Annotated in this window: 54 protein-coding genes (1 of these 54 running past the window's edge); 17 read left to right on the plus strand and 37 right to left on the minus strand. The window is 67.4% G+C overall.

The window, feature by feature from the left end:
* Positions 1–296: 296 nt before the first annotated feature.
* Entirely contained in the window at positions 297–497 is a 201-nt protein-coding gene (locus tag MHN80_RS14860) for a hypothetical protein (RefSeq protein WP_004023035.1), read from the minus strand.
* A gap of 147 nt (positions 498–644) precedes the next feature.
* On the opposite strand from MHN80_RS14860, the gene MHN80_RS14865 reads away from it, so the two are divergent.
* Complete coding sequence (locus MHN80_RS14865; protein WP_239402482.1) at positions 645–2651, plus strand: glycoside hydrolase family 15 protein; 2007 nt, start codon at positions 645–647, stop codon at positions 2649–2651.
* Between the two features lie 69 nt (positions 2652–2720).
* On the opposite strand, the gene MHN80_RS14870 is transcribed toward MHN80_RS14865, so the two are convergent.
* The 6 genes from MHN80_RS14870 to MHN80_RS14895 form a co-directional block, all read right to left on the minus strand.
* A complete protein-coding gene (locus tag MHN80_RS14870) occupies positions 2721–3539 on the minus strand; it encodes an SDR family NAD(P)-dependent oxidoreductase (protein ID WP_239402483.1) in 819 nt (272 codons plus the stop codon).
* A 69-nt stretch (positions 3540–3608) separates the two neighbouring features.
* A complete protein-coding gene (locus tag MHN80_RS14875; RefSeq protein ID WP_239402484.1) occupies positions 3609–4544 on the minus strand; it encodes an alpha/beta hydrolase in 936 nt (311 codons plus the stop codon).
* The gene (locus MHN80_RS14880; RefSeq protein ID WP_004023040.1) at positions 4541–5065 is read right to left on the minus strand and encodes a flavin reductase family protein; all 525 of its coding nucleotides are present in this window, start codon (positions 5063–5065) and stop codon (positions 4541–4543) included. Before MHN80_RS14880 ends, MHN80_RS14875 begins: the two co-directional genes overlap by 4 nt.
* Positions 5066–5093: 28 nt before the next feature.
* On the minus strand, positions 5094–5990 hold the full coding sequence (locus MHN80_RS14885; protein ID WP_239402485.1) for an alpha/beta hydrolase: 897 nt from the start codon (positions 5988–5990) through the stop codon (positions 5094–5096).
* Between the two features lie 72 nt (positions 5991–6062).
* Positions 6063–7928, minus strand: coding sequence for an acyl-CoA dehydrogenase (locus MHN80_RS14890; protein ID WP_239402486.1), 1866 nt, complete (start codon positions 7926–7928; stop codon positions 6063–6065).
* 75 nt (positions 7929–8003) lie between these two features.
* Positions 8004–9206, minus strand: coding sequence for an acyl-CoA dehydrogenase family protein (locus MHN80_RS14895; protein WP_239402487.1), 1203 nt, complete (start codon positions 9204–9206; stop codon positions 8004–8006).
* Between the two features lie 299 nt (positions 9207–9505).
* Here MHN80_RS14895 and MHN80_RS14900 point away from each other — a divergent pair, with 299 nt between their 5' ends.
* Both MHN80_RS14900 and MHN80_RS14905 read left to right on the plus strand, forming a co-directional pair.
* Complete coding sequence (locus MHN80_RS14900) at positions 9506–10546, plus strand: LLM class F420-dependent oxidoreductase (protein ID WP_239402488.1); 1041 nt, start codon at positions 9506–9508, stop codon at positions 10544–10546.
* A gap of 24 nt (positions 10547–10570) precedes the next feature.
* Complete coding sequence (locus MHN80_RS14905) at positions 10571–12499, plus strand: NAD(P)/FAD-dependent oxidoreductase (protein WP_239402489.1); 1929 nt, start codon at positions 10571–10573, stop codon at positions 12497–12499.
* A gap of 140 nt (positions 12500–12639) precedes the next feature.
* Here the strand turns inward: MHN80_RS14905 and MHN80_RS14910 are convergent, their stop codons facing one another.
* From MHN80_RS14910 to MHN80_RS14940, 7 genes are all read right to left on the minus strand, one after another.
* Positions 12640–13047, minus strand: a complete 408-nt coding sequence (locus tag MHN80_RS14910) for a hypothetical protein (protein ID WP_239402490.1) — start codon at positions 13045–13047, stop codon at positions 12640–12642.
* Positions 13048–13050: 3 nt separating this feature from the next.
* Positions 13051–14097 carry a phosphotransferase family protein gene (locus MHN80_RS14915; protein ID WP_004023048.1) on the minus strand — a complete coding sequence of 349 codons (1047 nt, stop codon included), beginning with the start codon at positions 14095–14097 and terminating at the stop codon, positions 13051–13053.
* A complete protein-coding gene (locus tag MHN80_RS14920) occupies positions 14097–14555 on the minus strand; it encodes an SDR family NAD(P)-dependent oxidoreductase (RefSeq protein WP_239402491.1) in 459 nt (152 codons plus the stop codon). The genes MHN80_RS14915 and MHN80_RS14920 overlap by 1 nt, the downstream gene beginning before the upstream one ends.
* Positions 14556–14670: 115 nt before the next feature.
* On the minus strand, positions 14671–16230 hold the full coding sequence (locus MHN80_RS14925) for an AMP-binding protein (protein WP_239402492.1): 1560 nt from the start codon (positions 16228–16230) through the stop codon (positions 14671–14673).
* Positions 16231–16241: 11 nt separating this feature from the next.
* The gene (locus MHN80_RS14930; RefSeq protein WP_239402493.1) at positions 16242–17231 is read right to left on the minus strand and encodes a hypothetical protein; all 990 of its coding nucleotides are present in this window, start codon (positions 17229–17231) and stop codon (positions 16242–16244) included.
* A gap of 27 nt (positions 17232–17258) precedes the next feature.
* Positions 17259–18098, minus strand: a complete 840-nt coding sequence (locus MHN80_RS14935; protein WP_239402494.1) for an enoyl-CoA hydratase-related protein — start codon at positions 18096–18098, stop codon at positions 17259–17261.
* Positions 18099–18124: 26 nt separating this feature from the next.
* A complete protein-coding gene (locus MHN80_RS14940; RefSeq protein ID WP_004023053.1) occupies positions 18125–18949 on the minus strand; it encodes an SDR family NAD(P)-dependent oxidoreductase in 825 nt (274 codons plus the stop codon).
* A 226-nt stretch (positions 18950–19175) separates the two neighbouring features.
* On the opposite strand from MHN80_RS14940, the gene MHN80_RS14945 reads away from it, so the two are divergent.
* Genes MHN80_RS14945 through MHN80_RS14965 form a run of 5 tightly spaced genes read left to right on the plus strand, consistent with a single transcriptional unit; the run spans position 19176 to position 23271 of the window.
* A complete protein-coding gene (locus tag MHN80_RS14945; protein ID WP_239402495.1) occupies positions 19176–20360 on the plus strand; it encodes a lipid-transfer protein in 1185 nt (394 codons plus the stop codon).
* Positions 20360–20815 (plus strand): MaoC family dehydratase N-terminal domain-containing protein, encoded by a 456-nt coding sequence (locus MHN80_RS14950; protein ID WP_239402496.1) that lies wholly within the window; start codon positions 20360–20362, stop codon positions 20813–20815. Before MHN80_RS14945 ends, MHN80_RS14950 begins: the two co-directional genes overlap by 1 nt.
* Positions 20812–21252 carry a MaoC/PaaZ C-terminal domain-containing protein gene (locus MHN80_RS14955; protein ID WP_004023056.1) on the plus strand — a complete coding sequence of 147 codons (441 nt, stop codon included), beginning with the start codon at positions 20812–20814 and terminating at the stop codon, positions 21250–21252. Before MHN80_RS14950 ends, MHN80_RS14955 begins: the two co-directional genes overlap by 4 nt.
* The gene (locus tag MHN80_RS14960; protein WP_239402497.1) at positions 21249–22466 is read left to right on the plus strand and encodes a TetR/AcrR family transcriptional regulator; all 1218 of its coding nucleotides are present in this window, start codon (positions 21249–21251) and stop codon (positions 22464–22466) included. Before MHN80_RS14955 ends, MHN80_RS14960 begins: the two co-directional genes overlap by 4 nt.
* A gap of 28 nt (positions 22467–22494) precedes the next feature.
* Entirely contained in the window at positions 22495–23271 is a 777-nt protein-coding gene (locus tag MHN80_RS14965) for an SDR family NAD(P)-dependent oxidoreductase (RefSeq protein WP_004023058.1), read from the plus strand.
* A 17-nt stretch (positions 23272–23288) separates the two neighbouring features.
* Here the strand turns inward: MHN80_RS14965 and MHN80_RS14970 are convergent, their stop codons facing one another.
* Genes MHN80_RS14970 through lepA form a run of 3 tightly spaced genes read right to left on the minus strand, consistent with a single transcriptional unit; the run spans position 23289 to position 28197 of the window.
* Complete coding sequence (locus MHN80_RS14970; RefSeq protein WP_239402498.1) at positions 23289–24203, minus strand: cation diffusion facilitator family transporter; 915 nt, start codon at positions 24201–24203, stop codon at positions 23289–23291.
* Between the two features lie 8 nt (positions 24204–24211).
* Positions 24212–26287, minus strand: a complete 2076-nt coding sequence (locus MHN80_RS14975; RefSeq protein ID WP_239402499.1) for a M3 family metallopeptidase — start codon at positions 26285–26287, stop codon at positions 24212–24214.
* Complete coding sequence (gene lepA / locus MHN80_RS14980) at positions 26287–28197, minus strand: translation elongation factor 4 (RefSeq protein WP_374206376.1); 1911 nt, start codon at positions 28195–28197, stop codon at positions 26287–26289. Before lepA ends, MHN80_RS14975 begins: the two co-directional genes overlap by 1 nt.
* Before the next feature lie 213 nt (positions 28198–28410).
* Between lepA and MHN80_RS14985 the strand changes: the two genes are divergently transcribed.
* Both MHN80_RS14985 and MHN80_RS14990 read left to right on the plus strand, forming a co-directional pair.
* On the plus strand, positions 28411–29100 hold the full coding sequence (locus MHN80_RS14985) for an alpha/beta fold hydrolase (RefSeq protein ID WP_239402500.1): 690 nt from the start codon (positions 28411–28413) through the stop codon (positions 29098–29100).
* The gene (locus tag MHN80_RS14990) at positions 29097–29522 is read left to right on the plus strand and encodes a type II toxin-antitoxin system PemK/MazF family toxin (RefSeq protein ID WP_101819367.1); all 426 of its coding nucleotides are present in this window, start codon (positions 29097–29099) and stop codon (positions 29520–29522) included. The genes MHN80_RS14985 and MHN80_RS14990 overlap by 4 nt, the downstream gene beginning before the upstream one ends.
* A 15-nt stretch (positions 29523–29537) precedes the next feature.
* Here MHN80_RS14990 and MHN80_RS14995 read toward each other — a convergent pair whose 3' ends face one another.
* The 4 genes from MHN80_RS14995 to MHN80_RS15010 all read right to left on the minus strand — a co-directional run bounded on the left by MHN80_RS14995 (position 29538) and on the right by MHN80_RS15010 (position 34469).
* Entirely contained in the window at positions 29538–30386 is an 849-nt protein-coding gene (locus MHN80_RS14995) for a transglutaminase family protein (RefSeq protein ID WP_101819366.1), read from the minus strand.
* Positions 30383–31360 carry an alpha-E domain-containing protein gene (locus tag MHN80_RS15000; protein WP_004023068.1) on the minus strand — a complete coding sequence of 326 codons (978 nt, stop codon included), beginning with the start codon at positions 31358–31360 and terminating at the stop codon, positions 30383–30385. Before MHN80_RS15000 ends, MHN80_RS14995 begins: the two co-directional genes overlap by 4 nt.
* Positions 31357–33219 carry a circularly permuted type 2 ATP-grasp protein gene (locus MHN80_RS15005; RefSeq protein ID WP_004023070.1) on the minus strand — a complete coding sequence of 621 codons (1863 nt, stop codon included), beginning with the start codon at positions 33217–33219 and terminating at the stop codon, positions 31357–31359. The genes MHN80_RS15000 and MHN80_RS15005 overlap by 4 nt, the downstream gene beginning before the upstream one ends.
* 92 nt (positions 33220–33311) lie before the next feature.
* On the minus strand, positions 33312–34469 hold the full coding sequence (locus MHN80_RS15010; protein ID WP_239402501.1) for a sulfotransferase family protein: 1158 nt from the start codon (positions 34467–34469) through the stop codon (positions 33312–33314).
* Between the two features lie 239 nt (positions 34470–34708).
* Between MHN80_RS15010 and rpsT the strand changes: the two genes are divergently transcribed.
* Positions 34709–34969 (plus strand): 30S ribosomal protein S20, encoded by a 261-nt coding sequence (gene rpsT / locus MHN80_RS15015; protein WP_004023072.1) that lies wholly within the window; start codon positions 34709–34711, stop codon positions 34967–34969.
* Between the two features lie 248 nt (positions 34970–35217).
* Here the strand turns inward: rpsT and holA are convergent, their stop codons facing one another.
* Positions 35218–36186 (minus strand): DNA polymerase III subunit delta, encoded by a 969-nt coding sequence (gene holA / locus MHN80_RS15020; RefSeq protein WP_101819562.1) that lies wholly within the window; start codon positions 36184–36186, stop codon positions 35218–35220.
* 164 nt (positions 36187–36350) lie between these two features.
* Between holA and MHN80_RS15025 the strand changes: the two genes are divergently transcribed.
* Positions 36351–37763, plus strand: a complete 1413-nt coding sequence (locus MHN80_RS15025; protein ID WP_239402502.1) for an amino acid permease — start codon at positions 36351–36353, stop codon at positions 37761–37763.
* Between the two features lie 12 nt (positions 37764–37775).
* Here the strand turns inward: MHN80_RS15025 and MHN80_RS15030 are convergent, their stop codons facing one another.
* From MHN80_RS15030 to MHN80_RS15080, 11 genes are all read right to left on the minus strand, one after another.
* Positions 37776–39173, minus strand: coding sequence for a ComEC/Rec2 family competence protein (locus MHN80_RS15030; RefSeq protein ID WP_239402503.1), 1398 nt, complete (start codon positions 39171–39173; stop codon positions 37776–37778).
* 3 nt (positions 39174–39176) lie between these two features.
* Positions 39177–40160, minus strand: coding sequence for a ComEA family DNA-binding protein (locus MHN80_RS15035; RefSeq protein WP_239402504.1), 984 nt, complete (start codon positions 40158–40160; stop codon positions 39177–39179).
* Positions 40161–40278: 118 nt separating this feature from the next.
* The gene (locus tag MHN80_RS15040) at positions 40279–41139 is read right to left on the minus strand and encodes a DegV family protein (protein ID WP_004023077.1); all 861 of its coding nucleotides are present in this window, start codon (positions 41137–41139) and stop codon (positions 40279–40281) included.
* 31 nt (positions 41140–41170) lie between these two features.
* The gene (gene octT, locus MHN80_RS15045; RefSeq protein ID WP_239402505.1) at positions 41171–41977 is read right to left on the minus strand and encodes a diglucosylglycerate octanoyltransferase; all 807 of its coding nucleotides are present in this window, start codon (positions 41975–41977) and stop codon (positions 41171–41173) included.
* A 14-nt stretch (positions 41978–41991) separates the two neighbouring features.
* Entirely contained in the window at positions 41992–42705 is a 714-nt protein-coding gene (locus MHN80_RS15050; RefSeq protein ID WP_064570625.1) for a histidine phosphatase family protein, read from the minus strand.
* Positions 42702–43064: a ribosome silencing factor gene (gene rsfS / locus MHN80_RS15055; protein ID WP_004023080.1), complete on the minus strand. Its 363-nt coding sequence runs from the start codon at positions 43062–43064 to the stop codon at positions 42702–42704. Before rsfS ends, MHN80_RS15050 begins: the two co-directional genes overlap by 4 nt.
* Before the next feature lie 10 nt (positions 43065–43074).
* Positions 43075–43854 carry a nicotinate-nucleotide adenylyltransferase gene (gene nadD, locus MHN80_RS15060; RefSeq protein ID WP_239402506.1) on the minus strand — a complete coding sequence of 260 codons (780 nt, stop codon included), beginning with the start codon at positions 43852–43854 and terminating at the stop codon, positions 43075–43077.
* Positions 43855–43902: 48 nt separating this feature from the next.
* Entirely contained in the window at positions 43903–45300 is a 1398-nt protein-coding gene (locus tag MHN80_RS15065) for a VWA domain-containing protein (RefSeq protein ID WP_239402507.1), read from the minus strand.
* Entirely contained in the window at positions 45300–46244 is a 945-nt protein-coding gene (locus MHN80_RS15070; RefSeq protein ID WP_051987154.1) for a MoxR family ATPase, read from the minus strand. Before MHN80_RS15070 ends, MHN80_RS15065 begins: the two co-directional genes overlap by 1 nt.
* On the minus strand, positions 46244–47557 hold the full coding sequence (locus tag MHN80_RS15075; RefSeq protein ID WP_004023084.1) for a glutamate-5-semialdehyde dehydrogenase: 1314 nt from the start codon (positions 47555–47557) through the stop codon (positions 46244–46246). The genes MHN80_RS15070 and MHN80_RS15075 overlap by 1 nt, the downstream gene beginning before the upstream one ends.
* Before the next feature lie 111 nt (positions 47558–47668).
* Positions 47669–47959: a metal-sensitive transcriptional regulator gene (locus MHN80_RS15080; RefSeq protein WP_239402508.1), complete on the minus strand. Its 291-nt coding sequence runs from the start codon at positions 47957–47959 to the stop codon at positions 47669–47671.
* A 126-nt stretch (positions 47960–48085) separates the two neighbouring features.
* Between MHN80_RS15080 and MHN80_RS15085 the strand changes: the two genes are divergently transcribed.
* The 3 genes from MHN80_RS15085 to MHN80_RS15095 are packed head-to-tail and all read left to right on the plus strand — an operon-like array spanning position 48086 to position 51347.
* Positions 48086–50245 (plus strand): MMPL family transporter, encoded by a 2160-nt coding sequence (locus MHN80_RS15085; RefSeq protein WP_239402509.1) that lies wholly within the window; start codon positions 48086–48088, stop codon positions 50243–50245.
* Positions 50246–50302: 57 nt separating this feature from the next.
* A complete protein-coding gene (locus MHN80_RS15090) occupies positions 50303–50707 on the plus strand; it encodes a DUF302 domain-containing protein (protein WP_004023087.1) in 405 nt (134 codons plus the stop codon).
* 34 nt (positions 50708–50741) lie between these two features.
* Complete coding sequence (locus MHN80_RS15095; protein ID WP_239402510.1) at positions 50742–51347, plus strand: DsbA family protein; 606 nt, start codon at positions 50742–50744, stop codon at positions 51345–51347.
* 35 nt (positions 51348–51382) lie between these two features.
* On the opposite strand, the gene MHN80_RS15100 is transcribed toward MHN80_RS15095, so the two are convergent.
* The 3 genes from MHN80_RS15100 to MHN80_RS15110 form a co-directional block, all read right to left on the minus strand.
* A complete protein-coding gene (locus tag MHN80_RS15100) occupies positions 51383–52171 on the minus strand; it encodes an HNH endonuclease family protein (RefSeq protein ID WP_239402511.1) in 789 nt (262 codons plus the stop codon).
* Between the two features lie 75 nt (positions 52172–52246).
* Complete coding sequence (recG, locus tag MHN80_RS15105; protein ID WP_239402512.1) at positions 52247–54493, minus strand: ATP-dependent DNA helicase RecG; 2247 nt, start codon at positions 54491–54493, stop codon at positions 52247–52249.
* The gene (locus tag MHN80_RS15110; RefSeq protein ID WP_004023091.1) at positions 54490–56139 is read right to left on the minus strand and encodes a DAK2 domain-containing protein; all 1650 of its coding nucleotides are present in this window, start codon (positions 56137–56139) and stop codon (positions 54490–54492) included. Before MHN80_RS15110 ends, recG begins: the two co-directional genes overlap by 4 nt.
* 283 nt (positions 56140–56422) lie before the next feature.
* On the opposite strand from MHN80_RS15110, the gene rpmB reads away from it, so the two are divergent.
* Complete coding sequence (gene rpmB, locus MHN80_RS15115) at positions 56423–56614, plus strand: 50S ribosomal protein L28 (RefSeq protein WP_004023092.1); 192 nt, start codon at positions 56423–56425, stop codon at positions 56612–56614.
* A gap of 109 nt (positions 56615–56723) precedes the next feature.
* Positions 56724–57560 (plus strand): enoyl-CoA hydratase/isomerase family protein, encoded by an 837-nt coding sequence (locus tag MHN80_RS15120; RefSeq protein ID WP_239402513.1) that lies wholly within the window; start codon positions 56724–56726, stop codon positions 57558–57560.
* A 70-nt stretch (positions 57561–57630) separates the two neighbouring features.
* Here the strand turns inward: MHN80_RS15120 and MHN80_RS15125 are convergent, their stop codons facing one another.
* Positions 57631–57671, minus strand: the final stretch of a protein-coding gene (locus tag MHN80_RS15125) for a uracil-DNA glycosylase (protein ID WP_004023094.1). It continues 643 nt past the right edge of the window; the window shows 41 of its 684 coding nt (coding positions 644–684); its start codon lies off the right edge, out of view; its stop codon occupies positions 57631–57633.

Raw genomic sequence — 57671 nt, forward strand, 5'->3', positions numbered from 1 at the left:
GCCCACCACCAAGGAACCCCAGTGAAAAGGCTGACACAGGTCAGCGAATACCCCGCGCCCACAACACAATCAGACGCTCACGCACCGCAAACCCACCCGCCTGAAACCTCATCCACGGATTCAGGCTGAGGTGCGAGGAGCGCAGCGACGCCCCCCTCTGCTCCCTGAGGTGCGAGGAGCGCAAGCGACGAGCCACGAAGGGCCCGGCGAGAATCAGCCTGTGATCAGCCACGCGATCACGACGAGGATCAGCAACGCCAGCAGCGCGAAGGTGACCGGCGAACGCAGTATCTTCTTCACAATCCGGTCCCATCGTCGTCGGCGAAGCGGCGTCGGTCGACCAGCGTGGCAGCGGCGTCGACCAGCAGGCTGAGTACATAGGCGATGAGGATCGCCACCGGGATGACGACGGCGACCGTCACGAGCAACTGGGGCACGAAGGACAGGCCTGTGAGCCACTCCTCCACGCTGTCCCACCAGGCGAAGAACGCCGACACCTCATCACCCCGTCATCCGAGTTCTCGATCGCGAACAGCAATCCGCCTGCCCGCTGCGTTGCGGTTTCGCGGTCCGTGATCACTGCCACCGCCCGGCTGCCGTGAGCCGAGTGGCGTCGGCGATCGCCCGTCGCAATGATAGGACCCATGTCTGTCGCAGATGACTCCACCGTAACGTCCCTGCCGACCGCGTCGCCGCGGGCATCCGGCACTGCGGCCGACGCCCACGTCACGCCGGCGACTCCCCCGACGCCGTCGCACACGAGCGCGTTCCCACCCATCGGCGACTACGCGTTCCTCTCCGACACCGAGACGAACTGTCTCATCGCCCGCAACGGCTCGGTGGAGTGGATGTGCGTTCCCCGCCCCGATTCGCCCAGCGTCTTCGGTGCGATCCTCGACCGCAGCGCAGGTCACTTCCGCCTCGCGCCCTACGGGGTGAACGTCCCGGTGGATCGGCGCTATCTGCCCGGCAGCCTGATGGTCGAGACGACCTGGCAGACCGACACCGGTTGGATCATCATCCGTGACGCGTTGGTCATGGGTCCGTGGCACGACAACGAACGTCGCTCGAAGACGCACCGCCGGACGCCCACCGATTGGGACGCCGAGCACATCCTGTTGCGCACCGTGCGCTGCGTGTCCGGCACCGTCGAACTGCACATGAGTTGCGAACCGGCCTTCGACTACCACCGTGGGACCACGAAGTGGGAGTACTCCGGCCCGGCCTACGGCGAGGCGATCGCGACCGCCAAGGACACCGATGCCGACACGCCCACCCTCAAACTCACCACGGACCTCCGCCTGGGTCTGGAGGGTCGCGAAGCGCGGGCACGCACCCGGCTCGTCGAGGGCGACAACCGCTTCGTCGCGCTCAGCTGGTCCCGGCAGCCGGCGCCGCAGAACTTCGAGGAAGCCGCCCAGAAGATGTGGGCGACAAGCGAGTCGTGGCGCCAATGGATCAACATCGGCAGCTTCCCCGATCACCCGTGGCGCTCCCATCTGCAGCGTTCGGCGCTCACGCTGAAGGGACTCACCTACTCCCCGACCGGCGCGCTGCTGGCCGCCGCGACCACGTCGCTGCCGGAAACGCCTCAGGGCGAACGCAACTGGGACTACCGCTACGCGTGGGTGCGCGACTCCACCTTCGCCTTGTGGGGCTTGTACACGCTCGGCCTCGATCGGGAGGCCGACGACTTCTTCTCGTTCATCGCCGACGTCTCGGGCATCACCAACGGCGAACGCCATCCGCTGCAGGTGATGTACGGCGTCGGCGGCGAGCGCACCCTCGAAGAGGAAGAGCTGACCCATCTCTCCGGATACGACGGCGCCCGGCCGGTCCGCATCGGCAACGGCGCGTACAACCAGGCGCAGCATGACATCTGGGGCACGATGCTCGACTCGGTGTACCTGAACATCAAGTCACACGAGGCGGTGCCGGAGACGCTGTGGCCGGTGTTGAAGGCACAGGTCGAGGAGGCCATCGAGCACTGGAAGGAACCCGACCGCGGAATCTGGGAGGTGCGCGGGGAGCCGCAGCACTTCACTTCGTCGAAGGTGATGTGCTGGGTCGCCCTCGATCGCGGGTCGCGTCTGGCGACCATGCACGGCGAGCAGGCCCACGCGAGTAAGTGGGCGGCAATCGCGGAGGAGATCCGTGCCGACATCCTCGAACACGGCGTCAACGAACGCGGGGTGTTCACCCAGCGCTACGGCGACGACGCGCTCGACGCCTCGTTGCTGCTCGTCCCGCTCCTGCGGTTCCTCCCGCCGGACGACCATCGGGTGCGCGCAACGGTTCTCGCGATCGCCGACGAACTGACCGAGAACGAACTGGTGTTGCGCTACCGGGTCGAGGAGACCGACGACGGTCTCAGCGGCGAGGAGGGCACGTTCACGATCTGTTCGTTTTGGCTGGTCTCGGCGCTCGTCGAGATCGGCGAACTCCCACGGGCGAAGACGCTGTGCGAGCGCCTGCTCTCCTACTCGAGTCCGCTGAAGTTGTACGCCGAGGAGATCGACGCAAAGACGGGACAACACCTGGGCAACTTCCCCCAGGCGTTCACCCACCTCGCACTGATCAATGCGGTGATGCACGTGATCCGCGCCGAGGAGGCGGCCCACCAGGCCACCTTCCAGCCGGCGAATCACTGAACGAGGCCACAGTTCCACCGTCCCTGTCGGCTCGAGCCGGCAGGGACGTCTGCGCTTCGGTTGCCCAAGTCAGACTGTCGTGGCTCCCAATGCGAGCATGTCGGCGACCATGGGCTGATGGGAGAGCAGGCCCGCGTCGACCTTGACCTCCTGGCCGTTGATGCCGGCGGCGTCATCGGAGGCGAGGAACGCGAATACCTTGGCCTGCTGTTCAGGGGTGGGCATCTCGGGGTTCAGGTTCTGACGACGGAAGATGTTCTTGATCTCCTCGGGAAGCTGCTGGGCAGGGGGTGAGGACGTGGTTCCCGGGCTGACTGCGTTGCAGCGCACGCCTTCTCGGCCGTACTGGGTGGCGAGGAACTTGGTGAGCGCGATGACGCCGGCCTTCGAGGCACCATATCCGCTGAGACTGGTGTCGCCTGCAGATCCATGCGTGGATGCCGTGTTGACGATCGCTCCACCGGCTTTGCGCAGGTACGGCAGGGTGTGCTTGCTCAACAGCATCACACTTCGCAGATTCACGGCGAGGACGTCGTCCCAGGCTTCCACCGTCATCGTGGCGACGTCGCCGTCCTCAGCCGGAAAGATGCCCGCGATGTTGATGACGATCGTGGGTTCGCCGAGCTGCTCGACAGTGGCATCCACCAACCGCTTGACCTGTGATTCGTGGCGCACATCGGTTTCGATCGCGATTGCCACCTGCCTCCCGTGGCGTTGATTGAGCTGGTCGGCCAGCGCCTGCGCCCCGGCGATGTTGATGTCGGCCAGCGCGACGAGTGCTCCCCCGGCGGCCAGTTCGGTGGCTGTCGCGCCACCGATGTTGAGGCCGCCGGGCTCGACAGTCGTCGCGCCGGTCACGATGGCCACTTTGTTCTCGAAGTCGGGCATCTCTGTGTCTTCCTTTTTCAGATCATCATCGGGTTGGTCGCAGTGTCGTCTTGTCAACGTGCCGTCGGCTCACGGCGGCCGCGATGTCGAAGGCGCCGCTTCCGCGCGCCGCAGCACGTCGCCGATGAACACCCCGATCTCGGCCACCCCTTCGCGAGCGCGCGGCAGGATGTCGGTGGAGAGCGTCCAGGCGTGGAAGGTCTCGGAGTACACCGAGAGCACGCTGGACCCGTTGCTCGCCTGTACATTTCGATGAAGGCGCACCGCATCGTCGAGCAGGATCTCGGATTCGCTGGCGAGGACGAGGATCGGTGGTAACCCCCGCAAGTCGGCGAATACCGGAGAGGCAAGCGGGTTCTCGGCGTCGGCGTCACGGAGGTACGCGGCCCTCAGGTCGCGCAGCGAACGCTCGGTGATGACCGGGTCGGTGTGTCTGTTGCTCGCGATGCTCTCGCCGGAGGCGGTGAAATCGGCGAGCGGGGACACGACCGCGGCTGCCGCCGGCAGCTCGGCACCGCGATCCCGCGCGTGGATCAGCACCGCCACCGTGAGTCCACCGCCCGCCGAATCGCCACCGATCACCGTCCGCTCGGCGCCGAACTCGGCGATCACCGCATCGACGACCGACGCCGCATCGTCGACCGCGGCGGGAAACGGGTGTTCGGGAGCGAGGCGGTAGTCAGGGACGATGACCGGCGCCCCGGTCGACCTCGACAGCGCCGCGGCGGCGTGCTGATACCCACGCGCACTGCCCATCACGTATCCGCCACCGTGGAACCACACGAGCACACGGTTGTCGGCCACCGCCCCGGCTCGCACCCGCACTGCCGGCACGCCGCCGACGATGACGTCGGTCACCGAGACATCGTCATCCACAACGGCGTCGAGCATCATCGTGTCGAGGTCGCGCCGCAGATCGTCGAGTCGAGCCCGCCGGTTTCCCAGCACCGCGGCCAGGCGATCGCGGGCTCGGAGGAGAAGGTCGTCGTCCCCTGCCCCGGTCATGCGCGCTTGACGCCGTTCGTCGTACCGGCCGGCGGCAAGGCCGCGTGGGTACCGAAACTGCGCGCGTGATAGGTCAGCGGTGCGATCGTCTCGCTGGCCACGTCGACGACCCGGCCGAACACGACGATGTGGTCGGCGACCTCCGCTGTGTGCATGACCTCGGCGGCAAGCCAATGCGGCACGTCGGCGATGCGCGGTACGCCCGCATCGACTCGCCACGACACCCCGTCGAACTTGTCCGCGCCCTTCCGGGCGAACTGTCCGGCGAGCCTCGACTGCGTGCTGCCCAGGACGTTCATCCCGAAGACCCCGGCGTCCAGCACCAGACCGAGCAGTTCAGACCCTCGATCGAGTGAGACCAGAAGCGACGGAGGCGTCATCGACAACGACGCGAAGGCACTCACTGTCGTGCCGTGTGGACGCTGTCCGTCCATGGCCGTCACCACCGCCACCGGCGTACACACCGTGGCCATGGCGTCGCGGAATCTGGCGGTCAGGTCATCGACCTGCTGAGCGATCATCCCTGGGTCCTTTCTCGTCGTGCAGCGGTCACACCGAGAGGTTCTTCCGAAGGAACGCGCCGGCTTCGTCAGCTGCCTGGATTCCTTCGGGCAGAATCGACGAGAAGAGGGGCCACACGTGAACCATGTCGTCGTACAGCGACACCGACGCCGATCCACCGGCTTCGACGATCTTTGCCGCCGCTCGGCGCGAATCATCGCGCAGAACCTCACCTGATCCGACCATGAACAAGGCCGGGGGCAGGTCCTTCAGCTCCGCGAACAGCGGAGATGCCTGCGGGTCGGCGGGATCGTGACCCTGCAGATATGCCTCGCTCACATTGCCGATCGAACCCCGGGACACAGCGATGTCCTTGCCGTCGAATTCGTCGATACTGTCGCCGCTTGCTGTCAGGTCGAGCAGCGGCGAGATGAACACCGCAGCGGCGGGCAGGTTTTCACCCTTGTCACGGAGGGCGACCAGCGCGCCGAGCACCAGCCCACCGCCGGCCGAATCGCCGCCGACCGCGACATTGTGCGCACCATGACGTTCGACGAGCGCGCTGATCACCGCAACCGTGTCGTCCGAGGCTGCCGGGAACGGATGCTCGGGCGCCCGCCGGAAGTCGGCGAGTATCGCCGTCACCCCCGAGGCCCGCGACAGGTTGTGTCCGAGCTCCTGGAAGCCGCGGGCGCTGCCCATGATGTTGCCGCCACCATGGAACCAGACGAGGACCTTGTCCTCCACCGCCCCCTCCGCCGCGACGCGCAGCACGGGAACTCCGCCGACCTCGTCCTCGGACGGTTCGACACCCTCGGGCAGTGCGAATTGCAGGAACAGTCGGTCGTAGGCCTCGCGTAGGTCGTCGACCGTCGCTGTCGCGGGGTCGGGGAAGCCCTCGAGGTACATCTTCTCAACGCGTTCGAGTGCAGGTGTCCTGGCCATGATTCCTCCGAATGAAATTGGTTCCGAATGAGATTGGTTCCGAATGAGATTGGTTGACATCGCGGCGGGGGGTCACAAGGCGTCGACGGAGAGGTCCATCACCGAATCGTCGACGTCGCGGGCGATTGCGGATTCGGCGATCACCACGGGCAACACGTTGCGAGCGAAGAACTCGGCGGCGGCCACCTTGCCCTCGTAGAACGCGCGGTCTCGGCTGCGCCCCGCCTGCGCCGTCGCGAGTGCATCTCGCGCGACGTCGGCGCCGCGGAGAAGCAACCAGGCCACCACGAGGTCACCGAGCATGAACATGAGGGGCGTGGCATTCAATCCGACGCGGTAGACGTTGGTCGCGCGGCCACCTTCGGACCGCGGATCAGAGGCCGTCAGGTCGGCGACCATTCCGGTCACCACGTCGCGGACGGCCTGGGCAGCCTCCGCCAGCAAGGCGCTCTCCCCCGCCGGCCCCTGTTGTCCGTCCCGACCGGCGAAGCTGGTGATCTCGCCGAAAAGATGATCGACGGCGACACACTTGTTCCTCGCGATCTTGCGGAAGAACAGGTCTTGCGCCTGCATCGCCGTCGTGCCCTCGTACAGGGTGTCGATCTTCGCGTCGCGCACGTATTGCTCGATCGGGTGGTCCTGCAGGTAACCCGAACCTCCCAGGGTTTGCAGCGATTCGGTACCGAGGACTGTCCACGACCGTTCGGAGCCATAGCCCTTGACGATCGGGAGAAGGAGATCGTTCACCGCCTCGGCCAGTCGGATGTCGGAGCCGTCGGCGGCACCGATCGCGATCTCGTCCTGCCACGAAGCCGCGTACAGAACCAATGACCTGAGACCCTCGGCATAGGCCTTCTGGGTGAGCAGGGAGCGTCGGATGTCCGGATGGGCGGTGATGGGAACCCGTGGGGCGCCGGGATTCGAACCCTGAGCGAGGTCTGCACCCTGCACCCTGTCCTTGGCGTACTCCAGGGCGTTGAGGTATCCCGTCGAGAGTGTCGCAATCGCTTTGCAGCCCACCATCATCCGTGTGTCCTCGAGTACGTCGAACATCTGGTTGATCCCGTCATGGACCTCACCGAGGAGCCACCCGCGAGCCGGCCCGTCCGCGCCGAGCGTCATCTCGCAGGTCGCCGACACCTTGACCCCCATCTTCTTCTCGATCCTGGTCGCATACACCCCATTGCGCTCACCCGTGAGTTCGCCGGTCGCGACGTCGAAGTGATACTTCGGCACCAGGAACAGGCTGAGGCCCTTGGTTCCGGGTCCACCCGCTCCCTCGACCCCGACCGGACGGGCGAGCACGAGGTGGAGGATGTTGTCGGCCAGATCGTGCTCGCCGGCGGTGATGAACCGCTTCACCCCGACGAGGCTCCACGTACCGTCGTCGTTGCGCGCTGCGGTTGTCCTCCCGACGCCGACGTCCGAACCCGCATCCGGTTCGGTGAGCATCATGGTCACACCCCAGTGTCGCGAGGCGACGATCTCCGCGATCCGCTTGTCGCGCTCCGTTCCGCGTCGCCAGACCACCCGGCTCCCGGTCGGGAAGGCCAGGTAGGTCCAGAGGGTCGGATGAGCCCCGAGGACGAACTCCGCCAGCGCCCAGTTGAGCGAACTCGGTGCGGCGGTGCCGCCGAGCTCGGGAAGCACGCGAAACCGCCACCACTCGGCGTCGAGCCACGTCTTGTAGGTGGACGCGTAGGACGCCGGTACCGCAACTGTTCCCGCGGCGGGATCGAAAGTGGTCTCCGCGCGGTCGGACTCGGCAAAGGAGTCGGCGAGGCGCTCTCGTGCCAGCTGCTCCACTTCCCGCAGAGCCATCCGCGCGGTCTCACCGTCGACTTCCCGGAACGGTCCGACGCCGAAAACCTGGTCGCGACCGAACAACTCGAACAAATTGAACTCGACGTCGCGCAAGTTACTCCGGTAGTGCCCCACTGTCGATCACCTCTCCCTCCACCGACGCGCTCACCGGGATTCCCGTGTCAGCGGCGCCGACGCCCTCTGGTTCTGTCAGTCCTCGGCCCGTGCGTAGATCGGCAGGAGTACCGCCGCAGAGTCGACGAGCATCTTGGGATCGACCAGCAGGTGCTGTGTCGCGACGTGCATGTCCCGCACGTAGCGGCCGAGTGTGCTGGTGGAACCGATGCTCTTGCTCCCACCCCAGCGATGGGCGAACTCCACCGCGTCCAGGGCGACCTCGTGCACCCACGACAGCATCTGGGTGACGCGGGCGACGTGCTCGGGAGTGATAGGCTCACCCGCGGCCACAGTATTCTCTGCCGTCTTCGTGACGTCGTAGACGTAGAGTCGGGCAGCGCGGAGATTGGCTTCCTTCCGGGCGAAGTCGATTCGGAAGAAGTCGGCTTCGCCCACTGGGATCGTGTAGTTGGGACGCATCTTTCCCGTCGTCAGGTCGGCGACCAGTTCCAGTGCACGAGTGGCGATGCCGAGTGCGATCGAGGCGTGCGGCAGGCCACCGGCCAGTTCGTTGGTCAGTTGGTACATGACATCCGGCCGCGTCGGCGTGCCGCCGAAGGTCGGTGTCGTGTACTCGGCCGGTACGAACTGTTTGGTCACCCGGTAGTCATGGCTGCCGGTGCCCGCGAGACCCCAGACGTCCCAGTTCTTCGTGAACTCGACCTGGTCTTTGGGCATCAGAGCGATGCGTGCCTGTGGCTGACCGTTCTCACCCAGAATCGGAGCACCGTTCTCGTCGGCGACGATGAAGCCGGCTCCGATCCAGGTCGCATGGTCCGAACCGCTGGCGAAGGAATAGTCGCCGTCGATGATGTAGCCGCCGTCGACCTGGATGCCCATGTGCCGGGGCAGGAGCTGACCGGCCGCGATGAAGGGACGATCGGCGCTGAACACGGTCGCCGCGACCTCCGGTGCAAGGTAGCCCACGACGCCGGCAGTACCCCACTCGCTGGCCATCCAGGCCCAGCCCACCGAGGCGTCGGCCTTGGTCACCTCCTCGAAGACGCGCATACCCTCGCTGGGCAGCAGACCCCCACCCCCCAGGTCCTCGGGGATCAACATTCCGTGCAAACCCAACTCGACCAATGCATCGGCCACGGGCTTGGTGATGGTGCGCTCCCGTTCGATCGCCTCGGCCTCGTCGCGGATCAGCGACGCGATCGAGCGAGCACGCTCGAGGTAGTCCGCCTCCCTCGAGGACGCTTGGGTGGCTTCGGGGCTCAGAACTTCGGTCATGACGATGCCTTCCGTGCAGAGATGTCCGTCCGCCGTGGCCGCTTCGATCCAGCGGGACACGACCGGCGTCGGGTGAACTCTCGGTGTTCGACGTTCCCCCGCCGAATCACCGGATGTGAGTAAGCTAACATAGTAAGTACTAATGTCAATACCTGATTTTGCAGGTAGTACGGTTGTTGACCATCCGCACCAGGCATAGTAATCATTAACCAACGTTCCCAGCCTCGCGGCGAACCGAGTTTCACGGCCGCACCGAATTCGCGGTCGGGCGAATACATCGAGGAAGCAGGATTCCCGCCATGCGCATCGGCACAGTTCTCGGCCACGGCCGAAATTTCGATCAGATCGCCTCCGAGACAGTGGATTACGAGTCAGTCGGGCTCGATTCGGCAACTCTCGGCGAGGCCTACACCTTCGACGCGGTGTCCCAGCTCGGATTCCTGGCCGCGCGGACCACGTCGATCGAGCTCGCCACGGGGATTCTCGCGCTCGACGCACGAACTCCCGCAACGCTGGCGATGACCGCGGCCGGGCTCGACTACGTGTCGAAGGGGCGGTTCCGGCTCGGGATCGGCGCCTCGGGACCCCAGGTCGTGGAAGGATTCCACGGCGTCGCGTTCGAGCACGCCGTCGGGAAGACCCGCGAGACCATCGAGATCTGCCGCACGGTGTGGCGACGGGAACCGCTGCGCCACCAGGGCCGCCGATTCCAGATCCCCGTTCCGCCCGATCGTGGAACCGGTGTGGGCAAACCCCTCAAACTGATCAATCATCCGGTGCGGCCGGATATCCCCATCTCCGTGGCCGCACTTGGTGAGACCATGGTCGCGCTGACCGCCGAACTGGCACAGGGGTGGGAACCGATCTTTTTCTATCCCGAGAAGATGCAGGATGTCTGGGGCGATGCCCTGCGTCGCGGCAAGGCCAGACGCGATCCGGCCCTGGGAGATCTCGACATCATCGTCCGGTTGCCGTTCGCCATCGTCGACGATGATTCCGCGTGGCTGGATCGTGCCCGCCCCGAACTCGCGCTGTACATCGGAGGGATGGGGTCGCGCGAGAAGAATTTCTACAACTCGTTGGCGCGACGGTACGGCTTCGACGCGGAAGCCGCCGCGATCCAAGACCTGTTCCTGTCGGGCCGTCACGCGGAAGCTGCGGCGGCGGTACCCGATGAACTGGTTCGCGCCACATCGCTGATCGGGTCGGCCTCCTACGTTGCCGAACGTGTAGCCATGCTCGCCGAACTCGGCGTCGGGTTGCTCAACGTCGTTCCGATGGCCGACACCCACACCGAACGCCTTGCCGCCGTCGAGTCGCTTCGAGCACTCGTCGACTGACCACACCCCCGGAAAGCAGGAGTTATGACCCCCACGCCGAAACCCAACCCGCACCTCGACCGCGAGACGGTGCACCGCGCAGTCTCCGCGGGCAACGTCGGCTGCCTGCTGCCGGTTCTCTATCAGCTGACCGGCGAGGAGAAGTGGCTGTCGGCCCCGTACACCCCGAAGTCGCCCAGGGGTTTCGAGGAGCTGAACGACGGCGGTCTGCCGCCGGAGATCCTCGCCGAGATCCACGACGCGGTGACCGACGCGGTCCTGGACTGGTGCCACGGGAAGCCGCCGGCCGGCCCCGCCCCTGCCGGTGCTGAACTCGCCCGGCTGATGAGCGTCTCCATGGGTGAGCCGATCGGGGAGGATCACGCGCCGATGATCGCCGAGCAACTCGGCTTCGCCCCGTACCAGCCACCCGGCATCAGGGGCCGTATCCGGGACTCCCGCACCGACTTCGGTGTCGCGATCGTCGGCGCCGGGATCTCCGGTCTGCTCTGCGCGATCAATCTCGAGAAGGCCGGCATTCCGTACACGGTGTACGAACGCGATGCGGAACTCGGCGGAACCTGGTACGCCAATCAGTACCCGGGCGCGCGTGTCGACATCCCGAGTGACCTCTACTCGTTCTCCTTCCATCCGAAGAACTGGTCGGAGTACTTCGCCCGACGCGACGAGATCTTCGAATACGTGTCGGACGTGGCCCGATCGCATGGGGTCGTCGAGCGAATTCGCATGCGACACACCGTTGATTCAGCGATCTGGAACGATGAGGACCAGCGGTGGATGCTCTCGGTCACCGGCCCCGACGGCCGCCGGCAGGAGGTCGGCGCAACAGCGCTGGTGACCGCCGCGGGTCTCCACAGCACGCCGAACATCCCCGCGTATCCCGGAACCGAACAGTTCACCGGGCAGATCGTCCATTCCGCGGAATGGCCCGCCGATGTGGATCTGACCGGCAAACGGGTCGCCGTGGTCGGCAGTGGAGCGAGTGCGATGCAGCTCGTCGTGGCCATCTCCGAGCAGGTCGAGTCGATGGCGATCGTCCAGCGACAACCGCAGTGGATCACACCGAACGAGCATTACTTCGCACCGTCGGATCCGATCAAGCACTGGTTGTTCGACAACATCCCGTTCTACCGCGGCTGGTACCGATTCCGTCTCTACTGGCTCTACACCGAACGTACCTTCGCCGCGCTGCCCGTCGATCCGGACCGCGCCGCGAAGGGCAAGCTGGTCAGCTCGCTGAACGACGCGTTTCGCGCACACTTCACGGCCTACCTCGAGCGGCAACTCGACGGCGACGCCGACCTGATCCGCCGCACGACACCCGACTACCCACCGTTCGGCAAGCGTTTGCTCATCGACAACGGCTGGTTCGCCACCCTGCGCAAAGACCATGTCGAGCTGCTCACCGACCGCGTCGACCGGCTCACCCCGACCGGGATCGTGACCGCCGACGGCGAGGCACGGGAGATCGACGTGCTGATCCTGTGCACCGGGTTCCAACAACAGCGGTTCCTGTTCCCGATGGAGATTCGTGGCCGTGCGGAAACGTTGTTGCGCGACAGTTGGTCCGACGACGACGGCCGGGCCTACCTGGGTATCACGACGCCGGGCTTCCCGAATCTGTTCTTCCTGTACGGCCCCAACACCAATCCGCCCGGGGGCAGCTACATCACCATTGCCGAGGCCCAGGTCCGTTATGTCGTGGAGTCGATTTCCCGGTTGGTCACCGAAGATCTGGCCTCGATCGAATGCCGTCCGGAACCGTATGAGCGGTACAACCAGGAACTCGATGCGGCCAACGATGCGATGGTCTACGCCATGGACGGGGTCGACAGTTACTATCGCAACACCAGCGGCCGCGTGGTGACCAACTCGCCGTGGCCGGTCCACGAATACTGGACCCGCACAGCATATCCGGACCCGAGCGACTTCGTGACCACCGCGCGCACCTGATCCGGCAGATCGCCTGTCCACGCAATTCGCCACCTCACCCGCAGACGCACCGGCCACTGCGCGCGTCTGCGGGGTGAGGTGGCGGGTTGGTGAAATACGACCGACTCCCCTGCTCGACCGCTCTGCGACGGTCGACGAGGTCAGTCCGGCAAACCGTTTCGCAAGGCGGTCGAGATCTGCTCGCGGACATCGACTTCGGTGAATCGGAGCACGGCGTCGACCGTCTTCGCCGATGCGCCGTCGTTCCGATAGGTCGACGCGAGCGCGGTCGAGATCGCACGACGCCGCTGCCGTAGGCCCTCGACCCCGGCTCCTGACACATCATGACCGAGCTCCAATTGCCGGGCCAGGTCGTCCGTCTCGGCGATGCACCGCGACAGCCGTTCGGTATCCCAATCGATGCGATCGGCCAGGTTGTCGAGGGCCTCGATGACCGCGGCCAGCTCGAGCCGTGCGGTCGTGTCGGTCAGGTGGCCGGCAACGCGGTGTGCCAGAGTGTCCCGGATCGTGGCGAAGAGCTGCCCCGGCTCGGTGGAGTAGACGGTCATGGCTCAGTATCCCCATTCTCTGTCCCGCAGCATCTTCGACAGCCAGCCGATGCTGTAGTAGACGCTGTGCGCCATGTTCGAGTAGCGCAGTTCATCGCGCTCACCGCACGAGTAGATGTCGACCGCCTGCAGGCATCCGACGGCCGTCTTGGTCAGCGACTGCACGGCCCACCAGGTGAGCGCTTCGGGTTGTGGGCGCCAGCCTCCCGCCGTCTCGTACTCGTCGAGGAAGGGCTCGAGATCGATCAGCTTGCACAGCAACGGCGAGCGCCCCCTCGAAGTCCGCTGCGCGAACCAGGCGATGTCGGCGGTCGGATCGGAGAAGTGGGCGGTCTCCCAGTCGAGCACACCGGTGATGGCGCCGTCGGCGATCACCACATTGCCGACACGGAAGTCGTTGTGGACGAGCGAGACCCGTCCCGACACCGCGTCTCGGCGATGATCGAGCCAGGCGAAGGCGAGATCAAGAATCGGAATGGGGATGTCGACGACGTCGCGATAGACCTGCGCCCACTTGTCGTTCTCGTCTTTCCCGGTGTCTTCCGGCGCCGGGACCGGACCGAGCACGGTCAATCCCAGGGTCTGCGGATCGGCGGCATGGAGACGCGCCATCTCGCGGGCGACATCGCGACCGAGTTGTTCCCGCTCCGCCGGGTCCGGGACCATCCGAGAGATCGTGGGTGGCATCGGGATCTGCCCGTGCACCTTCTCCATCGCGAACCATCCGCGCGCCCCGGCGGTGGGGACAACGGAGGCGACCACCTTCGGGACGCGCATACCGATGGCGCCGGCGGCACCGAGCAGCGCGACCTCGCGGGACACGTCGTAGTCACCGGCGATGCCGCTGACGGGTTGCCGCTTCACGGCATAGGTGTCCCCCTCCGGACCTCTCGGACCATCCCATGCGACGGTCACGAGGTAGGTCTCCCACGAGTTGCCCTCCCCACGCTTGTCGACATCGGTGAGGCGCAGGGTCCCGGCCGCGTCGAGCGCGCGATCGAGTTCGGCGGTCAGCTCGCCGAGAAAGCTCTCGGCGGTGGTGGTGGCCATCAGAAGATCGCCGCCTTCGGCCCGCCACCGTCGACCACGAGACGTTGTCCTGTCATGTATTCCGAGTCGGCCGACACCAGGAAGGCCACGGCACCGGCGACGTCCTCCGGCCGACACACCCGCCCGAACGGCGACGAGGCGTCGAGGTCGTCGATGTCGGTGCCGCGGCTGGCCGAACCGGCGTTGCTGACCAGCAGATCGACGGCGCCGAGATCGCTCGCGATGGTGTCCACCATCGACTCGACGGCCCTCACGTCGTCGATCGACACCTGATAGGCCCGAGCTCGTCCGCCGAAGGCGCCGATCTCGTCGACGACCTCGGCGGCGGCTTGGGCCTCACGGCGGTAGGTGATCGCGACGGTTGCGCCGTCCCGGGCAAGTCTCGACGCGACCGATCGGCCGACTCCTCGCGATCCGCCGGTGACGAGAGCGACGCGACCGGTCAACGGCCCCGTCACGTTGTCCCCTTGACACGGCCGGCGGGATCGTTCATCACTTCGTTCGCTCCTTCGTAGGTCTGCGGGTCCGCCTCACGCCGGATGGAGTGGGCGACACATCGCGGATCGCCGCTGCTCACGCGTGCGCGCCCGCGCGAGTCGGCCAGTACGCATCGCGCAGCGGCTTCTTGTAGAGCTTTCCGGTTGGCAGGCGGGGCATCTCGGAGATGAAGTCGAACGACCTCGGACATTTGAACTTCGCCAGCCCATCGCGGCAGAAGGCGTCCAGCCGCTCCCCCAACTCGGTCTGGTCGGCGTCGGGGTCGACCGGTTGGATCACTGCCTTGACCGCCTCGCCGAAGTCCTCGTCGGGCACGCCGAAGACCGCGGCATCGAGCACCTCGGGATGGGTGACGAGGAGATTTTCCACCTCCTGCGGGTAGATGTTCACCCCGCCGGAGATGATGACAAACGCCTGACGGTCGGTGAGGTACAGGAATCCGTCCTCGTCCAGGTAGCCGATGTCCCCGATCTTCGACATCGTGCCGTCGGCGTCCCGAGCTTCGGCGGTCTTGCCCGGATCGTTGAAGTATTCGAACGTTGCACCGACGCCCCGGAACCAGATGGTTCCTGGTACTCGCGGCGGGCATGGGTTCCCGTCATCGTCGAGGATCACCGGCTCACCCATGAACGGACGGCCGACGGTTCCCTTGTGCGCCAGCCACTCCTCGGGTGTACAGCCACAGATGCCGTTCGCCTCGGTGCCGCCGTAGTACTCGTAGATGACCGGGCCGAACCAATCGATCATCGCCTCCTTCACCGCCACCGGGCACGGTGCGGCACCGTGCACCACCACCTCCAACGACGAGAGGTCCTGCTGCCGTTCTCTTTCCGGGAGTTTGAGCATGCGCGAGAACATGGTGGGAACAACCATGGAATGCGTGATCCGGTGTTCCTCGATGAGGTCGAGGTAGTCACGGGCATCGAACCGCTTCATCACGACGATCGTCGCGCCGAGACGGATGCCGATGGCCACCGACGACTGAGGCCCGGAGTGATACAGCGGAGCGGGCGAGAGAAAACGCATGCCCTCCCGGAGGTGGAAGACCTTCCGACCGAAGTCCTCGATGTCCAGGATCTGTCCCGGGTGCGCGTCGGGCAGATTGCGCTTGATGGCCTTGGGCCGGCCGGTGGTGCCCGACGAGTAGAACATCGGAGTTCCCAGTCGCTCGTTCTCGCCTGGGGCGTCGCCGAACCCGGCGACAGCCTCGGCGAACGACTCGAATGGTCCGGGCATGGATGCGAGCTGGTCGGCGTCGACGAGGAGCCAACGACCCACCGCTGGGCACAACTGCGGTAAGTCTTGTGCTACATCGAATTTCGCCACTGTTGTGATGACCAGCTTCGACTGCGAGTCGTTGATGATGTACGCGGCCTCGCCGGCCGACAGAAACGAGTTGACCGGCGTGTAGAACAGTCCGCTGCGTTCGGCTGCGGACATCGCCACGATCATCTCGACGTGATTCTCCATGAACAGGGCGATGTGGTCGCCCGGCTCACATCCGTTCGCACGGAAGAGCGCGGCGAGTCTGTTGGCGCGCGAGTCGAGGTCCCCATAGGTGAGAATCGCATCGCTGCCCGCCATGATCACGGCCGGGCGGTCGGGGTGTTCGGCGGCGTGACGTCCGGGATACATGGGAACTCCTTCTACGGGCGGATCGGTCGCAGGAACTCGGCGACGGCCCAGCCGCCGACGCCTTCGGCGAGATCGACGGTCATCTGCCCCATCCGCACCGCGCGGTCCTCGGTGCGCTGGGTGACCGGGACGAAGTGGCGGATCGTCCCGTCGACCACGATCGTCGGCAACCCCTCTGCCTGGACGACGCCGACGTGGCGCCCCGAGTAGGTGGATTCGCCGGCGTAATCGGTGAGGACGCGGTAGTCGGTGATCGGGTGGGCGACTCCGTCGGTGGTCAGCACGGCCCCAGCCGACACCCTGATCCCTGACTTCTCGTATTCGCCGTAGGCACTGAATGCGGTCCCGTCGGCGAGCCAGCCGGCCACCCATTCCCCGGTGTAGGAATCCCATTCACGCGGACCCCACGAATGGTCCCGAAACGACGTCACCTTCTCGAGCACCCAGGTCCGCGTCCCGACCCGGATGGTCCCCGAGAGATGACCGAACTGCTCGTAATGGTCGGTGGCGAAGGTCGACTCGCCGGGCGTGCAGTCGCCGCCACCGTCACTGTTGATCACGAACATCGGACTCGATGCCTCGTAGGTGAGCGAGATCTCGCAGTCCTCGGCGGGCGCGTTCTTGAGAGCGATTCGTCCGTTCTCTGCCATCAGGGACGGATGCGTCACGCGCGCAACCGAGTTGCGGTAGGTGATCGTCGCCTTTCGAGTGGGCTCGGTGAACACGATCTCGAGGCCTTGACCGGCGAACCCGTCGTTGGTGTCCCGGGGTGTCCGACCCGCACGAAATGCGATCGCGCCGCCCGGCAGCGTCAGTTGCACCGAAGTCTCGCTGTAGCCGAGATTCGGACGGTTGCCGATGCGCACGAGACCGCCCAATTGCGAGACGGGGTCGACGAAGTTGAAGTAGACGCTTTCGTTGAAGTTGTGGACGTCGGCGGGGTCGTGTGTTCCTTCGGCGTCGGCGCCGTACTTGCACACGGTGAACGGCTGGTTGGTCATTGTGCTCCTCTGTCTGCGGCGATCAGCTCAGAAACGCTGCGCCGGCGAAGGATCGAGTGGGGGGAAGACAGCAGGTCGGCGCTCCAGAAAGGACATGACGCCCTCCCGAGCATCATCGGAGTCGACTCGACCGGCGTAGATTCGGGACTCCTGGGCCGCAGCCGGACCCGGGTGGGAGTGGAGCCACGCGCTCGAGAGCAACCTCTTGGACAATGCCACGGACGTAGGCGAGGTGTTCCGGGCGAACAATCGCGCGTACTCATGGGCGACCGACATCACCTGATCGGCTGGGACCACCTTCGTGAGGAAGCCCGCTTCGTAAGCCTCAGCTGCATCGAAGACTCGGCCCGTCAGCAACCAATCGGCAGCACGACCCAACCCGACCAGTCGCGGGAGGAACCAGGACGACGCACCTTCGGGGACGACACCCCGCTGAGTGAACACGAACCCGAACCGGGCGTTCTCACTCGCGATGCGGATGTCCATCGCTGCGGCGATCGTCGCCCCGCCGCCGATGGCATGCCCGTTCAACGCTGCGATGACCGGCTTGCACATCGAGAACAACCGCTCGCTGATCCGGCCCGCCGGCTCACGGTAACCCGTCGGGGTGTGACCGTCGACGTCCTCGACCAGCGCTCGCGACAGCGTCTCGGGCCCGTCGAGATCGGCTCCCACGGAGAAGGATTCGCCGGCTCCGGTGACGATCACCGCGCGGACATCAGGATCGCGGTCGGCACGATCCAAGGCATGGAGGGCATCCACGAGCATCTGGACCCGCATGCCGTTGCGGCGCTGCGGAGCATCGAGTGTGATGACGGCGACGCCATCCGCGATCTCGTAGTCCACCTCGTCGTACGATCTGTTCACAGCGCGTTGTGCTGCAGACGAACCCGTCACAGCCCGCCACCGCAGACCAGGACCTGTCCGGTGATGTAACTCGACTCCGGGCTGCACAACAGATAGACGGCCCCGGCCGCCTCCTCGACCGTTCCGGCACGTCCGAGGGCGATCCCCTTCGTCGCCGCTTCCATCACCGCCGGATCCATCCCGACCCTGATGTCGCGGTCCTCGACCTTGATCGTCTTCGCCTCAGTGGTCACCGACGTCAGACGCGTGCTGATCACGCCGTAGGCCACCGCGTTGGAGGTCACGTTGTAGCGTCCCCACTCCTTGGCGATGGTCTTGGTGAGGCCGACCATTCCGGCTTTGGCCGACGAATAGTTCGCCTGGCCGGGGTTGCCGAGCAGACCCGAGGTCGAGGAGATGTTGACGACCTTGCGGCAGGGAACCGAACCCTGCTCGCGCTCCCGTTTGACCGCTGCGCTGATGACCGGTTGAGCGGCGCGCAGGATTCGGAACGGCGCGGTCAGATGCACATCGAGGATGTCGGCCCACTGCTTGTCGGTCATCTTCTGGATCACACTGTCCCAGGTGTAGCCGGCGTTGTTCACGATGATGTCGACACCGCCGAAGTTGTCCACCGCGGTCGTCACGAAACGGTCGGCGAATTCGGGGTCGGTGACGCTGCCGATGCAGGCGACCGCCTGCCCTCCTGCTGACTCGATCTCGGCCACAACCTCTTTCGCCGGCTCTGGATCGAGGTCGTTGACCACCACCCGAGCTCCCTCGGAAGCGAGCTTCACGGCAACCGCACGGCCGATTCCTCGGCCCGAACCCGATACCAGCGCGACTTTGTCCTGCAGTTTCTGCACGCTCACGTGCTGCCTCCCAAGGCGTTTCGGCGTTCGTGGGGTCCGCGCGATTGCCGCGCCGCCCCACCGGTGTGGAATCTTGTGATCGTAGTCACTGGGGTGAATGCTAACTTCGGCCTATATGAAGAGTCAATAGCCCACTGACTGGTGAAATGAGCGTGTTGTTAGTGACGACTTTATGTGGTTTGGTGATGTCACCAGCCTCGAGAACACACCGAACGAAAGATGGACCATGACGAATGTCTGCATCAGCGGTGTAGGGATGATGCCCTTCACCAAGCCGGGCAAGAGCCAGACCTATGACCAGATGGGCGCAACCGCCGCGCGCGCGGCGCTCGCCGACGCGGGACTGGACTACTCGGACGTGCAACAGGCCTATGTGGGCTATGTCTACGGCGATTCGACATCCGGGCAGAACGCGCTGTACGAGATCGGCATGAGCGGCATCCCGATCGTCAACGTCAACAACAACTGCTCGACCGGTTCGAGCGCCCTGTGGTTGGCTCGCCAGGCCGTCGCCGCCGGCACCGCCGACTGCGTGCTCGCTCTGGGGTTCGAGCAGATGCAGCCCGGAGCGCTGGTCAACGCCTACGGCGATCGCCCCAGCCCCACCGAGCGTGGCGAGAAGATCGCGCAGTCGCGGCCCGACGGCGACGCGCCCGCACCCATGGCTGCCAAGATGTTCGGTGGCGCAGGCATCGAGTACATGGACCGTCACGGAGTCACGGCAGAGGTCTTCGGCCGTGTCTCGGTGAAGGCACGGACCCACGCCGGCCGGAATCCGCTGGCGGTGTTCCGCGATCCGATCGACCTCGACACTGTGATGACGTCGAAGCAGATCTGGGGACCCTTGACCCTGCTGATGTGCTGCCCGCCGACCAACGGCGCAGCCGCAGCCATCGTCTGCAGCGAGGAGTTCGCCCGCGCCCGGGGCATCGACGCCAGCGTCCGCCTCCGCGCGCAATCGATGGTGACCGACGTCCCCGGGACCTTCGACACCACCGACATGATGCGTGTAGCCGGCTACGACATGACCGCCAAAGCCGCGGCCGAAGTCTACGAGCTGTCCGGCGTCGATCCGCTCGACATCCCCGTCGTCGAACTGCACGACTGCTTCTCCACCAATGAGGTCATCACCTACGAAGGGCTCGGACTCACCCCAGAGGGCACCGCGGAGAAGTTCGTCCTCGACGGCGACAACACCTACGGCGGTCGCGTCGTGACCAACCCGTCCGGCGGCCTGTTGTCCAAGGGGCATCCACTCGGAGCCACGGGCCTCGCCCAGTGCGCCGAGTTGGTGTGGCAGTTGCGCGGCCAGGCCGGCGATCGCCAGGTCGAGGGCGCTCGTCTCGCCCTGCAGCACAATCTCGGACTGGGCGGTGCATGCGTCGTGAGTCTGTACGAGAAGGTGTCCTGATGCCTCTCGACCGAGCGATTCTCGACGTCGAGTCCCCTACCGTCGTCGCCGACATAGAACGCGGCCGTATCCGCCAGTTCGCCACCGCCGTCGGCGAATACGATCCGATCCATCACGACCGTGACGCCGCGGTCGCCGCCGGCCATCCCGACGTCCTCGCGCCGCCGACCTTCCTCTTCGGTCTCGAGCTGGAGAACTCCGACGTGTTCGGCGACCTCGCGGCACACGGGGTCGACCTGGGTACGGTTCTCCACGGCGAACAGCGGTTCAGATACTTCGCCGACGTGCACGCAGGCGACACCGTCGGCTTCGCCACCCGTTACGTCGACGCCTACTCGAAAGCCGGGGGCGCCCTGGACTTCCTGGTGCGACGTACGACGGTGAGCCGCGGCGACGAGGTGGTCGCAGAACTCGAGAGCGTCAGCGTGATCAGAAATCCACAGGAACCGACATGAGCGCACCAGCCCCCGGCGACGTGGTCGCCGAATTGAGACCCGGCGCGGTGACCCGCACCACGCTCGCACTCTTCGCCGGCGCATCAGGCGATCACAACCCCATCCACATCGACATCGATTCGGCCCGCGCCTCGGGCATGGACGACGTGTTCGCCCACGGGATGTTGTCCATGGCTTACCTGGGTCGCCTGTTGACCCAGCGCTTTCCGCAGAGCAGTATCCGGGAGCTGTCGACGCGGTTCACCGCGATCACACCGGTCCTCGCCGAGCCGGTCCTCACCGCCACCGTGAAAGAGCTGGTGAGCGTCGACGACGAGCAGCGCGTCGTGCTCGATCTCGACGTCCGGCTGGCGGATGGCACCCGAACGCTTGCCGGCACCGCCGTCGTGGCTTGGTCCGGTCCTGATCGGGACGCGAATGCGACACTTGCTCCATGACCGACACCACCCACGTCGCGCCCACCTCCCTCACCCGGGGTGAACATCGAGCCGAACAGATCGTGCGAGCCGCGACCCTACTGTTCCAGGATCTGGGATATCAGAACGTCAGCATCGACCAGATCGGCTCGGCGGTCGGCCTCACCGGCCCGGCCATGTACCGGCATTTCAAAGGGAAGTACGCAATCCTGGTGCAGGCGTTGCGCAGCCAGGTCGCCCTGGTCGAAAACCTGACCGACCGGGCGGATCGAGAAGGCACGACCCCGCAGGAGCGTCTCGATCTGTTTCTCGACGGCCTTTCCGACATCACCGCCAACGGCGACGAAGCCACCCTGTGGCGTCGAGAACAGCGACACCTGCGCGACGCCGATCGGGCCGAGTTCGAGGACGACTTCCGCAAGAACCGCGACCGCATTGCATCGAAGATCGCCGCAGTCAGACCCGAGACCCGCAAGCAGGACCGAGAATTGCTCGGGTTCGCGGTGTTGACCATGTACTCCAACACCCCCAGTGTTCGAGGCAATCTGACGCCCGAACGCCTGATCAGCGTCCAGCAGGCGATCGCTCGAGAAATCATCAACTGCCGACTCCCCGCTGTCGACACCGACGTCGTCACGGCCCCCACGCCGGCACTTCGTCGGCCCGCCGGTCGCCGGGAGCGAATCCTCACGGCCTCGACCGCCTTGTTCGACGAGCGAGGCTTCTACGACGTGCGTATCGATGACATCGCGAAGGCGTCGGAGATGTCGGTGGCGACTCTGTATCAGCATGTGACCGGCAAGACCCAGGTGCTGAGCGCGATCCTGGAGCGTGGTGCCGAAGGTCTGCTCTACGTCACCGCCGAAGCCCTGGCACACGCGACGACGCCGGCGGAAGTTCTCCGGACGCTCATCGACACCTATGTTCGCCAGGCACTCGGCGTTCATGGACGCATCATGCACATTCTCGCCGCGGACCTTCTCTATCTCTCCGACGACGAACAGCTCCGCCTGCGCGAAACCCAGCGCGAATACATCGCCGAGTGGATGGAGGCGATCTCCGCGCTGTCCGACGAGGTGACCGGCGACGACGCGCGCGCACTCGCGCAGGCGGCGATCGCCGTCATCACCGACGTCTGCCAGAACCCCGAACTCAAGTCCCGTCCGGGCCTCGCCGAGCAACTGTCGGCGCTCGCACACGCAATGGTCATTCCCAGGGGTCTCGAACCCTCGTGATGTCCCACATTCCGAAGGAACGCACGCCATGTCCTCTTCCGAACCCCGCAGCGCCGTCGTCATAGGAGGTGCCTCCGGAATCGGAGCCGCGATCGCACGCGCGCTGGCCGCCGACGGAGCGGTGGTCACCGTCGCCGACCGCAATCTCGACCTCGCCGAATCCATTGCCGCCGAGCTGGGTTCGCCGCATGATGCCGCAGCGGTCGACGTCGTCGACGAAGACTCGGTCCGCGAACTGTTCCACTCCGTTCGAGCGCACCGCGGGCACGTGGACGTCGTCGTGAACAGCGCCGGACTCAGCGTCGCCGGAGCGGTCACGGACTTGGCCATCGAGAAGTTCCGCCGCGTTGTCGATGTCTGTCTCACCGGAGCGTTCGCGGTCATCAAGCAGGCGGCGCGGGCAATGGACGACGGCGGGGTCATCATCTCGCTGTCGTCGCTGAACGCGCGGCAGCCGGGAACCGGGATGAGCGCCTACTGCTCGGCGAAGGCCGGCCTGGCCATGCTCACCCAGGTGGCCGCACTCGAGCTCGCCGAGCGGAAGATCCGCGTCAACGCGATCGCGCCCGGAATCGTGATGACTCCCCTCACGACACCATCGATGTCGGTGCCGGGCCTCGAGGAGGACTACCTGGCCAACACCCCGCTGGGGCGGTCGGGAACTCCCGAGGAGGTCGCCGAAGCCGCCGTCTACATGACGCACGCGTCATGGCTCACCGGAGAGAGCCTCGACCTCAACGGCGGCGCACACCTGGCCCGCTACCCGGATCTGCTGGGCCACTTCCAGCGCGCCTCGGCCGGGTGACCGACGCCTGACGCCACTCAGTCGAGCCGCCAGTCCTCGTACGCGCGTGGGTCGTTGATCGGTTCGACGTGCATCGTCACGTTCAGTCCGTCGACCGCGCTGCGCAGTTCGTCCTCGACCCGCTCGGCGAGGTCGTGTGCGCGCTGCACCGACCAGTCGCCGGGCACCAGCATGTGCATCTGCACGAATCGCTCATGACCCGCCTCGCGCGTGCGGATGTCGTGGAAGTCGATTCGATCGGCGCGGTGCGCGGCGAGGACCCGGTCGATGGTGGCCCGCTCGTCGTCGGGCAGTGCCGCGTCCATCAGCCCCGCACCGGATCGCCACACCAGCCGGCCGCCCACGACCAGGATGTTGACCGCCACCGCGATGGCGATCAGGGGATCGAGCGGCAACCAGCCCGTGGCGGCCACCAGGAAGACGCCGACGACCACCCCGATGGTCGTCCACACGTCGGTCATGAGGTGTTTGCCGTCGGCTTCGAGTGTCAGTGACCGATGGCGGCGCCCGGCTCGGATGAGCACCCAGCCGACGACCGCATTGACGGCGGTCGCACCGATCGAGATCGCCAGTCCGACACCGACTTCCTCGAGCTCCTGCGGATGGAACAGACGGTCGGCGGCCGTGACGATGATGACGACCGCCGCGACGACGATCATCACGCCCTCGAACACCGCCGAGAAGTACTCGGCCTTCGTGTGTCCGAAGTTGTGACTCCGGTCGGCCGGCTTCGCCGCCACCCGCAGAGCCACGAAGGCTCCCACCGCCGCAACGAGATTGACCACCGACTCCAGCGCGTCGGAGAGCAGACCGACCGAACCGGTGATCCGCCACGCGATCAGCTTGAGACCGATCACGACGATCGCGGTCGCGATGCTCAGTACCGCGAACGCCGACAGATCACGGCGTGGGGTGCGCCTCGTCACGGCCATGCCCCCGGTCAGGCCGCGAGCCCCCGGCGCCGCAGCAACGGGTCTATCCGCGGTCGGCGACCGATCAGGCCTTCGTGCGCGACAAGCGGATCGACGCTGTCGCCGCGGGACAGAGTGGCGTCGGCGAATCGCCGGCCGTTCTCGCGCTGCAGCCCGCCCTCGGCGAGGAACCACTGCTCGGTCTCGGCGTCGAGCACCTCCGACCAGATGTAGCTGTAGTACCCGGCGGAGTAGCCGCCGCCGAAGATGTGGTTGAAGTACGCACTCCGGTAGCGCGGCGGGATCAGCTCGGTGTGGAGTCCCGCGTCGGCGAGCGCCTGCGACTCGAAGGTCTCGACATCGGCGATCGCCTCGGCCTCCGACACGGACAGCCGATGCCAGGCGAGGTCCAGGGAGGACGCGGCGAGGTATTCGATGGTCCCGTGTGCAGATTCGGTTCCGGCCGATTCCCGTGCCGCCTCGGCCAGTTCGGCCGGGATGGGCTCGCCGGTCTCGTGGTGCCGGGCGTAGTTGGCCAGCACGTCGGGGTGCAGCGCCCACATCTCGTTCACCTGCGACGGAAACTCGACGAAGTCCCGCGGGACCGACGTACCGGACTGCGACGGGTACTCGACCGACGACAACAGCCCGTGCAGCGCGTGTCCGAACTCGTGGAAGAGGGTGGTGAGCTGATCCATCGTGAGCAGACACGGCTGTCCGGCATCGGGCTTGGTCAGGTTCAGCACGTTCACGATGATCGGATGGGTCTGCAGCACCGACGACTGGTCGACGATGTTGTTCATCCATGCGCCACCGCGTTTCGACGGTCGGGCATAGAAGTCGCCGAGGAACAGGCCGATGCCGACGCCCGTGTCGTCGCGCACCTCCCACGCGCGTACGTCCGGGTGATACAGCGGCAGATCGGTCAGCTCGACGAAGCGCAGTCCGTACAACGTGTTCGCGGCGTGGAACACGCCCCGGGTCAGCACCGTGTCGAGTTCGCAGTAGTCCGCGAACCCGTCGAGTGGCACCGACGCCTGCGACCGCTTCTCGCGGTCGAGCCAGTACGTGAGATCGGCGGGACCGATCGGCACATCGCCCGCGAATTCGGTGAGACGGGTGAGTTCGCGGCCGCCGGCACGCATGGCCGACGCGTTGAGTTCCCGGAGCATGTCGTCGACCGCCGCCGGGTTCGGTGCGGTCTGCTCGGCGATGACGAACTCGGCATGGTCGCGGTAACCGAGCAATTCGGCGCGCCGCGCCCGCAAGCGGACGATCTCGAGGACCAGGTCGCGGGTGTCGTGCTCGTTGCCTCGAGCGCACCGGTTCACCGATGCTTCGAACACCCGTTGCCGCACATCGGCGTTCGCCAGTTCGGTCAGCACCGACTGGCTCGTCGGCAACTCGAGCGTGATGAGGTGCCCGTTCTCGTGTCCCGCCTCGATCGCGGCGCGTCGCGCGGCCGCGATCTGCCCGGCGGACAGGCCGTCGAGGTCGGTTGCGTCGCCGACGAGAACCGCCGATTCGTTGGTGTCGTCGAGGATCTTCTGGGAGAACGTCGTGGTGAGATAGGCCAGCCGGGAGGCGATCTCGCGCATCTCCTGCTGCGCGTCGGCCGGGAGTCCGGCGCCGGCGCGAACGGATTCCCGGTACCGCTTGTCGAGCAGCCGACGCTGCGGCTCGGTGAGGCCGAGATCGTCGGCGCGCGCGTGGAGGTCGGAGATGCGCTCGAACAGAACCGGATTCATCGCGATCGTGTTCGCGTGATCGGTGAGGAGCGTCGAGAGCTCCTGGGAGATCTCGTTCCGCTTCGGGTTCGTGTCCGGTCCGACGAGGTTGAAGAAGATCCCCGCCGCGCGCGCCAGGTCGCGGCCCGAGAGCTCGAGCGCCTCGATCGTGTTGACGAACGTGGGCGCTGCGACCTCGGCCGCGATCGCTTCCACCTCGGCGACATGTGACGCCATGGCCGAGGTGAACGCCGGCAGGAAGTCGTCGTCGGAGATCGACCTGAAGTCGGGGAGATCGTAGGGCAGACCGCTGTGTACCAGTACCGGATTCACGCTCGTGGCACCCTGCCCTGCAGCCATCGTCTCCCCTTCGGTCATCACTTCCCCTTCGGCTTGTCACCCACCGCGTCGGTGGAGAGCGCGGCCACGAACGCCTCCTGCGGGACGTCGACCCGGCCGATGGTCTTCATCCGCTTCTTGCCCTCTTTCTGCTTCTCGAGCAGCTTGCGCTTACGGCTGATGTCGCCGCCGTAACACTTCGCGAGCACGTCTTTGCGGATGGCGCGGATGTTCTCGCGCGCGATGATCTTGGAGCCGACCGCAGCCTGCACGGGAACTTCGAACTGCTGACGCGGGATGAGCTCCTTGAGCTTGATCGCCATCCGGTTGCCGTACGCGTAGGCGGCGTCCTTGTGCACGATCGCACTGAACGCGTCCACGGCCTCGCCCTGCAGGAGGATGTCGACCTTCACCAGGTCGGCCTCCTGTTCGCCCGCCTCCTCGTAGTCGAGGCTGGCGTAGCCACGCGTGCGGGACTTCAGTGCGTCGAAGAAGTCGAAGATGATCTCCGCCATCGGCAGCGTGTACCGCAGTTCCACGCGCGTCTCCGACAAATAGTCCATGCCGCCGAGCTCGCCGCGGCGGGACTGACACAGCTCCATGATCGCGCCGATGAACTCGCTCGGCGCGATGACCGTCGTCTTGACGATCGGCTCGTAGATGTGCCGGGTCTTGCCCTCCGGCCAGTCCGACGGGTTGGTGACCACGTGCTCGGAACCGTCTTCCATCTCCACGCGGTAGACGACGTTGGGGGCGGTCGAGATCAGGTCGAGGTTGAACTCGCGCTCGAGTCGTTCGCGGGTGATCTCCATGTGCAGCAGGCCGAGGAAGCCGCAGCGGAACCCGAAGCCGAGCGCGACCGAGGTCTCCGGCTCGAAGGTCAGTGCGGCGTCGTTGAGTTGCAGCTTCTCGAGTGCCTCACGCAACACCGGGTAGTCGGAGCCGTCGAGCGGATACAGACCCGAGTAGACCATCGGCTGCGGCTCCCGGTACCCGGTGAGTGCCTGCTCGGCGCCGTGCCGGGCGGTGGTGACGGTGTCACCGACCTTCGACTGCCGCACGTCCTTCACACCGGTGATCAGGTAACCGACCTCGCCGACACCCAGACCCTTGGTCGGCTTCGGCTCCGGGGACACGATGCCCACCTCGAGCAACTCGTGCGTGGTCCCGGTCGACATCATCAGGATCTTCTCCCGCGGCACGACCTTGCCGTCGACAACACGGACGTAGGTGACCACGCCGCGGTAGGTGTCGTAGACCGAGTCGAAGATCATCGCCCGCGCCGGGGCATCGGGGTCGCCCACCGGGGCGGGCACCGAGCGGATGACCTCGTCGAGCAGTTCGGTCACGCCGACACCGGTCTTGCCCGACACCCGCAGCACGTCCTCGGGTTCGCATCCCACGATGTGCGCGAGCTCGGCGGCGTAGCGCTCGGGGTCGGCCGCGGGCAGATCGATCTTGTTCAGCACCGGGATGATGGTGAGGTCGTTCTCCATCGCCAGATACAGGTTGGCGAGCGTCTGCGCCTCGATGCCCTGCGCGGCGTCGACGAGGAGCACCGCGCCCTCACACGCCTCGAGCGCGCGCGAGACCTCATAGGTGAAGTCGACGTGCCCGGGGGTGTCGATGAGATGCAGGACGTAGTCCTCGTCGCCCGCCGCGGACTTCACCGTCCAGGGCAGACGCACGTTCTGCGCCTTGATGGTGATGCCGCGCTCGCGCTCGATGTCCATCCGGTCGAGATATTGCGCCCGCATCTGCCGCTCTTCGACGACGCCGGTGAGCTGCAGCATCCGGTCCGCCAGCGTCGACTTGCCGTGGTCGATGTGGGCGATGATGCAGAAGTTCCGGATACGTGCCGGATCGGTGAAGGTGGTGTCGGCGAAGTTGGGAATGGGAACTACTCCTCGAACGAGAACTGCGGTAGAGAACGGATGCGGATACAGGATGTGGTCCAGTTTCTCATGACCGGCCGACGCACCGCGCCCGGCCACGTCTCCCTTCGAGACGGCCCTCCGCAAGCTCCGGGCCTCCTCAGGGATCGGAGGGGCCGGCCCTCCGCAAGCTCCGGGCCTCCTCAGGGATCGGAGGGGCCGGCCCTCCGCAAGCTCCGGGCCTCCTCAGGGATCGGGGAAGTCCGTGAACCGCGACGAGGCGCTACCGTGGCAGCCGTGTCCGCGTCCACCGTCACCACCATCGAGTCCGACGACGTCGCCGCCGAGGTCCACCGTCCGGGCACCCCGGGTCGGGCCACGTTCGTCCTCGCGCACGGCGCGGGCGGTAATCGCGACGCCGTGATCCTCCGCGCCCTGGCCGACGAGCTGTGCGACCGCGGGTTCGTCGTCGCCCGCATCGACCTGCCGTACCGGCGACGTCGCCCCAAGGGACCGCCCAGCCCGTCGACCTCACCCGCCGACCGGGACGGGATCCGTGCGGCGTGTGCCATGTTCCGCGGCGAGTCCGACGGGCCGCTGTTCGTCGGCGGACACTCCTATGGTGGCCGGCAGGCCTCGATGGCCGTCGCCGACGACGGGCGGGCGCTGGCCGACGGTCTGCTGCTGACGTCCTATCCGCTGCATCCCCCCGGCAAACCCGACCGGCTGCGCACCGAGCACCTGCCGTCGATCACCGTGCCCACGCTCGTGGTCCACGGCAGCACCGACCCGTTCGGCACCACCGACGAGATGAGCCGCGCCATCGCTCTCATCGATGCGCCGACGCACATCGTCGAACTGGAGAAGGTCGGACACGACCTCAATCCGAAGCGGAAGCCGACCGCGTCGCTCACCGCCGACGCGGTACGCGACTTCCTGTTGCCCCTGTTCCCGGATACCGAGGAGACACACCAGTGACCAGCCGCGACGTCCGGCCCGATCTGAGGCCGACCGGCGACCTCGCCCGCACCATCAGCTACTCCCCCGACCTCGACGGCGACGCCGATCCGGGCGAGATCGTGTGGACCTGGGTCGCCTACGAGGACGATCCGAGCCAGGGGAAGGACCGGCCGGTACTGGTCGTCGGCCGCGACGCCCGTGCCGAACAGGCCGACACCGTGCTCGGCCTCATGCTGTCGAGCAAGGACCACCGGTCCGACGGCAATTGGCTTCCTGTGGGATCGGGCCCATGGGACTCCCAGGGCCGGCCCAGCTTCGTCCGCCTCGACCGCGTGCTCGTCGTCGACGATGACGGAATCCGCCGGGAGGGAGCAATTCTCGGTCGTCCGACATTCGACACGGTCGCGCACGAACTCCGCGAGCACTACGGCTGGCGCTGACCGGCCACCGAGACCTCAGGCGAGCCTGGTGATCTCGACGATGACATCGAGATCCGTCGCGCCCCCGCCGGTGTAGATGCCCTTCAGCGGCGACACATCGGCGTAGTCACGACCCACGCCCACCGACACGTGCTGTTCGGTGATCGGGGTGTCGTTGGTCGGGTCGTATCCCCACCATCCGCCCGTCCACGCCTCGATCCAGGCATGGCTCTGACCCTGCACCGTCTTGTCGATCTCGGCGTCGGGCTCGGGATGGAGGTAGCCGGACACGTAGCGCGCCGGGATACCGAGGCCGCGGAGCATCAGCAGGGTCAGATGCGCGTAGTCCTGACACACGCCCTTGCGGTCGGTCCACGCGTCGACAGCCGTGGTGTGCACACCCGTCGTACCGGGGACGTACTCCATCTCGGTGTGGATGAAGCGGCACACGGCCTCGACGGCCTCCTGGGGAGTCAGCCCCTTGGTGACCTTCTTCGCGGTCGAGAGCAGCGGCCGGTTGCGGGCCACATACGGTGTGTACGAGAGCATCTCGTCATACCGATCGATGACGTGATCGCTGTTGACGTCCTCCCACGACACCTGGTCCTCCTCGACGGGCCGGTGCCCGGCCTCGGTCTCGACGACCGACAGTCCCGAGACCTCGAGTTCGTGGTGCGGGGCATGCAGATCGAATGCGGTGACCGCCGTGCCCCAGTAATCCGTGTAGCGGTAGGACCTCGTCGCGGGGATGGTCTCGACGCGGTTCACGATGACGTTCTGCCTGGTGTCACTGCGGGGAGTGAGCCGGGCTTCGTTGTACGACGAGGTGACCGGGCTGTGGTAGGCGAAACCGGTGGAATGGACGACACGCAGGCGCCAGCTCACAGTTCACTCTCCTCGATGACGTGCGAGTCGCTGACCCGGGCGTCGGCCCACGAGACATAGGGCGACACATGGAAATACTGTTTCGTGACGGCTTCGTTCACGGCCTGGCAGGTGTCCTGCAGGTCGACGAGGCGGTCCTGCAGATCGTCGAGCAACTTCCCCGGCTCGAGGAACTCCAGCGAACTGCGCGCACGACCGAGGAGCAGTTGCGCCTCCGCCTGGGCGCCGACCCTGCTGGGCCCCTTCTCGAGCTGGCCCAGATTGTGCTCGGCGACGCTGAGCGCGTGGAAGATCGACCGCGGGAACAGTCGGTCGAGGAGCATGAACTCGACGATGTTCTCCGCGTCCAGGACACCGCGGTAGGTGCGCAGGTAGGTGTCGTGCCCGCCGGCGGACACGAGCACGTTGACCCATGCCGGCGACGACGTCCGATCACCGGCGCGGGACAACAACATCCGGATCGTCATGTCGACCCGCTCCACCGACCGGCCCAGCAGCAGGTACCGGTAACCGTCGTCGTGGCTGAGGGTCGCATCGGCGAGGCCGGCGAACATCGCCGCCCGGTTCTTCACATACGACAGGAACTCGTGCGGACCGAGACGACGTGACCGACGCTCGGCGGCGTCGAGCCCGTTGTAGGTGGTGTTCAAGCACTCCCACAACTCGCTCGAGGTGACCTCGCGCGCGCCGCGGGCATTCTCCCGCGCCGCGCGGATGAGGTCGACGATCGATCCCACCGCATCGGCGTCGTAGGCGACGCGCTCGGTCAGCGACCAGACATCGAGTTCGTCGTCGTCCTCCGGCGCCGTGAGACCGAGCACCTGGATGATCAGTCGCGCCTGCCGGTCGACGTCGACCGTGGTGTCCTCGAGGATCTGGTGGATCGCGACGTCGAGGATTCGCGCCATGTCATCGGCGCGCTCGACGTACCTGCCGATCCAGTACAGCGACTCCGCGTTCCGCGCCAGCATCATCGGACGTCACCGCCCTGCCGCTGCGACATCGTGCCGGACCGGGTTGCCCTGCCGGGAAGAGACATCGAATCCAGTTGCTGCGTCATGTCACCCAGCTGCTGGGTCATCGAACCCTGCTGTTGCTGCTGGGTCTGCGTGTGTACCGGATCGGGGGCACTCTCGGCGGGGCGGGCGGCGGCGACGCCGCTCGTCGTGACGACCTTCGCACCCGACAGCTCGCGATCCCCCTCCGAGGTGCGCGAGGCGAGCACCCAGGTGTCCTTGGAACCGCCGCCCTGGCTCGAGTTCACGACCAGCGATCCCTCGGGGAGCGCGACCCGGGTGAGGCCGCCGGGCAGGACCCACACGGACTCACCGTCGTTGACCGCGAACGGACGCAGGTCGACGTGGCGCGGACGGATGTCGTCGCCGATCTTGGTCGGCACCGTCGACAGCTGCACCACCGGCTGCGCGATCCACCCGCGCGGGTCGTTGCGGACCTTGCGTGCCAGGGCGTCCAGTTCGGCCCCGGTTGCGTCGGGTCCGAAGACGATGCCGTATCCACCCGACCCCTCAACGGGTTTGACGACGAGTTCGTCGATGCGGTCGAGCACCTCTTCGCACTCGTCGGGCAGCCAGCAGCGCAACGTGTCCACGTTCTGCAGGCTCGGCTTCTCGCCGAGGTAGTACTGGATGATCTCCGGGACGTAGGTGTAGATCAGCTTGTCGTCGCCGACGCCGTTGCCGACGGCGCTGGAGATCACGACGTTGCCCGCGCGGGCCGCGTTGAGCAGGCCGGCCACACCGAGCATCGAATCCGGGCGGAACTGCATGGGGTCGAGGTAGTCGTCGTCGATGCGTCGGTAGATGACGTCGACCCGCTGCTCGCCCTCGGTGGTGCGCATGTACACGACGTTGTCGCGGCAGAAGAGGTCTCGACCCTCCACCAGCTCGACGCCCATCAGCCGCGCCAGCAGCGAGTGCTCGAAGTAGGCGGAGTTGGCCACGCCGGGGGTGAGCACGACGATGTTCGGGTCGGCCTCGTTGAACGCTGCCGATGCACGCAGGGCGCGGAGCAGGTGACTCGGATAGTCGGCGACCGCGCGGACCTTGTGCTTGGAGAACAGGTCCGGGAACACGCGCGCCATGGCCCGCCGGTTCTCGAGCACATAGGACACGCCCGACGGCGACCGCAGGTTGTCCTCGAGGACGCGGAAGTCACCGTTCTCGTCGCGGATGAGGTCGATACCCGCGACGTGGATGCGAACACCGTTGGGCGGGCGGATGTTTGCGGCCTGCCGGTGAAAGTGCTCGCAGGAGTGGACGAGCCGCTTGGGCAACACCCCGTCGCGCAGGATCTCCTGCTCGCCGTAGATGTCGTCGAGGAAGAGTTCGAGGGCCTGCACGCGCTGGGTGATGCCGGCCTCGAGCTTGTTCCATTCCGCCGCCGAGATCACCCGCGGCACAACATCCAACGGGAACGGACGCTCCTTGCCCGAGAGCGAGAACGTCACCCCCTGGTCGAGGTAGGCGCGCCCGAGTGCTTCCACCCGGGCCTCGACGAGGTCGGACTGATCCTCGTCGGCCATCGCCTTGTAGATGCCGCGGTAGGGCGTGCGCACCTCGCCGGCGGCGTCGAACATCTCGTCATAAGCCTTGCCGTACGGGCCTTTTGCGTACCCCCCGAAGTTGCCGGTGAAGTTGTCCCCGGACGCGTTGTCGCCCGCACCCTTCGACGATCGGCCGCCGGAACCAGAACCCTTGGTCGAGCCGGATCGTCCGGCGGCCGGCCGCCCGGACGAGGTGGACGACGCCGCTTTCGCGGCTGCGGACTTACGCGCCGCCTTCTTGGCTGGCGCACTTGTCGATGCGGGGGTCATAAACTGCCATGGTGCTACAGAATGTCGAAATCGGCAGGACGTCGACCGGCCGTGTCACCGTCGAAGCCGGACCGCCGTCCGGCGCGCGTCGATCACGATGATCGACGCGCGGCGATCACCCGCCGCTTGACCCTGCGCAACACATTCGCCGCTCGCGTCCGCGCACGCGGACCCACCTTGGGCAGCGGCGCCGCGAGCACCATCGCCGCGATGGTGTCGAGCGCGACGTCGAGCACCTCGCCGTCCGAGGGCGACGGTACGTCGCCGGCGTCGTGCTTTGGCGACACCACCAGATCGTCGAGATCGCCGGCGACGTCGTAACCGGCCGCACGGACCGCCGCGACCATCCGCCGCGACTCCCCCGCCGCCCATTCCCGACTCTTGTCCGAGAGCCCCTGCGGCGGACCGGAGGGCGCCTCGAACAGGATCTCCCCGATCAGCTGTCCCTTGATGATCCGCTCGTACCGGCGCCATTCGATGGTCTCGGGCTGCAGGCGGCGGTTGAGGCCGCGCAGGAATTCGGCCTGCGGTGCGGACAGCGAACTGTTCAGGCTGGGGACGGGAATGCGTAGCGGGGTGGGGTCGATGTCCATCACCCGCAGGAACCGATCCCACAACGTGTCACCCCGCGCGGCCCCACGCCCTGGCACGGTGACGACGTGTACGCGCTCGGGTCCGACGAATCGCGACCAGCGTTCCAGGATGCCGATGTAGTCCTGGAACTCCCAGAACGGTTCCTCGTCCATGTCGGCGGCCGGGGATTCGAGCGCGACGGGCCCATCGTTGCGGCGCCCCTCGGATGCGAACGCCACCGAGTCGACGAACTCGTCGAACGACGCCCGGCGCTGGTTCTTGACGTTTTCCTGCCAGACCGACGGGAGCTGACGGCCCAGGTCCCGCACGGTCGCGATCACATGCACCTCGTCGGCGAAGGACAGATCGGCCATCAGCCGCTCGATCTGCTCGACGGTCGCGGTGCTGTAGAGCTCGTGCGAGAGCAGCGACGTCTGCGGCCAGGCCCGGATCTGACCGAGCAGCTTCGGCCAGGTGCTCGCGAACGCGGGATCGACCCAGTCGAGGTAGCGGTCCGGCTGCAGGTGCACCGCGGCATGGAAGTGATCGGAGATCACGTTGCCCGGATACAACAGCCCGGACGACTGCAATGCCAGGTCTCGGTTTCGCCAGAGGCGATCCTGGAGGTGGGTGGTCCCGGTCTTGGGAAGGCCGATGTGCACATAAACGACGGACATGATGAGTCCACCGTAGACTTGAACTCACGATGATTCTTATTGCCCGGCGTGGCGGCCGGGTGTGTCTTCGGCGCGGATTTTGGCGGGCCGAACCCGACTGGTAATGTTGTGCGCTGTTGCGGTGACGCCGCGGAAGTCCTCCGCGCGCCGACGCCGCCAGGTGCGAGTTCGGCCCCCGCGGCCGACCGCCCGACCCGAACAGACAGACAATTCCACCAGCAACGACAGAGGTAACACGCGTGGCAAACATCAAGTCTCAGATCAAGCGCAATCGCACCAACGAAGCGAACCGCCAGCGCAACCAGTCGGTGAAGTCGGCCCTTCGTACCGCGATCCGCAGCTTCCGTGAGGCTGTCGAGTCCGGCGACAAGGCGAAGGCTGCCGAGCTCGGCCAGACCGCCAGCCGCAAGCTCGACAAGGCTGCCAGCAAGGGTGTCATCCACGCCAACCAGGCCGCCAACAAGAAGTCGGCCATCGCCCTCGCGGTCAACAAGCTCTGATCTGACACCGACCCCGGTCGGTCCGACGGTTCGTCCGTCGCCACATCTTCATACCTTCGCTCACCCCGGCAGCATCCACGCGGTTGCCGGGGTGAGCGGCGTTTCTCAGCCCTCCACCGGGTGAGCCAGCCCTTGCTGGTCGAGGCGCCCACGTCGCCCCACTGCTGGTTGAGCCGGCCCCGAGCGGAGCGAGGCGCCGAGTCGAAGCCACTCCCCGCGCCCACCTCTCGGAGTCGACCGAACGACGGTCAGCTCCGTCGGCGCCCGTCGGGCCGGAGTTCCGCGACGGTCGCGACCGCATGGGTGAGGCTGTAATCGGGGTCGGCTGCCTGCCCCTTCACGTCGGCGTTGAGCGCGGCGACCACGCCGACCGCCCGGGCGATCGACTCCGAATCCCACGCCTTGGCCTTCGCCTGGACGTTCTTGACCCGGTTGGGCGGCATGCCGAGCTCTCGGGCCGCATCGAAGTGGTTGATCGATCCCATCGGCCGGATGCGGGCGATCGCGTGCACGGCCTCGGCGAGTGCGTCGGCGAGCAGCACCCTCGGCACCCCGTGGTGCAGAGCCCAGGCCAGCGACTCCAGCGCACCCGCCCGATCGCCCGTCACCGCGCGGTCGGCCACCTCGAAACCGGTCACCTCGGGACGGCCCTGGTAGTACAGCCGCACGGTCTCGCGGTCCACCTTTCCGCCGGTGTCGGCGACGAGTTGCGCACACGCGGCCGCCAGTTCACGCAGTTCCGAGCCGACGCCTTCGACGACCTGCTCGACGACGTCCGCACCGACCTTGACACCCAGCGAACGGAATTCGTTGCGCACGAACGTCATCCGCTCCGACGGCCACTTTGGGGCCGTGGTCTCGTGCTCGACGGCGCCGGCCTTCTTGAGCGCCGGGACCATCGACTTTGCCCGCCCGCCGCCGTGGTGCACGACCATCAGCGTGATGCCCTCGGGCAGTGACGACGCCGTGGCGGCGATCAGTGCGGCCGGCTCCTTGCCCGCCTCGGCGGCCGCCTCGACGACGACGATCCGCTCCTCGGCGAACAGCGACGGGCTGAGCAGTTCGGCGAGTTCGTGTTCGCTGACATCGCCGGCACGCACCCGCGTCACCGGGACAGGCGTTCCCGCCGCCTTCGACGCCGCGTCGGCCACCGCCGAGATCACCCGGCCGGTGAGGAAGTCGTCGTCTCCGAGCAACAGGTGCAGGCGATCGGTCACGGCGACAATGGTGCCAGACGAACCCGACACGGTCGCCGGACCGCCGCCCGGTCAATCGAATACGACAAAGTGGACAGGGCCTGTGGGCGAGTGAATCGGGTTGATCGCGGGTCGTTACGGTGAGCTTCTGCCAGAGGTCCACCGACAATCCAGGAGTCGCACGCGTGACTGTCGAGCACCCCGGCACCCACACGGGTGCCGACACCGACGAGGGATACCAACGCGGACTCACCGCCCGCACCGTGCAGATGATCGCCATCGGCGGAGCGATCGGCACCGGACTGTTCTACGGAGCGGGTGGTGCCATCGAGAAGGCGGGACCGGCACTCATCCTGGCGTACGCGCTCGCGGGACTCGCGATCTTCATCGTGATGCGCGCTCTCGGCGAACTCCTCATCTACCGGCCGATCTCCGGGGGCATCAGTGAGTACGCCGACGAGTTCCTCGGCCGCTTCGCCGGGTTCAGCCAGGGCTGGACCTACTGGGCCGTGTGGACGACGACGTGCATGGCCGAGATCACCGTGGCGGGCAAGTACATCAACTACTGGTGGCCCTCGGTTCCGGTGTGGGTCACCGCGCTCATCGCGCTCATCGTGCTGTTCGGCGCGAACCTGATCTCCGTCGGGGTGTTCGGTCGCGCGGAATTCTGGTTCTCCGCCATCAAGGTCACCGCCATCCTCGGCATGATCATCGTCGGCATCGGTGTGCTGCTCCCGATCGCGGGGCTCGGACCCGAGACCGGGCCGTCGGTGACGAATCTCTGGAACGACGGCGGGTTCTTCGCGACAGGCTTCAGCAACGCGCTGCTGAGCCTGCAGATCGTCATGTTCGCCTATGTCGGCGTCGAGCTCGTCGGCGTGACCGCGGGCGAGGCGCAGAACCCGCGCGTCACCCTGCGCAAGGCCATCAACACCGTGCCGTTCCGGATCGGCATCTTCTACGTCGGCTCGCTGCTGGTGATCCTCTCGGTCCGCAGCTGGAAGGACTTCCAGGCCGGCGAGAGCCCCTTCGTCTCGGTGTTCTCCTATATCGGCATCCCGGGCGCGGCAGGCATCGTCAACTTCATCCTGCTCACCGCCGCCCTCTCGTCGTGCAACTCCGGCATCTACTCCACCGGACGAATGCTGCGCTCCCTCGCCCACACCGGCGACGCCCCGCGTCAGCTGACCCGGCTGTCCAACCGCAAGGTCCCCGCCGCGGGCATCACGTTGAGCGCCGCGGTCATGGCGATCGGCGTCGTGGTGAACGTCATCGATCCCGTGCACGCCTTCGCCTACATCACCGCGGTGTCGACGGTCGGCATCATCGTGATCTGGTCGACGATCCTGGTGTGTCAGATGGCGTACCGCCGCAAGGTCGCGCGCGGCGAACTGCCTCAGTCGGACTACCGGGTCCCCGGTGCCCCGGTGACCACGTGGCTCGCACTCGCCTTCCTCGCGATGGTGTTCGTCCTGCTGTTCTTCGACCGCGACGGTCGGATCGCGCTCATCGTCGGGGCGGTCTGGTTCAGCGCCGTCGGCATCGGCTACCTGGTGTGGAACCGCACCGCGGGCGAGCTCGCCGACCGCGAGGTCTGACGGCGACCCGGCTCACGCGAACGGGGACCATACGTCCACACTCGCCCAGCTCACCCCGCCGAGGGTGCGGGCACAGGAGACCATCCACCACAGCTCGGGCGCGAGGGCACGCACCAGCAGTTCACCCGTGAACGCGCCGGGTCCGTCGGGCGGTCCGATCGCCCCGATGAGTGCGGCGAGGGTTCCGACCACGCTGATCACCGCGACGACCGGCGCGACGAGAAGGTTCGCCACGATCCCCACCACCGAGAACGTGCCGGTCACCGCGACCACGATCGGAGCCGTGACCACCTGCGCGGTCACCGCCATCGCGACGACCTCGGCGACTCCGGTCGGGCACCGCCACTCGCGTAGCCGGTCACGGAGCCGCGGGGCCCACAGCACGATGGCGCCGGTGGCGGCCACCGACAGCGCGAACCCCGGCTGCAACGCCAGTTCGGGCCACCACAACAGGCCGCCGATGACCGCCGCACCCAACGCCGGGACGGCTTGTGCCCGACGAGAGGCGGCGAGCGCCAGTACCCCGACGGCACCCATCAGGGCGGCCCGCAGCACACTCGGCGACGGACGCACGAGCACCACGAACCCGAGAATCACCAACAGCCCGATGATCGCGGCCGCCCGTGGCGGCACGCCCACACTGCGGACCACGAGAAGCGCTGCGCCGCAGACGATCGCGAAATTGCTGCCACTCACCGCGGTGAGGTGACTGAGTCCCGCGGCGCGGAAGTCGTCACGCAGGCCGTCGTCGAGGGAACTCTCGTCGCCGAGCACGAGCCCGGGCAGGAGTCCGGCCGCATCCTCGTCGAGTCCCCGCGCAGCCAGCGTCTGCAGCCGCTCGCGGATCGCGCCGGCCACCTGCTGATACCCGGGCGGCGAGCCCACCGGACGCGGCCCCTGCGCAGTCAGCGTCGCGACGAGGAGGGAGTGTGCGGGCGGGGGACGTACCCGGACGATCGCGACGACCCGTTGGCCGGGCAGCAGTCCCGACCATTCGTCGACATCACCCATCAGGTCGGCGGCGGCCGCCCGAACGCGGGTGGATGCGATCTGCTCCACCTCCACCCGGACCCGGACCCGTCCGGCGGACGGTTGTCCGATGACCGTGGGGTCGCCGCGCACGGCGAGCACGACCGTCGCCTTGCCGGTCGTCGTCGCCAGCGGATGATCGGCGCGGGCCTCTTGACGGAGCGTCAGCGACGTCGCGCACACGGCCGCGAGTCCGGCGACCACGACGACGAGACCGATCACATTCCATCCGATCCGGCCGGTGAGACAGACCAGGGTGCCGGCGAGAGCAGCCGCGCCCGAACAGATCGCGAACCCGAGCGTGTAGCCGGTCGGCACCACCAGTCCGAGCGCCGTCACCGTCCACACCGCTGCCGCCGGCACCAGCAGGCGGTAGTCCACCGGTCAGACCGTCACGAGATCGCGCAGCCTGGCCAGCCGCGCCGGCCCGATCCCGTCGACCTCGGCGAGTTGGTCGACGGAGGTGAAGCGTCCGTTCCGTTCCCGCCACGCCAGGATGGCCTTCGCGGTCACCGGTCCGACCCCGGGCAGCTCGTCCAGATCGGCCTCGGTGGCGGTGTTGAGGTTCACCAGCCCACCCGAGGCCGGCGGACTTCCCGAACCACCGGCGGACGGACCGGGCCCCGTCGGCGCTGCACCGGCGGGCGGCGATGGCGCACCGGCAGCTCCGACGACGGCACTGCGCAACGACATCTGCCCCTCCCCGCCCGCGTAGCCGACGAGGATCTGATCACCGTCCCGGAGCACCTGTGCGAGGTTCAGCGAGAGCAGATCGGCGTCCTTGCGCACCCCACCCGCACGGTCGATCGCCTCGGCGACCCGCGCCCCCGGGGCAAGACGGACCAGCCCCGGTTGGTGCACGAGCCCTACGACACTCACGATCATCTGCGTCGGCGTCGGCGCGGTCGGCGCGGCCGGCGGTGACGAATCCGGTGCCCGCGAGCTGCCCGCCACCGCACCGAAATCCACGACCGGTGCCGACTCGGCCCCGCGGAACAACCCGAAGGCCGCCACCGCGCAGGCGACGACACCGACCGCTATCAGCGCGAGAGCGGCCGGTGGTGCAACGGCGAAGCGGCGTCGAGGGAACGGATCGTCATCGTCCTCTTCGTCGTCGGTGCCGACGACGTCATCGGGTTCCGTCCGCCGGCGCGGCGTCCGCACCGGCGGGGTGTCGAGCCAGGTCGGCATCCCGCCGATCCCCCACCCGGGATGATCGGGTTCCTCGGCCGGGCCGACCGGATCATCGGTCTCCGACGCGCGCGAGGGGGCATCCGGCACGATTTCTGCTGTGCCGCTTCGGCGGTCCGGCAGCTCGGCGACCGGCGCCAGCCGGTCCAGCGGGTTCGGCCGTCCTGATGCGCTCATGAGGCCACACGCTAGGTCCTGTCACCACCACTGCTACGCGTGTGGAGATTCCGGCACCGCGATCTGTGGACGGACACGCCGAGTTGTGGATGGCGCGACCACCACGGGCCGGCCGATCTCAGTGTTCCTCGAGGCCCTCGATCGGATCGAGATGCGCGGCGAGCACGACGCCCACCGCGCCGGGGCCGACGTGCGTGCCGAGGATGGGGCCGAGGTCGACGATCAGTTCGGAGGTGACCACCCTCAGCTTGGCGTGGACGGCGGCCCGGAGTTCCTCGGCGACATCGGGACTCTGACAGTGCTGGATGCCGACCGTGACGGCGCGGCCACCGGCGGAGTCGGCGGCGGCGTCGACCATCTTGTCGAGCGCCTTGGAGAACGTACGATGCCGCTCTTTGAGCGTCAGGGTGCCGTCCACCATGTGCAGGATCGGTTTGATCGACAGCGCCGACCCGAACAGCTTGCCCGCCGCGCTGATGCGGCCGCTGGCCCGCAGGTTGTCGAGTTGCTGCACACACAACAGCGAGTCGACCGTCGCGGCCTGCCGGATCGCGGACTCGTACACCCGGTCGCGGTCGGCGCCGTCCGCGGCCGCCTGGGCGGCCGCGATGGCAGTGAAACCGACTGCGAGACCGACAGATCGGGAGTCGACGACGCGCACCTGTCCGGAGAACTTCTCCGCGGCCAACCGAGCCGAACTCCAGGTCCCCGACAGTCGGCGGGACATGTGGACGGCGACGACCCCGGCGCCCTCGCTCGCCTCGAGCGCGGCGTCGAAGTGCTCGGACAAGTCGTTGGGGTTCGCGCCGGAGGTGGTCACACCCGGCGTCGTCACGATGTCGGCGGGAATGTCGTCCACGCCCTCGCGGTAGTCCTTGTCGTCGACCGTGATGTGCAGCGGGACCTGCCGGATCCCGTAGTTCTCGGTCACCGACCGCGGCAGTCGGGACGAGGAGTCTGTGACGACGACGACAGGCACGCGTCTACGTTAACGGGTTCACGCACCGAGCTCACACGGGCGTCGGTGTCGACCCCCCGGCGTCACGGTCGGCGCGCTGCCGGACCGCCTCGACGACCGGGGCGACCAGGTCGGCGATCCCACGGTGGCACGCGAAACCCCAGTGGATTCCGTCCGGGTTCATCTCGACGGCCGGGTCGTCGAACGAATCCCGGGTGACCGGGTAGAAATCGACGCACGACAGACCGTGACTCGACGCCCACCGGGACATCGCCGCGGTCGTCGGGATCCGGCCGGCGTGGACGTTGCCGTAGTACGGGCTCCGGTGGGTGGGCGGCAGGCACACCACGATCGGCAGATCCGGACGCAGCTGGGAGAGAGCCGCCCGGATCTTCTCGAGGTACTCGATCGTGACGCGCGGCGGCAACGCGAGCGGCCAGCCGAGGTGCGAGCCCCGCGGCTGGATCCAGCCGTAGGCCGCACGGATCCGCTGCCGCAGCCCATTCGGACGGATGTACCGGATCTGCTCCCGAAACGCCGTGGGCAGGGGCGACGGCAAGGTGTCCATCCCGCCGAATGCGAGGACCACGACCTCGGCGCGGGGCACGGTGGCCCAGATGTTCGGATCCTGGGTGAGCGCCCACCAGACGTCCCGACTCGTCCACCCGATCCGGCCGAACAGTCGGACCGGCGCACCGGTCGCCGCCCCCACGAGGGTCGGCCAGATACGGGGGTCGTCGGCCGGCAGGCCGCCCTGCGGACCGTAATAGGCCAGCGAGTCGGACAGCACCAGCACGCACCGCTCACGCGTGTCGGCAGGGGCCGACGGAGCCGGACCACCGGCGGTCGTCCCGCTCATCGCAGGACCGGAGTTCACTGCACCGCCGGGTCGGAGTCCTCGGCGGACGCGTTCCACACGTCCAGTCGCCACCGCGGCAGTTCACCCGGCATGCCGTGACCCGACAGCTGCACCCAACTGGTGTTCGCGAGACCCCCGAATGCGGGCCAGTTCTCGACCGGCAGACCGAGGAGTGCCGCCGTCATCGCGGCGATGACGCCGCCGTGGGCCACCAGCACCACCGGCGCTTCCGGATTGTCGCCGACACCCCACTCCGGCAGCTGCTCGATCAGCTCGTCGACCAGCGGGGTGGATCGTCGGGCGACGTCGACGCGACTCTCCCCGCCCGGCGGTGTCCAGGTCGCGTCGTCACGCCAGATCGCCCGGGCCCCCGGCATCACGGCATCGACGTCCAGATGGGTCAGACCCTGCCACTCGCCCAGATGTGTCTCGCGCAGCCGGACATCGGTGGTCACCGGCAACCCGGTCCGCTGTGCCAGCGCCTCGGCGGTGTCACGCGCCCGCCGCAGATCCGACGACCAGATCACCACGGGCTGCCGCTTGGCGAGCTCCACCGCCGCCGAATTGGCCTGCCGCACGCCGAGATCGGACAGATCGGTGTCGAGCTGACCCTGCATCCGACTGGCCGCGTTGTATTCGGTCTGCCCGTGCCGCAACAGGATCAGGCGTCGGACCACCGGGGTGAGACGTTCGACCGCGGTGTCGTGTGAATCCGGACCGCCACTCACGACAGCCCGTCCACCTCGACCACCGGACAGTCCTTCCAGAGGCTCTCGAGGGCATAGAAGCGCCGCTCGTCGGTGTGCTGGATGTGCACCACGATGTCGGCGTAGTCGAGAAGTGCCCAGCGCCCCTCGCGCGTGCCCTCACGCCGCAGCGGCTTGTGACCGGCCTCCCGCAGTTTCTCCTCGACCTCGTCGACGATGGAATTCACCTGGCGCTCGTTGTCCGCGGACGCGATGACGAAGGCGTCGGTGATCACCAACTGCTCCGACACGTCGATCACGGTCACCTCGTGGGCGAGCTTCTCTGCCGCGGCCAGAGCGGCCACCTTGGCCATCTCCAACGCTTCAGCTGACGCAGTCACACTTGTCTCCTCATTCGCTCACGGCCTGTTCGCCCACGGCCCGGTCGGATCCATCGGCATCGTCCGTCGACTCTCCTGGCCGGGATGTGCCGGCCGGGACCTTTTCGGGGCGGTTGGCCCCCGGCAGGGCCGGGGCGGACACGCCGGGCGACGACGCCCGAGGCGCACGATACAGCTTTCGCTTGGCGATGTACTGGACGACGCCGTCGGGCACCAGGTACCAGACGGGCCGCCCCAGCGATGCGCGGGTCCGGCATTCGGTGGACGAGATGGCCAGAGCCGGGATCTCGAGCAGGTGGAGGGTGTCGGCGGGCATGGCCTCGAGATGGTGCGCCAGATGGGTGGCATCGAGTTCGTAGCCCGGTCGGCTCACTCCCACGAAGCGGGCCAGCCCGAACAGTTCCTCCCAGTCCTGCCACGACAGGATCGATTCGAGCGCATCGGCACCGGTGATGAAGAACAACTCGGCGTCCGGGAGCAGGGCCCGCAGGTCTCGGAGGGTGTCCACGGTGTAGGTGTCCCCGTCGCGATCGATGTCGACGCGACTGACGCTGAACTGGGGATTCGACGCGGTGGCGATGACCGTCATGAGGTACCGGTCCTCCGGGGGACTCACCGTCTCCTGCTCGCCGATCTTCTGCCACGGACGGCCGGTCGGGACGAAGATGACCTCGTCCAGCGAGAACCGGTGGGCGACCTCACTGGCCGCGACCAGGTGTCCGTTGTGGATCGGGTCGAACGTGCCGCCCATCACGCCGATGCGGCGCGCACGTGGGCGGTCGGGTGACATGGACGGTCAGTCTACGCGTCGGGTGCTGATCGGAGACGGCGGCGCCGGTCAGATCGGCAGCAGATCGGCGATGACCGTGCCCAATTGCGTGGCGTTGCGGCATTCGAACATGTCGATGACATCGGCGTAGTCGGTCGCGGCCGAGTCCCCCGTGCCCCAGTGCTGCTTGGCCTCCGGATTCAGCCAATAGGCGTGTCTGGCACGGTCGACCAGCTCGGCCAGCGCATCGGCATGCGGGTCGTGATAGTTGTTCCGGCCGTCCCCGAGGATGAGCAGCGCACCCCGGTGGGTCAGCGAATCGCCGTAGTCGGCGACGAATCCGGCCAGCATGTTGCCGTAATCGGAGTGCCCGTCGCGGGTGGAGATCCGCGCGGTGGAGATCATGTGGTGCATCGCCGCGCCGAAGTCCTCCTCGCCGTGGTCGAAATAGTCCGTCACCTCGTCGACGGTGTCGACGAACGCGAACACCCGGACCTTCGAGAACTGTTGGCGCAGTGCGTACACCAGCCGCAGCGTGAACTGACTGAATCCGGCGACCGACCCCGAGACGTCGCAGATGATGATGAGTTCGGGGCGCCCGGGCCGCGGCTTGCGGTGACTGAGTTCGATGGGCACGCCGCCGGTGGACATCGACGCGCGCAACGTCTTCCGGACATCGACCGCACCCCGATGGGCCCGACGACGCCGGGTCTCGAGCTTCGCGGCCAGCAACCTGGCCAACGGTTCGATGGTCTTGCGGATCTCGACCTGCTCCTTGGCGCCCGCCGAGAGGAAGTTGACGTTCTCCGGCAGCGGCGGCACCGCGTAGGCGCCGACCTTCTCGCGGCCGTTGCGGTCGGCCATACGCCGCTGGGTCTCCCGCTCGATCGCCGCACGCAGGTCACTGGCCTTCTGGCGGGCCGCCTGCCGGTACAGCGGCTCGGTGCCGGCTCGCCCGCCGTCGTCGCCGCCCGAATCACCGGCCATCGCGGCGGCGATCTTGGCGATCAGCGTCTGCGGACTGACGGCCGTGATGGCCTGATAGGCCGAGAACGCCTCGCCCCGAGTCGATCCGTACCGACCCAGCTCGTCGACGATCATCGCGATGGCCTGGTCCAGCCGGCCGTCGTTGGCCGAGGCGTCGTCGGCGAGCATCTCCGCCAGCACGTCCCGGACCGCGTCGACGTCGAGTTCGCCGTCGGGCGTACGCGGGAGATCCTCGGTGACGGTGCGCATTCCGGCACCGACCGGGAACCACAGGTCGAAGACCCGGTCGAACACCCCGCGATGAGCATGGTCGACGAGCAGTGTCGTCGCCAGACCCTCCCGCAGTCGAGGGCGTTCGAGGAGATCGAGGACCTCCATCGCACTCGCCGCGTCGATCAGCGCCGACGGCCCGACCACGATCCCGCGTCGGCGAAGCTCATCGACGAAATCGGTGAGGTGCGCGACGAGCGGAGCCGTCATCAGCCCAGCTTGAGTTCTTTGAGGGCCGTCTTGAGGTCCGGGCGGTGCTTGAGCACCACTCCCAGTGTTCGAGCGATGAGCCCGTCGTCGAATCCGCCGCCGCTCTTGGCCGTCGCCTTCTCGCCCGCCCCCAGAGCCAGCAGCGTGTTGGCCCAGTCGATGGTCTCGGCCACCGACGGCTTCTTGCGGATGTCCAGAGTGCGCAGGACGCCGACGATGCGCACCAGCTCGGCGCTGAGCGAGTCCGACAGGTTCGGCACGCGCGAGGCGAGGATCTCCTTCTCGCGCTCGGCATCCGGGAAGTCGATGTAGAGGTAGAGGCAGCGGCGCTTGAGCGCCTCGGACAGCTCGCGGGTCGCGTTGGACGTGAGCAACACGATCGGACGCCGTTGCGCAGCAACGGTTCCCATCTCCGGAATGGTGATGGCGAAGTCGCTGAGCACTTCCAGCAACAGGCCTTCCATGTCGACGTCGGCCTTGTCGACCTCGTCGATGAGGAGCACGGTTGCGCCCTCCCGCGAGATCGCCTTCAGCAGCGGCCGCGGCAGCAGGAACTCGTCGGAGAAGATGTCGGCCTTGGCCTCATCCCACGCACGGTCACCGGTCGCCTGGATGTGCAGGATCTGCTTGGCGTGGTTCCACTCGTACAGGGCTCGGGCCTCGTCGATGCCCTCGTAACACTGCAACCGGATGAGTTCGGCATCCGTCGCCGCGGCGATGGACCGGGCCAATTCGGTCTTGCCGACACCCGCGGGGCCTTCGACCAGCAGCGGCTTGCCCAGCCGATCGGCCAGAAACGTCGACGTCGCGGTGGCGTCGTCGGCGAGATAGCCCGTGGCCCGCAGACGTCCGACGACGTCGTCGACCCCCTCGAACGACGGCACGACGGCCGGTCCCGAACCCGTGTACTGAGCGGTCCCCGTACCCGGGGTGTCGGCGCTCATCAGGCGGGCCGCACGTGGCCGTTGCCCCAGACCACCCATTTGGTCGAGGTCAGTTCCGGGAGACCCATCGGGCCCCGGGCGTGGAGTTTCTGAGTGGAGATGCCGATCTCGGCACCGAAGCCGAACTGCTCGCCGTCGGTGAAGGCCGTGGAGGCGTTCACCATCACCGCAGCGGCATCCACGCGTCGCGTGAACTCGTCGGCGGCCGACAGGTCCGTGGTGATGATCGCCTCGGTGTGGCCGGTCCCATAGGTGTCGATGTGGGCGACCGCGGCGTCCAGGTCGTCGACGACCTTCATCGCGATGTCCATCGACAGGTACTCCATGGACCAGTCGTCCTCGGTGGCCGGCTCCATACCCGGCTCGTCGCCGTGGATGACCACTCCCTGCGTCTGTAGCACCGAGGTGATGCGCGGAAGCGCCTCGGCGGCAACGGCCTTGTCGATGAGCACGGTCTCGGCGGTGTTGCAGACACTGGGCCTGCGGGTCTTGGAGTTGAGGATGACCCGCGCCGCGACGTCGAGGTCGGCGAGCGCATGGACGTAGACATGGCAGTTGCCGACGCCGGTCTCGATCGTCGGCACGGTCGCGTTGGACACCACGGCGTCGATGAGTCCGGCACCCCCGCGTGGAATGACCACGTCGACGAGTCCGCGCGCCCGGATGAGCGCGGTGACACTGGCGCGATCCTCGCTGGGCAGCAGCGACACCGCGTCCGCGCTGACCCCCTTGGACGACAGGGTCTCCCGCAGCACGCGAACGAGTTCGGCATTCGACGACGCCGCCGACGACGAGCCGCGCAGGAGTACCGCGTTACCGGATTTGAAGGAGATCCCGAAGGCGTCGACGGTGACATTGGGCCGCGCCTCGTAGACGATTCCCACGACGCCGAGGGGGACTCTGAGCTGGCGGAGCTGAAGACCGTTGGGCAGGGTCTTGCCCGCCACCACCTCGCCGATCGGGTCCGGGAGCACGGCGACCTGTCGCAGTCCGTCGGCGATGCCCGCCACGCGGGACTCGTCGAGCCGCAGGCGGTCGAGCAGGCTCACCTCGATGTCGGCTTCTTCGGCACGGGCGATGTCCTCGGCGTTGGCGGCGAGGATGGTCTCCGTCGCCGCCTCGACGGCGTCGGCCGCCGCGAGGAGGACCTCGTTCTTGGCGGCGGTCGTCAGGCCACCCAGCGAGCGGGACGCCGACTTGGCGGCCCGGGCGAGCCCGAGGACGGCTTTCTCGATGTCCGACTTCTCGCCGGCGGCCTTCTCGGTGCCGGGCCCGCGTCCGGCGACGGACTGTTCTGCGGTGGGTGCGCTCATCAACATCCTCGACTTCGCGGTGGTTCACGGGCCGGGACGCCCGGGAAAGTGCCGTCCTCAGAGTAGCCCCGACGGTCGGGGGACCCGACGAGAGAGGCCCGCACTGCGTCCTCAGGCCAGGGCGAGAAACAGCTTCTCGAGTTCGGCCTCGGTCAACGGCGGTTGCTCACCGTCAACGGTCTCGATGCACTGGCGCATTCCCGACGCCACGATCTTGAAGCCGGCGCGGTCGAGCGCCCGCGACACCGCGGCGAGCTGGGTGACGACATCCTTGCAGTCACGGCCCGCCTCGATCATCGCGATCACGCCTGCGAGCTGCCCCTGGGCTCGTCGCAGCCGGTTGAGCACTGCGCTCATCGCTTCTTCGCCGACAGCGATGTGCGGCTTCTCGTCAACGGCCATGGAGGCTCCCTCCGGGTTCGGGCACGACCGGTGTCCGGTCGTGCAGATTTCTTGACGGACGATACCCCCTTGGGTATGTTGGCCGCCAGAGACGATACCCCCAGGGGTATACAAGAAGGGAACATCATGGCTTCGACCAGCGCCTCGTCAGACGAGGCGGTTGTCACTGATCCGGCGACTTCCCCCGGCCCGCTCGGCCGGTGGGGCGCGGCGATGGCCGGGCACGCGCGGTGGGTGTTCGGTGTGTGGCTCCTCCTGCTGGTGATCCTCGGAGCGGCGGCACCGTCGGTGTTCTCCTCGCTCGCCGGGGCGGGCTGGCAGGCAAACGGATCGGAGTCCGTGCGGGTCCGCGAGCTGGCCCAGCAGCACTTCGGCGGAAACTCCTCGGCTGCGGTGCAGGTGGTCGTCCACTCCGAGCGCGACACGGTCGACAGTCCCGCGGTTGACGAGGTGGTCGCGAAGATCAGCGCGATCGCCGCCTCGGATGACCGCTTCGCGCAGGTCCTCCCGCCACAGCCGGGACTGTCGATCAGCCCCGACGGCCACACCGGAATCGTCATCTTGGGTGCCGCCGCCGACACCGACGAGATGGTGCGCGCCGTCGACGAGCACAAGGACGAGCTGACCGACCTGTCCGATGACGGCGTCGAGGTCTATCCGACCGGGGCGTCGGCGTTGTGGAGCGACTTCAACAAGGCCAACCACGACGCGATGATCAAGGCCGAACTGTTCTCCTGGCCGGTCACGTTGACGATCATGGTTCTCGCGTTCGGGTCGCTCGTCGCGGCCGGGCTCCCCCTGCTGCTGACCATCGCCGGGCTCGTCGCGTCCGCGGGCGGACTCGTCCTGCTCAACCAGGTCACCCCGATCTCGGTGTGGGCGATCAACTTCGCCATGATGTTCGCCCTCGCCCTGGGCATCGACTACGCACTGTTCATCGTGTCGCGCTTCCGCGACGCCATCCGCGGCCACGGCGACAACATGCGTGCCGCGGTCGCCGAGACCATGGACACCTCAGGAAAAGCAGTGTTGCTCTCCGGCATCACCGTCTTGGTGAGCCTGTCGGCCGTGCTGCTGGTTCCCGCACCCGCGGTGCGAACGATGGCCGTGGGCATCATGCTCGCCGTCGTGTTCGTCCTGGCCGCCACCCTGACACTGCTGCCCGCCGCACTGGGCAAGCTCGGCGATGGGGTCAACGCGGTCTCGATGCCATACGCGCGCCGCCAGCAGCACCGATCTCCGTTGTTCGCCCGCTGGGGCGGCTTCCTGCACCGCCACCCGTGGACGATTGCCGCAGGCTCTCTGGGCGTGCTCATCGCTCTCGCGATCCCGGTCTTCGGGCTGAAGGTCGCGATGCCCTCCATCAATGTCGTCCCGGCCGATGCCCCCGTCCGCCAGGGCTACGAACTCGTGCAGTCGCAGATGGGCGAGGGCGCACCGGGGATGTTGCAGATCGTCGCACCCGTCGACGAGGCGCAGCCGACCGCCGCGGTCGCGGCACAGTCCCCGGGCATCGAGATGGTCACTCCCCCGATGCCGGCCGCGGATGGCTCGGGATACGTTCTCATGCAGGCTCTTCCGGCGGTTGATCCGTCCGATGAGCAGTTGGCCACGATCGTCGGCGACCTGCGTGACGCATTGCCCGGAGGCGCTCTGGTCGGCGGCGCGCCCACCGAGAACCTCGACCTACAGCAGGCGCTGAACGACTACCTCCCTCTCGTCGTCTCCGTCATCCTCATCCTCGGTTTCCTCCTGCTCCTGGTGTCACTGCAAGCACCGCTGATCGCACTCATCGGCACCGTGGTGAGCCTGCTGTCCACCGCTGCGGCGTTCGGCGTCGCGAAACTGGTCTTCCAGGACGGCCACCTCGCCGACCTACTGGGTTTCACCCCGCAGGGCTTCCTCGACGGATGGGGCCCGGTGTTCTTCTTCGCCATGATCTTCGCGATCGCGATGGACTACACCGTCTTCCTGCTCGCCACGGCCAAGGAGCATTACGAGCGCTCCGACGACCCGGCGCAGGCCCAGATCGACGGGATGGCCCATTCCGGCCGCATCATCTTCGCGGCGGCCGCGGTCATGGTGGCGGTGTTCTTCACCTTCGCCCTGGCCGAACCGCTCCCCCCGAAGGAGATGGGGATCATCCTGGGCGTGGCGGTCCTGCTCGACGCCATCCTGATCCGGCTCACGCTCCTGCCGGCGCTGTTGCGCATCACCGGCCGGGCGGCGTGGTGGACGCCGTCCTGGTTGCGTCGAGTCCTGCCCGCCATCACCTTCTCGCATTGACTTCGCCCGAAACGGGTACACATCGACCCGAAATGGTCGACAACGAAAGGAATCACAATGTCACTCGCATTGGCCACGACGCTGCAGCTCCCGTTCGAGGAGGCCGTCGCGCGCACCCGCGCCGCCCTCGCCGACCAGGGGTTCGGCGTCCTCACCGAGATCGACGTCAAGGCGACGCTCAAGACGAAACTCGACGAAGACATGGAGCCGTATCTCATCCTGGGCGCCTGCAATCCGCCGCTCGCACACCGCGCGCTCGGCGTCCAGCGGCAGATCGGGTTGTTGTTGCCCTGCAACGTCGTCGTCCGGTCCGATCCCGACGATCCGAACCAGACCCTCGTCGAGGCGATGAACCCCGACCTCATGGTGCAGGTCTCGGACGAACCGGACCTCGAGCCGGTCGCGCGCGACGCCGCGGAGAAGTTGGGCGCCGCGATCGATGCCCTGTCATCGCAGCGGTGAGCACACCGTCCGACTTCGAGATCCTGGAGTCCTCATGACCCACTTCGACTTTCACTTCGACCCCGTGTGCCCCTTCGCCTGGGCGGCCTCCAGGTGGCTCATCGACCGGGCCGACGCGCACCATGCCTCCATCACCTGGCACGTGATGAGCCTGGCAATCCTGAACGAGGATCAGGAGCCGGACTCCGCCGAGCAGCGCCGGCAACTCGACACCTCACGGCGACTCGGACGTGTGCTGACCGCCGCCGCCGAGGAGTCCGGTGCCGAGGTGCTCGAGCCCCTGTACTCGGCGATCGGCCGACGACTCCACCACCGCGGCGACCAGATGACCCCCGCGGTCGTCGCCGAGACCCTGTCCGAGGTGGGGCTTGGTCCGGGGCCGGCCGAGGCCATGGATGACGCATCGTTCGACGAGGCGCTGCGCGCATCGCATCAGCGCGGCCAGGATGCGTTGGGCGAGGCCGGCGGCAGCCCCATCACCGGCATCGACGGGCGCCACTTCTTCGGTCCCGTACTCTCTGCCGTCCCGGCCGGCGACGAGGCCGAGGCGCTCTTCACCGCACTCGTCACACTCGGCGGTGCATCGACCTTCGCGCAGTTCAAGCGTCCGACCGGGGGGCCGCCGACCTTCTCGTCGTGAGGCTCGGTGGCCGCGGGCGGGAGAGCGGTCACCCACTATCCCCCGCACCGCAAAGCCTCCGAGAGGACGCGCCGCGACGGTTCGTCGATGGCCAATCCGTAGGCTGCTGTGACCATCACGAACTGGATCGCGTACTGACACCAGAATCCGGTCGCGGGCGGCATCCAGCGGGCCGGTTCGGAGTCGCTCTTGTCCTGATTCGAGTGCCCGTCGACCGCAACGAGATTGGCCGGATCATTGGCGAAGTCCAGCCTCCTGGCGGCTGTCCACGACCATGCGCCCATGTCCCATGCATAGGACAGCGGGACGATGTGGTCGATCTGCACCGCGGACGCGCTCCGGTCCCGTCGGAAGACGACGAAGTCACCGGTGTACGGACTCCGCAGTTCGCCGGCGAGAACCGCACGCGGGCAACTCGACACCGGACCGGCGCTGACATCGCGCAGATCGCGCGCGAGGACGTCGTTGCGCGTATCGCATCCGTTGCCGCTCCCGGGTACGGACGCGGCGTCGGACCAGGCACTGCCGAACGCCGACCGGTCGTAGTCCTCGCGATCGGTGCGTCCGGCCGAGACCGGTATCGCCGCCAGCGATACCGCCGCCTCGCCGGCCATCGTCCGTATCCCCGGGCCGATGGCGGGGCCGGCCCGGTGTCCGTCGACGCCGACCGCGACCGCCACTGCCGTGACGACGGCAGCGATGAGCATCGCCCACCGGCGCGCAGGCCAGGACGGTGTGTCCCGCGGGGTCCAGAGCATCCATCGCAACCGCATGCACATACGCCGGAGAGTCGGCGAACGCCGCCGAGCATCGCGCACCACCATGCATTCTCAGACGCATACGGCGACCATCCGGTTCCGCGACGAACCCGGCACCGCGCGAATGCCGCAGGACGTCGGTCAGGACTTGTCGAGATACGCGATCTTGTGCGGGACGAGGATGCCGTCGACGAGGTCGGCGAGCGGCCGGTGTTCGAGCAGGGTGATGTCCTCGCCCACGACGTCTTCCGCGAGTTCGCGAGCATCCTCGATGACCTCGACGTCCTCGAGCAGGGAGAGGAACCGCAACGAGGTGTTCACGCCGGACTGGAGAGACCCGAGCAGATCGCCCTCCCGTCGCTGTTCGAGATCTACTCGCGCGAGCTCGAATCCGTCGTTGGAACCCGCGACGGCGCGGAGGCGATCCATCGACGGGGACGTGTCACGGGCGTTCGTCATGAGCAGGCACAGTCCGGCGTGCCGACCGCGGCCCACGCGACCACGCAACTGATGCAGCTGGCTCACGCCGAAGCGATCGGCGTCGACGATGACCATCGTGGTCGCGTTCGGCACGTCCACACCCACCTCGATGACGGTGGTCGACACCAGGACGTCGACCTCGCCCCGGCCGAAAGCGTCCATGACGGCGTTCTTCTCGTCTGCGGGTAACCGGCCGTGCAACAGCTCGACTCGGCGATGCGCGAACGGACCGGAGACCAGGGCCTCGTACTGCTCGAGCACCGACGTCGTCTTCGGGCCCTTCTCGTCGTCCCCGTCGGGTTCGGGCTCGGGACCGTCGCCGATCCGCGAACACACGACGTAGACCTGGCGACCCGCCTCGATCTCCTCATTGGCCCGCGACCAGACGCGGTCGACCCACGAAGCCCGGCTCGTGGGCACCACGGAGGTGGTGATCGGCTGCCGGCCGCGCGGCAGCTCGCGGAGCACCGACGTCTCCAGATCGCCGAACGCGGTCATGGCGACGGTTCGCGGGATCGGCGTCGCGGTCATCACGAGGAAGTGCGGGATGCGTCCGTTGCGTCCCTTGCCGCGCAACACGTCTCGCTGCTCCACACCGAATCGGTGCTGCTCGTCGATCACGACGAGTCCGAGGTCGAAGAACTCGACCTTGTCCTCGAGGAGCGCGTGCGTCCCGATCACGATGCCCGCCTGTCCGGTGACCACGTCGAGCAGCGTCTCGCGCCGACCCTTCGTCTTCATCGACCCTGTCAGCAGCGCGATCCGCGTCGCACCTTCGGCCGCGGTCAGCTCGCCCGCCTCGGCGAGGTCGCCCAGCATCGTCCTCATGGTCCGATAGTGCTGCGCGGCAAGAACTTCCGTCGGTGCCAGGATCGCGCACTGGAACCCGTTGTCGACGACCCGGAGCATCGCCAGCAACGACACGAGAGTCTTCCCGGACCCGACCTCACCCTGCAGCAGCCGCGACATCGGCTGCGCGCGGGCCAGATCCTCGGCGAGCTCCTCGCCCACCTCGACCTGACCGTCGGTCAGCGTGAACGGGAGCCGGTCACGCAACTTGTCCTCGAGACCGCCGGGCACCCGCGGGCACGGTGGCGCCGAATCACTTCGGCCCGCCAGTCGACGCTGCGCCAGGACGGTCTGGATGGCCAGCGCCTCGTCGAACTTCAGCCGATGGGACGCGACCTTCACGTCGTCCTCGGAATCGGGCAGGTGGATCTTGCGAATTGCCTCGTCGGTGCTCACGAGTCCCCGCGCCCGCCGTTGCGCCTCGGTCAGGGCATCAGGGATCGGTGCGCTCTCGCTCAACACCCGACGGAGGGCGCCGAGGATGTCCCAGGTCTGGATGTTCTTGTTGGCCGGGTACATCGGCAGGATGTCCCGGTCGAACATCGTGACCAGCGGGTGCTCGCCCCGCTCGCCCGTGACCTGCTCCTCGATCGCGTACATCTCGGTCAGCATCTTGGAGCCGACGACGTCCTCGATCTCCGGGTCGCCGTCGGGCAGGATCATCCATTCGGGATGGGACAACTGGATCTGGTCGCGGAAGTACTTGACCGCGCCGGCCATCATCACCCGCGCGCCGGGCCGCAACAATCCCTTGATCCGGTACGCGTTGAAGAAGCTGGCCTCGTAGACGTCGTTGTCGTCGGTCACCTTCACCTTGAGGAAAGACCCTTTGCGGCTTCGCATCTTGATGAGATCGGACTTGGTGATCCGCCCGACGATCGTCAGCCACTCACCGGGCTCGGGTCGTTCCTGGTCGGCCACGTGGCCGCGTCGGATGTACCGACGCGGCGTGTACCGCAACAGTTCGCCGACCGTGTGCACGCCCACGGTGGCCAGCTGTTCGGCGGGCTTGACCCCCAGGACGTCGGCCAGCGAATCCGACAGCACCAGCTCGGTCACTCCACACCCACCTGGATGAGATCGGCGCGCTGCCCGGTGCGATACACCGCCAGTTCGATACCCGGGTAACTGCGCCGCATCTGCTCGCCCACGGCCTCGAGGGCGGCCTCGTCGACGTCGACACCGGCGAGCACTGTCACGAGTTCACCTCCGGTGGAGAGCATGAGGTCGACGAGGGCGGTGCACGCCGACGTCTGATCCGGCGCGACCACGAGAACGTCGTCGCCGATCAGTCCCAGCACGTCGCCGACATCGCTCATCCCGGCCAGCGTCATCATCCTCGTCGTCGCCGACTGCAGCGATCCCCAGCGCGCACCGGCAGCCGCCTCGGCCATCGCGTAGGCGTCGACGTCGGGCACCTCACTCGGATCGTGCACGGCGAGGGCCGCCAGACACTGGGTCATCGACGAGGTCGGCAGCATGAGCACCGAACGCTGGTTGGACCGCACCTCGGTGGCCACCGTGACGAGGTCCTGCGAGGTCAGCGCTCCGTTGGCCATCACGACGACATGCCCACTGTCGGTGTCGCGGATTGCCTGCCCCAATTCGTGCGCAGAGAGGCCGTCGTCGGCGCGCAGCACGACAGCACCGGCCTCGCCGAACAGTTCGGCCGCGCCGTCACCGGACACGACGACCACGACCGCACGCTTGTGCCGGGGCGGCGGTTCCGCCGAATCCGCCTGTGCTCGAATGGCATCGAGCGCAAAACAGCTGATCCGGATGTCCGAGAGCTGCCCGATGCCCGCGCCGGCCTCCACCGCCGCACCCGGCTCGCAGGTGTGCACGTGCACCGAGAACCGTTCGCCCTCACCGCTGGAACTGTCACCGACGATCACCACCGCGTCGCCGAGGTCGTCGAGTCGTGCGCGGAGTTCGGCGATCTGCTCGCCGGCCGCCCCGTCGAGGAGGTACATGACCTCGAAGTCCTGGTCGCTGCCGTCGACGCAGCTGTCGTCCGGCCCGTGTCCGAGGGTGGTGCTGTCGGTGAGGATGCCCCGGTAACGGCGCCGACGGTGAGAGACGCCGGTGATCACCTTGACCATGGCGTCGACGATCGCGAGGAATCCGCGTCCGCCCGCGTCCACCACGCCGGCGTTCGCGAGCACCGACAGCTGTTCCGGAGTGCGTTCGAGTGCCTCGGCACAGTCGTCGGCGACCGCGCGCACCTGGTCGGCAGGCGACTCGTTCTCGTGTGCCGCGGCCGCCTCGGCTGCCACCCGTACCAGGGTGAGGACCGTGCCCTCGCGCGGTTCGCTCACCGCGCGGGTCGCCGCGAGCGAACCGAGGCGGAGTCCCAGCGTCGACAGTTCGGCGAAGGTCAGCGCATCCGTGTCGCCGAGGATCTCGGCACCGTCCGCGAGCCCGACGAGGACCTGGGAGAGGATGATCCCCGAGTTGCCGCGCGCCTGCGCGACCGCACCGTCGGCCATCGCGCGCGCCACCTCGGGCAGGGATGCGTCGGGCGGGGTCCTCTCGACCGCCTCGGCCGCCGCACGCATCGTGAAGAGCATGTTGCTGCCGGTGTCCGAATCCGGGATCGGGAAGACGTTGAGGTCGTTGATCTCGCCGCGCAGCGACTCGAGCTGCTCGACCGAGGTACGGGCCCAGTCGCGCAGCAACTGCGGGTTGACGGTGCGGGCGATCACACGGGAACTCTTTCTCGCAGACGCGGCGCGCGACGGGCAGTGCTCTCGCGGGCGACGTGACCGGCTGGTGAGGTTGTGTGCAAGGCTACTCGGGGTGTCCGACCGTGCGGCGCGACCGATCGGGTCCGCGTACGGCGAGTCGGCCCGGATTTGGTCACGTACCCACGACCTGGTTATCCTTGCAGGGTTGCCTTTCGCCTCGGCCGCGCACACCTTCCGGTGGTGCCGATCGGTTCGAGAGGCTGACCACCAGACCATGATCATCTACCAAGGGAGTTCGACGATGGCTGCCGTCTGCGATATTTGCGGCAAGGGCCCGGGCTTCGGCAAGTCGGTTTCTCACTCGCACCGCCGTACCAACCGACGCTGGAACCCGAACATCCAGTCCGTTCGCGTGGAGGTCGCCCCCGGCAACCGCAAGCGCAAGAACGTCTGCACCTCCTGCCTGAAGGCCGGCAAGACCGCAGCTGTCTGATCTTCCGCACCCGTCCGCGGGTGAGGTGTCCGAGAGCACGAGACCCGATGCCACGAGCGCAAGCTCCCCGGCGTCGGGTCTTTGGCGTGTGCGCGATAGGGTTTCGCGCATGGCCTCACCGAACCCCGCCACCCCCGCCGAAGACTCCGCCGCCGGGGAGAACTCCGATGCCCTGGTGACCGAGAACAACGGCGTCCTCACCGTCGCGGTCTCGACCGCGGGTGCGGGCAACTCACTCGACGACGCCGCGCTCGCCGCCGGCACGCAGGCTCTCCGCGAGGTCGCGCGCGGCCGTCGGAACGTCGGAGCCGTCCTGCTCGTCGGGCTGGGCAAGAACTTCTGCGCAGGTGGGAACGTCCGGGCCTTCGCCGGCGCGGACGACCGCCCGACCTATCTCCGCGAGATCGCGGACAACTTCCATCAGCTCGTCGGCGCACTCCACGAGGCCGACCGCCCCGTCGTCGTCGCCGCCAAGGGTTGGGCCGCGGGTGCCGGCATGTCGCTGGTCCTGCACGCCGACGTGGCCATCGGCGGCCCGTCCACGAGACTCCGGCCCGCCTACCGCGGCATCGGTCTGACGCCCGACGGTGGACTCACCTGGACACTCCCGCGCGCGGTCGGCGCCGCTCGCGCCCGACAGATCATCCTGACCGACCGCGTCATCACCGCGGAGGAGGCCCTGCAGTGGGGGCTGCTGTCGGAGATCGTCGCCGACGACGAGGTCGAGACGGCCGCGCGGACGGCAGCCGAGACCATCGCGTCCGGCCCTCGTGGCGCCGACGCCGCCACGAGGCATCTGCTCGCCGTCTCCGCGGACACCACGCTGGTCGAGCACCTCGCCCTCGAAGCCCGCTCGATCTCCGAACGGTCGGGGCTGCCCGAGGGCATCGAAGGTGTCGACGCCTTCGTCGGCAAGCGCGCACCTGATTTCGGCAAGGGACGCTGAAGCGGTCGTCGTCCTCGAGTGCGAGACTCGCCCCGCTCCCTGAGGTGCGAGCGAAGCGAGCCTCGAAGGGTCAGGGCAGGCGCCACTCCACCGGCTCGGCACCGAGATCGA

This window comes from Gordonia sp. McavH-238-E, from assembly GCF_022348225.1.
GTDB classification, from domain to species: Bacteria; Actinomycetota; Actinomycetes; order Mycobacteriales; family Mycobacteriaceae; genus Gordonia; species Gordonia terrae.

Excerpts from the sequence above, each read along its gene's own strand:
- MHN80_RS14865 (WP_239402482.1), top strand. The coding sequence starts at position 645 with ATGTCTGTCGCAGATGACTCCACCGTAACGTCCCTGCCGACCGCGTCG.
- MHN80_RS14870 (WP_239402483.1), bottom strand. The coding sequence starts at position 3,539 with ATGCCCGACTTCGAGAACAAAGTGGCCATCGTGACCGGCGCGACGACT.
- MHN80_RS14875 (WP_239402484.1), bottom strand. The coding sequence starts at position 4,544 with ATGACCGGGGCAGGGGACGACGACCTTCTCCTCCGAGCCCGCGATCGC.
- MHN80_RS14880 (WP_004023040.1), bottom strand. The coding sequence starts at position 5,065 with ATGATCGCTCAGCAGGTCGATGACCTGACCGCCAGATTCCGCGACGCC.
- MHN80_RS14885 (WP_239402485.1), bottom strand. The coding sequence starts at position 5,990 with ATGGCCAGGACACCTGCACTCGAACGCGTTGAGAAGATGTACCTCGAG.
- MHN80_RS14895 (WP_239402487.1), bottom strand. The coding sequence starts at position 9,206 with ATGACCGAAGTTCTGAGCCCCGAAGCCACCCAAGCGTCCTCGAGGGAG.
- MHN80_RS14900 (WP_239402488.1), top strand. The coding sequence starts at position 9,506 with ATGCGCATCGGCACAGTTCTCGGCCACGGCCGAAATTTCGATCAGATC.
- MHN80_RS14905 (WP_239402489.1), top strand. The coding sequence starts at position 10,571 with ATGACCCCCACGCCGAAACCCAACCCGCACCTCGACCGCGAGACGGTG.
- MHN80_RS14910 (WP_239402490.1), bottom strand. The coding sequence starts at position 13,047 with ATGACCGTCTACTCCACCGAGCCGGGGCAGCTCTTCGCCACGATCCGG.
- MHN80_RS14915 (WP_004023048.1), bottom strand. The coding sequence starts at position 14,097 with ATGGCCACCACCACCGCCGAGAGCTTTCTCGGCGAGCTGACCGCCGAA.
- MHN80_RS14925 (WP_239402492.1), bottom strand. The coding sequence starts at position 16,230 with ATGTATCCCGGACGTCACGCCGCCGAACACCCCGACCGCCCGGCCGTG.
- MHN80_RS14930 (WP_239402493.1), bottom strand. The coding sequence starts at position 17,231 with ATGACCAACCAGCCGTTCACCGTGTGCAAGTACGGCGCCGACGCCGAA.
- MHN80_RS14945 (WP_239402495.1), top strand. The coding sequence starts at position 19,176 with ATGACGAATGTCTGCATCAGCGGTGTAGGGATGATGCCCTTCACCAAG.
- MHN80_RS14950 (WP_239402496.1), top strand. The coding sequence starts at position 20,360 with ATGCCTCTCGACCGAGCGATTCTCGACGTCGAGTCCCCTACCGTCGTC.
- MHN80_RS14955 (WP_004023056.1), top strand. The coding sequence starts at position 20,812 with ATGAGCGCACCAGCCCCCGGCGACGTGGTCGCCGAATTGAGACCCGGC.
- MHN80_RS14960 (WP_239402497.1), top strand. The coding sequence starts at position 21,249 with ATGACCGACACCACCCACGTCGCGCCCACCTCCCTCACCCGGGGTGAA.
- MHN80_RS14965 (WP_004023058.1), top strand. The coding sequence starts at position 22,495 with ATGTCCTCTTCCGAACCCCGCAGCGCCGTCGTCATAGGAGGTGCCTCC.
- MHN80_RS14970 (WP_239402498.1), bottom strand. The coding sequence starts at position 24,203 with ATGGCCGTGACGAGGCGCACCCCACGCCGTGATCTGTCGGCGTTCGCG.
- MHN80_RS14975 (WP_239402499.1), bottom strand. The coding sequence starts at position 26,287 with ATGACCGAAGGGGAGACGATGGCTGCAGGGCAGGGTGCCACGAGCGTG.
- MHN80_RS15000 (WP_004023068.1), bottom strand. The coding sequence starts at position 31,360 with ATGATGCTGGCGCGGAACGCGGAGTCGCTGTACTGGATCGGCAGGTAC.
- MHN80_RS15005 (WP_004023070.1), bottom strand. The coding sequence starts at position 33,219 with ATGACCCCCGCATCGACAAGTGCGCCAGCCAAGAAGGCGGCGCGTAAG.
- MHN80_RS15010 (WP_239402501.1), bottom strand. The coding sequence starts at position 34,469 with ATGTCCGTCGTTTATGTGCACATCGGCCTTCCCAAGACCGGGACCACC.
- MHN80_RS15035 (WP_239402504.1), bottom strand. The coding sequence starts at position 40,160 with ATGAGCGCATCAGGACGGCCGAACCCGCTGGACCGGCTGGCGCCGGTC.
- octT (WP_239402505.1), bottom strand. The coding sequence starts at position 41,977 with ATGAGCGGGACGACCGCCGGTGGTCCGGCTCCGTCGGCCCCTGCCGAC.
- nadD (WP_239402506.1), bottom strand. The coding sequence starts at position 43,854 with ATGTCACCCGACCGCCCACGTGCGCGCCGCATCGGCGTGATGGGCGGC.
- MHN80_RS15065 (WP_239402507.1), bottom strand. The coding sequence starts at position 45,300 with ATGACGGCTCCGCTCGTCGCGCACCTCACCGATTTCGTCGATGAGCTT.
- MHN80_RS15070 (WP_051987154.1), bottom strand. The coding sequence starts at position 46,244 with ATGAGCGCCGACACCCCGGGTACGGGGACCGCTCAGTACACGGGTTCG.
- MHN80_RS15075 (WP_004023084.1), bottom strand. The coding sequence starts at position 47,557 with ATGAGCGCACCCACCGCAGAACAGTCCGTCGCCGGACGCGGGCCCGGC.
- MHN80_RS15080 (WP_239402508.1), bottom strand. The coding sequence starts at position 47,959 with ATGGCCGTTGACGAGAAGCCGCACATCGCTGTCGGCGAAGAAGCGATG.
- MHN80_RS15085 (WP_239402509.1), top strand. The coding sequence starts at position 48,086 with ATGGCTTCGACCAGCGCCTCGTCAGACGAGGCGGTTGTCACTGATCCG.
- MHN80_RS15090 (WP_004023087.1), top strand. The coding sequence starts at position 50,303 with ATGTCACTCGCATTGGCCACGACGCTGCAGCTCCCGTTCGAGGAGGCC.
- MHN80_RS15095 (WP_239402510.1), top strand. The coding sequence starts at position 50,742 with ATGACCCACTTCGACTTTCACTTCGACCCCGTGTGCCCCTTCGCCTGG.
- MHN80_RS15100 (WP_239402511.1), bottom strand. The coding sequence starts at position 52,171 with ATGGTGGTGCGCGATGCTCGGCGGCGTTCGCCGACTCTCCGGCGTATG.
- rpmB (WP_004023092.1), top strand. The coding sequence starts at position 56,423 with ATGGCTGCCGTCTGCGATATTTGCGGCAAGGGCCCGGGCTTCGGCAAG.
- MHN80_RS15120 (WP_239402513.1), top strand. The coding sequence starts at position 56,724 with ATGGCCTCACCGAACCCCGCCACCCCCGCCGAAGACTCCGCCGCCGGG.